The organism is Isoptericola sp. NPDC057559 (genome assembly GCF_042801555.1).
GTDB lineage: Bacteria > Actinomycetota > Actinomycetes > Actinomycetales > Cellulomonadaceae > Isoptericola.
The window spans coordinates 1-57,671 of the sequence record NZ_JBHVFQ010000020.1 but is presented as its reverse complement, the minus strand read 5'-3'; the positions used below and the strand labels follow the sequence as shown (position 1 = coordinate 57,671).

Here is a 57,671-nt window from a genome sequence, read left to right as displayed (position 1 = left end):
GCGGCCCGGCGGAGTCGGGCACGAAGCACGACTCGCCGCGGCGCAGCCGCAGCTCGCCGGAGCCGGTGAGGACCGTCGCGTCGCCGTCGAGGGCGAGGACGACGCGGGGGCCGTCGGCGGCGAGCGCCACCGGCTCGCCGGGCACGACGTCGGCGAAGGTCAGCGCGAACTCCTCGACGGGGGCGCGGTAGGTGACCACGACGCTCTCGCCGCCGGACACCAGCGTGGCGGGGCGCGCCGGCGGGCGCGGGGCGAACGACGCGCACTCGAGCAGGGCGGAGGCGTCGACGTGCTTCGTCGTGAGCCCGGCGCGCAGCACGTTGTCCGACGCGGCCATGACCTCGACACCGAAGCCGCTGAGGTAGGCGTGCACCTCGCCGGCGGGCACGTACATCGCCTCGCCGGGCTCCAGCGTGACGCGGTTGAGGAGCAGGGAGACGAGGGCGCCGGGGTCACCGGGGTGCTGCTCGGCGAGGTCGAGCACGGTGGCGTCGGCGCGCGCGGTCGGGCCCGAGCCGCCGGTGGCCCGGTGCCGGCGCGCGACGGACCCCACGGCCGCGGCGACGTCCGCGGCGCACGACGGCGAGCGCCGCGCGGCCACGAGTGCCTCGGTGGCGGAGCGCACGCCGGCGGTGGACGGCCGCTCGGCGAGCGCGGCGCGCACGGCGTCCACGAGGACGCCGTCGAGCCCGTCCAGCAGGCCGGCCACCGAGCGGGGGCTGCGGAAGCCGGCGAGGGCCTCGAACGGGCTGAGCGCCACGATCATCTCGGGCTTGTGCTGGTCGTCGTGGAACGACCTGCGCGGGTGCCCGGCGGGCAGGCCGTCGCGGGTCTCGCGGTGGTAGCCCGCGCGGGCGAGGTGCGGGCGGGGGTGCACCTGCAGCGACAGGGCCCGGTCGGCCGCGAGCACCTTGAGCAGGAACGGCAGGCGTGGCCCGAACCGGTCGGCGACGCGGCGGCCGAGGGCGTCGTGGGGCTCGGCGCCGACCAGGTCGTCGAGGCGCCGCCCTGCGCCGCCCTGCGCGCGGACCCGGGACGGCGCTGCGGGGTGCGCGCCGAGCCACAGCTCGGCCGCGGGCGTCCCGTCGGGCTCGCGTCCCAGCAGGTCGGGGATGCGCGTGGGCGATCCCCAGTCGTACGCCCGCACCGGGTTGTCGAGGGGCAGCAGGGGCAGGCCGCCGGCCCGCGGTGCGCGGGCGGCGGGGGTGGCACGCAGCGTCGTGCGGGCGGTCAGGGCGTCCATGAGACCTCCTCGGACAGGGGACTTCTCCCGATGACTTCTCCCATGAAAGGGCACGGAGAAAGGCCGGCGAACCATTCCCGCACACGCTCCGGAAATGTTCACCTGACGGCATCCTGATGTTCGGCGACAGTTGGCCGGAAAGGGTCGGTCGCGCCTTGTCGCGCTCTTAGTGTCGGCGCCATGAACGACATCCACCCGGGGTCAGACCCCGACCGAGGTGCGCTCGTCGTGATCCCCGCCCGGGGCGGCTCGGCCGGCATCCCGCTGAAGAACCTGCAGCGGGTGGGCGGCACGACGCTCGTCGCCAGGGCGGTCCGCTCGGCGCTCGCGGCGCCCTCGGTGTCCGCCGTGGTGGTCTCCACCGACCACGACGAGATCGCCCGCGAGGCGACGACGCACGGGGCGCGGGTCGTCCGGCGCCCCGCCGACATCGCGGGCGCCACGGCCAGCTCCGAGTCCGCCGTCGTGCACGCGCTCGACGCCCTGCGCGCCGAGGGGGCCGACCCGGCCGTCACGGTGCTGCTGCAGGCGACGTCGCCGTTCGTCGACCCGGCCGACCTGGACGCCGCGGTGCGCCGGGTGGCCGACGGCGCGCACGACGTCGTGGTCGCGGTGGCACCCACGCACGACTTCCAGTGGCGGCTCGACGACGACGGCCCGGCGCCCGTGGGCCACGGCACCGACCACCGCCCACGCCGGCAGGACCGCGCTCCGCACTTCCGCGAGACCGGCGCGTTCTACGCGATGCGCACGGCCGGGCTGCGCGAGGCGGGCAGCCGCTTCTTCGGGTCGGTGGGCCTGCAGCCGGTGGCGGCCGAGTGGTCGCTGGAGATCGACGAGCCCCGCGACCTGTGGCTGGCCCGCACGCTGCTGGACCAGCCGGGCGCCGCGCCCGCGGGCTCGCCGGCCGACGCGCCGATCGACGTCGACGCCCTGGTGACCGACTTCGACGGCGTGCACACCGACGACGCCGCCTACGTGGCCCAGGACGGCACGGAGACCGTGCGCGTGCACCGCGGGGACGGCATGGGCGTCGCGCGCCTCAAGCGCGCCGGCGTCCCCCTGCTGATCCTGTCCACCGAGACCAACCCGGTGGTGGCGGCCCGCGCCCGCAAGCTCGGCGTCGACGTGCTGCACGGCGTCGACGACAAGGCCACCGCGCTGCGCGACTGGTGCGCGGTCAACCGCCTCGACCCGGGCCGGGTCGCGTACGTCGGCAACGACGTCAACGACCTGCCCGCCCTCGCCGTCGTCGGCTGGCCCGTGGCCGTGGCCGACGCCCACCCCGAGGTCGCCGCCGCCGCGCGCGTCGTCCTCGACCGTGCGGGCGGCCACGGCGCCGTCCGCGAGGTCTGCGAGCGGATCCTCGCAGCCCGTCCCGACGCGACCGCGCGTCGTAGCCCTGAGCTCCACGATCGGAAGGACACCCCCGTGACCAGCACCGCCAGCACGACCCCCGCCGCCGAGCGTCCCGCGGAGCCCGTCGTCCGCGTGGGCGACCACGAGGTCGGCGCCGGCCAGCCGGTGTACGTCATCGGCGAGATCGGCATCAACCACAACGGCGACGTCGAGATCGCCAAGCAGCTGATCGACGTCGCGGCGGCCGCCGGCTGCCAGGCCGTGAAGTTCCAGAAGCGCACGCCGGAGATCAGCACCCCGAAGGACCAGCGGGACAAGATCCGGCAGACGCCGTGGGGCGAGATGACGTACCTCGAGTACAAGTACCGCGTCGAGTTCGAGCACGACCAGTACACCGAGGTGGACCAGTACGCGAAGTCGCGCGGCATCCAGTGGTTCGCGTCGCCGTGGGACGTGCCGTCGGTCGCCTTCCTCGAGGAGTTCGGCGTCCCGACGCACAAGATCGCGTCGGCGTCCGTCACCGACCACGAGCTGCTCCGGGCGCTGGCCGACACGGGCAAGCCGCTCATCCTGTCGACCGGCATGTCGACGCTCGAGCAGATCGACTCCGCCGTGGAGATCCTCGGTACCGACGGGCTCGTCATCCTGCACGCCACCTCGACGTACCCGCTGCCGGCGGAGGAGGCGAACCTGCGCACGATCACGACGCTGCAGGAGCGCTACGGCGTGCCGGTCGGCTACTCCGGCCACGAGACGGGCCTGCAGATCTCGCTCGCCGCGGTGGCGCTGGGCGCCGTCGCCGTCGAGCGGCACATCACGCTGGACCGGGCGATGTGGGGCTCGGACCACGCCGCGTCGCTGGAGCCGAAGGGCCTCGCGAACCTGGTGCGCGACGTCCGCATCCTCGAGCAGGCGATGGGCGACGGCACCAAGCGCGTCATGCCGGGCGAGCTCGCGCCGATGTCGCGCCTGCGCCGCGTCGACGCCTGACCGACGCGACCGGTGGAGAAGCTCGACCGGGCGGCGGCCCCCGTTCATCGGCCGGGCGGCGGGCCGTCCGCCCTGCGGTGGACGGAGGCGCCGCCCGGCGTCGCCGTCGTCGCGTGCGTGCGCGACGAGGAGGCCTACCTGGCCGAGGCGGTCGCGTCCGTCCTCGTCCAGGACTACTGCGGCCCGCTGCGGCTGGTGCTCGCCGTCGGGCCGTCCCACGACGCGACGGCACAGGTCGCGGCGGAGCTCGCCGCGGCCGACCCGCGCGTCGTGGTCGTGGACAACCCGACGGGCTCACGCTCCGTCGGGCTCAACCTCGCGACCGAGCACGCGGCCGGCGACGACCAGGTGCTGCTGCGCGTCGACGGGCACACCGTGCTTCCGGCCGACTACGTGACCCGCGCGGTCGCGACGCTCGAGCACACCGGCGCCGTGGGGGTCGGCGGGCTGATGCACCCCGTCGGGACGTCGACCCTGCAGCGGGCGGCCGCGCGCGCGATGAGCCACCCGGCGGGCATCGGCGCGGCGTCGTTCCACGTCGGCGGCGAGGCGGGCCCGTCCGAGACGGTGTACCTGGGGGCGTTCCGGCGCTCGGCGGTCGAGGCCGTCGGCGGGTACGACCCGTCCCTGGTGCGCGCGGAGGACTGGGAGCTGTGCCTGCGGCTGCGCCGCGCGGGCGGGCTGCTGTGGTTCGACCCCGCGCTGCAGGTCACCTACCGCCCGCGGCGCACGCTGCGCGCGGTGGCCAAGCAGTTCTGGCGCACCGGCATGTGGCGCCGCGAGGTGATCCGTCGCGACCCGTCCACGGCGAGCGTGCGCTACCTCGCGCCGCCCGCCCTCGTGCTCGGGCTCGTCGCGTCCGCGCTGCTCGTGGCCGGGGGCGCGCTCGCCGCGCTGCCGGCGGTCGTCGCGCTCGGCGCGGCCCTGCCCGCGGCCTACGTGGTGGGCGTCGTCGCCGCGTGCGCGCACGCCACCGGCCGCCGCCCGCGGCTGGGCCTGCGCGAGGCCGTGGTGCTGCCCGCCGTCGTCGTGACGATGCACCTGGCGTGGGGCGCGGGCTTCGTGCGCGGCCTCACCGCCCGCGCGGTGGCCGACCACCGCGCGTAGCGCCCCGCCCCGGGACGCCGAACAGGCAGTTGACACCGTGATCGGCCGGAATCCGGAGGGATTACGGTGTCAACTGCCTGTTCGGCGCCGTGGCGGGGCGGGCCGTGGGGGTCAGCGGGTGAGGGTCAGGCGCTGGGCGACGGCGACGGGCAGCGCGGAGCGCAGCACCGTGTACGCGTGCCGCGGCCACGACCACGGGCGCACCCGGACCGGTGGCAGGTCGCCGGCGCGGGCGCGGCGGGCCAGGTCGTGCACGGCGGCGGGCAGGCCCGACGGCGCGGCGTGCAGGTAGTGCTCGTCGCTCCACACGGGGTCGGGCGTGGGGCCGCCGGCGCGGAGCGTGGCGGCGACGTGGTCCAGGCGGCGCAGGCAGCCCGACGCCGCGAACGGCTCGTTGAGCTGCTCCGGGCCGACGCCGAAGTCGGCGAGGAACACCGTGGGCAGGCCGCGCGCGAGCGACTCCAGGCCCGCCGTCGAGCTGACGGTGAGCAGCGCCGTCCCCGGCGTGAGCTGGTCGGCCATGGGGCCGGTGGCGAAGGAGACGGCGCCGGCGGCGTGCCCGAGGCCCGCGTGCTCGGCGGCCCAGAGCGCGTCGAGGGGGTGGGCCTCGTTGTGGGTCTGGCGCTCGCCCGCGCGGGCGCGCAGCTTGACGACGACCTCCAGCCCCTCCGCCGCGAGGCCGGCGAGCCCGTCGAGCAGCGCGACGCGGTCGGCGCGGGTGGCGGGCACCTTGGCCTGCGCCGCGAGCACGACCCGTCGCACGGGGGCGGCGGGCGCGCGGCGCGGCGCGGCCTCGTCGAGGAACGGGAGCCGGGTGAGCACGAGGTCGGGCCGCGCGCCCTGGCGGGCGAACGCCTCGACGTACGGGGCGGCCTCCACGCGGGCGTGCACGAGGAACGCGTCGCACCAGCGGCGCCAGCCGGTGCCCTGCGGCGTGGCCGGCAGGGCCATGCCGGGCAGCCCGGCCAGCAGGGCGGGGCGGCGGCCGGCGGGCAGCGCCCGGACCACCTGCGCGGCCACGACCTCCGCCACCGGCCCGGTGGCGGCCACGAGCACGACGTCGGGCCGCGCGCGGCGCACCAGCCGGCGCAGCGCGCGCGGCCCCAGCACCGGCGGGCGCCCGACGCCCGTCCCGCTGACGGCCGCGGCCGACTGGCCCGCCGTCGGGGCGATGGGGGAGCGCACCACCACGGCGGAGAGGCGCAGACCGTCCGCACCGTCGCCGCCGGGGTCGTCGCGCAGGCGGGCCAAGGTCCAGACGCCCCACTTGAGGTAGGAGTCGGAGTCGGCGACGGCGAGCACGCGCGGCGCCCGGCGGTCGCCCGGCGGCGGGACGGCGGGCCCGCGGTCGCGGCGGTGGGTGCGGGGGAGCGGGCGGGCGAGCGTCATGCGCGCGACGCGACCGACGCCGGCCGGCCCGGGCGCAGCGGGCCCGCGGCCGTGCCCCGGGCGGACACGCCGGACGCGCCCGACGCGGCCGACTCCGCGGCCGCGCGGGTCGCCAGCGCGTGCGTGCGGCCGAGGTGGCGGCGCAGCTCGGGCGTGGCGCGGTCGGTCCACCAGGCGTCCGGCACGGCGTGCGGCGCCACGACGACGCCGCGGGGCGCGAGCAGGCGAGACAGGGTGACCGCCGACGTCGACGGCAGCATCACGGTGCGCTGCCCGGGCCGCAGGCCGCGCAGGCGGATCTCGACGGGGGCGCCGGGCTCGTCCACCGTGACGCCGGGCAGGCGCTCCAGCAGCGCGGCCACCAGGGGGTCGTGGCGGCGGTGCGGCACGTAGCGCACGGGGCCGTCGGCGGCGATCCCGCGCACCCACGCGGCGTACCGGTCGGCGTGCACGAGGCCGTCGGCCACCAGGGCCGACCCGACGACGACCGTCGCCTCGTCGGGGGCGTTGCGCTGCGGGCGCGAGCGCAGCCAGGCGAAGTCGTGCGGGCGCACGTCGACGCCGAGCCCCCGAAGCCCCACGAGCGCGTCGTCGTCGAGCGGGATCGTGGTGCACAGGGTGAGCCGCCCGGCGGCGACGACGCGGCGCAGCCGGCGCGCGGCGAGCGCCCCGAGGCCGTAGCGCAGCGGGTCGGGCGGCGCCGTGAGGCGCACGAGCGGGGAGCCGGTGAGCACCCGGCGCACCAGGTCGAGCGTCGCGAGCCCGTCGTCGACGACGACCAGGCGCTCCGGCGGGCGGGGCGCCCGCAGCAGCGCGGCCTGGAACGCCCCGGAGAACGGGTCGCCCACCACCACGGTGTCCTCGGGCAGGCGGCGCGGCGCCGGCGCGGGCTCCACGTCCAGCCCGGCGGGCAGGCCGAGGGCGCGCACGGCGTCGATCCCTGCGGTGAGGGCCGGGACGTCCGCACGGGCCAGCACGCGGGTGCGGGCTCCGGCGTGCCCGGCGGCGTGCGCCTCGACGGCGCAGAGCAGCTGGAGCGGGGACTCGACGAACGCGGTCACGCGGCCAGTCTCACCGCGGCGGGCGACGGGCGGGGGACGCGGGCGTGGCCGCGGGATGAACGTTGGGTGGTGGTCGCTTCCCCGGCCTGCCCCGGAGTGGTGACCGGCCGGGGAGGCCTCCGCTGCCTACGATGATCGCGTGCCGCCGTCGCGCCCCGGACACCCGACGACCCTGCTCCCCCCGGGGAGCCACGCCGCGGCGACGTGGACGATCCCGGCCGACTACGGCGGCATGACGTCGGCGCTCCTGCGGCGGTCGCGCGCGTTCGTGCAGGAGGCGGGCGTGCCCGTGCGGATCCTGACGTTCGCGCCCGACCTCGACCTCGACGCCGCGCGGGCGACGCTCGAGGACCGGGGCGAGCTGGTCCCGGGCATGACCCTGCACAACGTGTGGCACGACCTGTGCCTGCGCCCCGACGACGCCCTCGGCGTCCCGCGCAGGGCGGTCCGGGAGCCGCTGCCGACCGGGTCGCCGGGCGAGCGCGTGCGGACGGAGGGCGACGGCGACGAGGCGGCGCGCGTCCTGCACTTCCGGTCGGACGGCTCGCCGGCGGCCGTCGACGAGCGGTCGGGGCGGGGCCGCTCCGTGACGCTCTACGACCGCGCCGGCCGCCGCGGGCGACGCTGGGGCTCGGTCTGGGCCCTCTACCGGTCCTGGCTCGACGAGGTGCTGCCCGCGGGGCCCCGCTTCGTCGTGGTCGACAGCAAGTCGCTGGTCACCTTCTTCGCCGCCGCGGGCCGCGAGGACCTCCGCACCGTGCACGTGGTGCACGGCGCGCACCTGGCCGCGGGCGCCGTCGACGCGCACGGCCCGCTCACGGTGGCCCGCACGCCGCTCGTCGAGCACCTCGACGACCTCGACGCCGTGGTCTTCCTGACCGACGCGCAGCGCCGGGACGTGGTGGACCGGGTCGGCGACCGCGCGCACACCCACGTGGTGCCGAACAGCACCGACCTCCCGCACGGACCCCTGCCCGAGCACGCCGACCGGTACCGCGGCGCCGTCGTCGCGTCGCTGCACGCACGCAAGCGGGTGGGGCACGCGGTCGCCGCGACCGGGCGCGCCGCCCGCCGGGCCGGCCTCGGCCTGACGCTCGACGTGTACGGGGACGGGCCGATGCGCCCCCGGGTCGAGGCGCGCGCCGCGGCGGTGCCCGGCGTGACCCTGCACGGCTTCGTGCCGGGTGCCGCCGAGCGGCTGGCCGACGCGTCGTTCCTGCTGGTCACCAGCCGGTCGGAGGGCCTGCCCCTGGTCTTCGCGGAGGCGATGGCGCGCGGCTGCGTGCCCCTCGCCTACGACATCCGCTACGGGCCCTCGGACATCGTCACCGACGGCGTCGACGGCTTCCTCGTGCCCGACGGGGACATCGACGCGCTCGCGGCGGCGATCCAGCGGTTCGTCACGCTGGACGGCGAGGCCGTGCGGCGGATGCGCGAGGCCGCGGTCGCCACGGCCCAGGGCTACTCGGACGCCGCCGTCGTCGCGCGCTGGGCCGAGGTGCTGCACGACGTGGCCCGCCGGCCCCCGGCGGCCCGGGGGCCGCGGAGCCTGCGGCGCGTGGCCGGTATGCTGCGACGCGCCCCCCGCTGACCGACGACGTCTCTGGAGACCCATGCCTGCCACACCCCGGGGCGCCACGCTGCGGCGCCGGATCCGTTCTCTGGGGGGCAGGGTCGTCCGCCGGCTGGGGCTGCTGCCCGGTGGCATGCCGGACGGGCTCGGCGAGGACGAGGCGCTCCTCGGGACGTCGTGGCCCTACGAGGTGCTGGTCTACTTCGCGGACACCCCCGAGGCGCTCTACCAGATCGAGCAGTGGTACGACACGTTCCGCGCGCTGCACGCCGAGCACCCGCTGGTCGTCGTCACCCAGGACTCCCGCACGGCCCGCGCGATCCGCCACGACAGCGGCCTGGACGTGCGGACGGTCGCGCGCTACACGACGCTCGACGACGTCCTGGGCCGCTCGGCCACCAAGCTCGCGCTGTACGTGAACCACAACCCGGAGAACTTCACCTGCCTGCGGTTCGGGCAGCTGGTGCACGCGTCGCTCATGCACGGCGACAGCGACAAGCTGGTCACGGTGTCCAACCAGACCAAGGCGTACGACTTCTCCTTCGTCGCGGGGCAGGCCGCCGTCGAGCGGATGGCGCGGTTCAGCACCCTGTACGACGCGCACGCCCGCTGCGTGCCCGTGGGCCGCCCCCAGCTGGACGACCAGCTGAGCCTGCGTGCGCGGACCCCGCGCGGCCCGCTCCCCACGGTCCTGTACGCGCCCACGTGGGAGGGCGGGCAGCCGTCCGCCGAGTACGGGTCGGTCGCCACGCACGGGCCGGCGATCGTGCGGGCCCTCGTGGAGTCCGGTCGCTACCGGGTGCTCTACCGTCCGCACCCGCTCACCGGCGTCCGCGTCGCGGCGTACGGCGAGGCGGACAAGGCGATCCGCGAGTACCTCGCGGCCGCGCCGGCGCCCGCGGAGGGACCCGGGCACGGCACCGACACCCACGGCGACGTCGCGCCGGCCTTCGCCGCCGCCGACCTGCTGGTCTGCGACGTCTCCGGGGTCGCCATGGACTGGCTCGCCACGGGGGAGCCGATCGTCGTGACGCGCCCCGTGGGCGACGTGATCATCGCGTCCAGCCCGCTCCTGGAGCTGGCCCCGGAGCTGCCGGTGTCGGCGCTCGGCGACGTGGTGGCCACCGTGGACCGTGAGCTCACGGAGGACCCGACGCGTGCGCAGCGCCTCGCGCTGCGGGAGCACTACCTCGGCGACACGGCTCCGGGCGCCTCCACGCGCCGGTTCGTCGCCGCGTGCGAGCGCCTCATGGACGTCCGCGACCGCGAGGTCGCACGGATCAAGGCCGCGGAGCAGCCGCCGGCGCTGGGCTGACGGCGCTCACGCCGGGCCCTGCCCGGGGAGCGGGGCGACCAGCGCGTCGCGGCGGGCCACGCAGTCGTCGACGAACTCGAGGAACCGCCGGCTGCTCTCCCCGCGGGCGAGGCCGAAGTAGTGGTCGCGCAGGCGCGCCCGGTCGTCGTGGCGGGGGTCCGCGGCGAGGTTCTTGGCCAGCAGCCCCGCGAGGTCGCCGACCGTGTCGCCGTCGACGACGTCCACGGCTCCGGCGAGCGGTGCCTCGGCGACCAGCCGGGCGCGATCGGTGCGCCGGTCGGTGAGGACGAGGGGCGCGTCGGGCCGCAGGTAGAGGAAGTCGAGCCCGACCGCCGAGATGTCGGTGACGAGGAGGTCGGTGGCCCCGTACAGGCCGAGGACGTCGGACTTGAGCGGCCGCAGGTGCGGCGGGCCCGCGGCGGCGAGGAGACGGACGATCTCGGCGTGCGCGGTGGCGACCCCACGGTCCTCGGCGGTGAGCACCCGGGGGTGCGGCTTGTAGACGACGCGGACGTCGGGACGGTCGAGCAGCGCGCGCACCACCGCGACGCCGTACCGGTCCACGGAGGTGTAGTTGTTGGCGTCGTCCTCGCCGGACCAGGTCGGGGCGTAGAGCACGGTGCGCCGACCGGGCAGCGGGTCGAGCGTCGGGGCGACGTCGAGGTCGAGCTGGGGGCGCCCGCAGACGACGAGACGGTCGAGGTCGAAGTTGATGAGCGCGCGGCGGTGCCGCTCGACCGCCGCCCTGCCGGCGACGACGACGTGGTCGTAGGCCTTCGCCTGGTTCGAGACCATCGAGATCTTGTCGGACTCGCCGTGGTTGACGTGCACGTGCAGGGCCCGCTGGTAGATCAGCGATTGGAAGTTGCGCCAGCCGTTGTTGACGTAGACCACGACCTTGACGTCGATCTGCTCGTAGAGGCGGCGCAGGCCGTCGAGCTCGAGCGCGAAGAGCACGGGGAGGTCGGTGGCGGCCCGCAGCTGCTCGGTGAGGTCCCACTGGCGGGTGACGACGGCCAGCGGGTGCCGCTCGGCGACGCGCTCGAGCACGGGCAGCCACTGCCGCAGCTGATAGGCCTGCAGGGGCGTGTCGGCGAAGTAGGCGACGACGGGGTACGGCGGCAGGCCCTCGAGCGCGGGGGAGAGCTCGGGCGGCTCGTCCCCGGCGGCCCTGCTCACGGCTCGCTTGGCCCGGGCTCCCGCGCTCAGCAGGCCGCGGGCGAGGGCCCGGCGGACACGCTGCGGGAGGGCGGGCTGCGGGGCGCTGACGTGCGGCATCGGCGCGCCTTCCTGGAGGCGGGACCGGGGGAGCGCCCCGGCGATGCCCCGAGTATTCCAGAGTGCCCCGGGCCTGCTGCGGGTTCACGCCGGAGGAAGGTGGGGGTGCATCACGGCTGTACTATCGACGGGGCCTGTCAGCCGCAGGCCGTACCTAGAAGGCCGTACCTAGAAGACGGGTATGCAAGCTACGTGACCACCGACACCACCACGGGCGCCGCATCGGGTGACCGCGGGAAGCCGGGGCCGGGGCGAGACGCACTCCGCCCTCCGGATCCGATCGTGCCCGACACCACCTCGCAGGAGCGCCTCGCTCTCGCGGAGCAGTACGGGCTGCACGCCATGGGCGTGCGCCCGCCGCTCGGCCGGTACATCAAGGACGTCGCCTCCCGCTGGGCGTTCATCCGCGTGCTCGGCACCGCGACCGCCTACTCCAAGAACCAGAACAACTACCTCGGTCAGCTGTGGGCCGTCCTCAACCCGATCCTTAACGCGATCGTCTACGTGCTGATCTTCGGCATCCTGCTCGGTACGAGCAGGGGCGTCCTGAACTCGATCGCGTTCATCGTGATCGGGACGTTCCTGTACCGGTTCTTCGAGCAGTCGGTGCATGCCGGGTCGCGGTCGATCGCGCAGAAGTCGAACCTCATCCGGTCCCTGCACTTCCCGCGCGCCGTGCTGCCCATCGCCCAGGTGGTCTCCCTGCTGACGACGCTGGTCCCGGCGCTGCTGGTGATGTGCGCGATCGTGCTGCTCAGCGGGCTGCTGCCGAAGTACGAGATGGTGCACGTGACCTGGAGCTGGCTGCTGCTGCCGGCCATCATCGCGCTGCTGTGGATCTTCAACACGGGCGTCGCGTTCGTCGTGGCCCGGGCGGTGGCGATCACGCCGGACCTCGACAACATCATCGGCTTCGTGCTGCGGCTCGTGATGTACGCGTCGGGCGTCATCTTCCCGGTGATGCACTACGTGAAGGACCTCCCGGCGACGACGCAGGCGATCATCGGGCCGATCCTCGAGTATCAGCCCATCGCGGTGTACCTGTACGTGGCACGCTCCATCCTGACCCAGGAGCCGACCATCCCCCAGGACCCGGTGATGTGGGCCTGGGCCGCCGGGTGGGCGGTCGTGGCGTTCGCCGTCGGGTTCGTCGTGTTCTGGCGTGGAGAGGAGCGGTACGGCCGTGACTGAGTCCGATCTGCACCTCGACGTGGACCTCGACGAGGAGTTCGAGCCGGAGGACCTCGAGGGGCCCAAGCCGGTGGCGACCCTCGGCGACCCGGTCCTCGTCGTCGACGACCTGCACATCGTCTACCGCGTGTTCGGCGGCAAGGCGAAGCAGGTGGCCGCCAAGGGCGGCGCGACCGTGCGCGAGGCAGCAGCGCCCAAGCGCTCCTTCCTGCGGCGCCTTGTGAGCTCGACGTCGCAGCACGTGGGCGCCGTGAGCGAGGTGCACGCGGTGCGCGGCATCTCGTTCGTGGCGCGCCACGGCGAAGCCATCGGCATCGTCGGCATCAACGGGTCCGGCAAGAGCACCCTGCTGCGGGCGATCACCGGCCTGATCCCACCCCACTCCGGCTCCGTGCACGTCGCGGGCGACCCGGCGCTGCTCGGCGTCAACGCCGCCCTCATGCCGCAGCTGTCGGGCGAGCGGAACATCTGGATCGGCGGCCTCGCGCTCGGGCTGACGCCCAAGCAGGTCGAGGAGCGCTTCGACGAGGTGGTGGAGTTCGCCGACATCGGCGACTTCGTCTACATGCCGATGAAGACCTACTCGTCGGGCATGGGGGCGCGGCTGCGGTTCGCGATCTCGTCCGCCGCGACGCCGGACATCCTCATGATCGACGAGGCGCTGGCCACGGGCGACGCCGCGTTCAAGGCCCGCTCCAAGGCGCGCATCGACGAGGTGCGCAAGAACGCCGGCACGATCTTCCTGGTCAGCCACTCGGTCACCACGATCGAGGCGATGTGCACCCGCGTGCTGTGGGTGCACCAGGGCGAGCTCGTCATGGACGGGCCGACCGACGAGGTCCTCGAGCACTACCGGCAGTTCGTGCGCGCCCACCGCGCCGCGAACTCCTCCGGCCGGGCCGGCGGCGTCGGTCCGCGCGCGCGGCGCAAGAAGAAGCCGCAGGACTGACCTCCGCACGCGGCGAGCCCGCCGGGACCCAGGTCCCGGCGGGCTCGCTGCATGTCCGGGCCGGTCGGCCCCGCGCTCAGCCCAGGCGCTCGGCGAGCGCGGCGCGGACCCGAGCGACGGCGTCGGCGACGTCGACCCGGGACGTGTCGAGGACGAGGTCGGCGTCGGTGGGCTCCTCGTAGGGCGAGGAGATCCCGGTGAACTCGGGGATCTCGCCGCGGCGTGCCCGGGCGTAGAGGCCCTTGCGGTCGCGGGCCTCGCAGACCTCCAGGGGCGTGCTGACGTGCACCAGCAGGAACGTGCCTGCGGCCTCGGCCAGCGCGCGGACCCGGGCGCGGCCGGAGGCGAACGGCGCGATGGGGGCCGCCACGGCCACGCCGCCGTGGGACGACACGAGGGAGGCGACGTAGCCGATGCGCTCCACGTTCAGCTCGCGCGAGGCCTTGTCGAAGCCGAGCCCCTTGGACAGGTGGTGGCGCACCTCGTCCCCGTCGAGCAGCGTGGTGTGCAGGCCCTCGTCGTCGAGCTCGGCCGCGAGGGCGCGGGCCACGGTCGACTTGCCGGAGCCGGACAGCCCCGTGAAGAAGACGACGGCGCCGCGCCGGCGCGCGGTCCGCGCCGCGCGGGCCAGCTCGCCGGCGGCGGGTTCGGCGTAGAGCGCGCCGACCTCGTCGGACCAGAGCGCACCGAGCCGGTCGACGCGCGCGCGCTCGGCGGGCGAGCGGTGGTCGGCGAGCACCTCGGCGCGCGCGGCACCGTAGCGGGCGGCGACCTCGGGCCAGCGCAGCGCGTCGGGGGCGGTCGCCGGCCAGGGGACCACGACGACGTCGGCGGCGCGGCCGGTCGCGCGCACCCGCTCCGCCAGGTCGTGCGCGACGCGGACGAGGCCGGGCGCGCCCACGTGCCCCGCGGCGGGGGAGCGGCGGGACGCCGGCACCAGGACCAGCACGGCGTCGGCGCCGGCGGCCAGGCCCGGCAGGGCGGCGAGCTCGGACCGCGTGGGCGGCTCGGCGACGACGACGGCGAGGGAGCCCGCCGCGCCCGGGCGGACGTCCTCGGCGGTGCGGCGCAGGGCGGGGTCCCAGTGCGGGCCGGCGGCGCGGGCGAACGGCTTCACCGCGTGCGGCGCCGCTCCGTCCCCGACGACGGCGAGGGGCGTGTTCTCGGCGTCGGTGAGCGTCACGGGCCCGGCGGGGAGGCCCGCCGGCGGGGTCCACGCCGCGCCGCCGCCGAGGGCGAGCTCGAGCAGGTCCAGCTCGTCGGGGGCCAGGACGTGCGTGGCGGTGGGCAGGTCGGCGGGCACGGCGTCGGGCGTGGTCATGGTGAGGGGGTGGCGTCCTTCGGTGCGGGCTCGGGCTCGGGTTCGGGGGCCGGGACGGTCCCGAGGGGGAGGGGCCGCGGCGGGAGCTTCTTGAGGCGCTCGCGCACCACGACCCACAGCAGGTTGCCGACGACGAGGGCGCCGACGGCGGCCGCGACGACGACGCCCAGCGAGGCGCCCAGCAGCTTGAGGCCCGAGGCGAGCAGGAGGATCGCGAGCGCGCGGCGGATGATGCCGCCGGGCGCGCGGCTGGAGACGTGCGCGCCGAACCAGGCTCCGGGGATCGCGCCGATGAGCAGCGAGGTCGTGAGCCCGAGCTCGAAGTCCCCGTAGAGGATGTGGCCGAGGGACGCGGCGGCGACGAGCGGGACGGCCTGCACGAGGTCCGTGCCCACGAGCTGCGAGGCCTTGAGTGCGGGGTAGAGCAGCAGCAGCACCACGATGATGATCGACCCGGCACCCACCGAGGTGAGGCCCACCATGAGCCCGGCGACGGCGCCGAGGATCACGGTGGGGACCTTGCGCACGGCGACGTCCGGGCTGGTGGGCTCGGCGGGCCCCTCGCCGAGCGCCGTGCGGCGCTGGAGCATGCCGAGCACGGCGCGCACGACCAGGCCGGCGGAGGCGATCAGCAGGGCGACGCCGAGCACCTTCTTGAGGACCTCGTCGAAGCCGTCGCCGAAGGGCAGGTAGCGGATGAGGAGCGCGCCGGAGAAGGCCGCCGGTACGGAGCCGATGCAGAGCCAGAGGACGAGCTGCAAGTTCACGGTGCGTCGCCGCAGGTGCACGATCGCGCCGGCCGGCTTCATGAACAGGCTGGCCACGACGTCGGAGGACACGGCGGTGAGCGGGTCCACGCGGAACACGAAGATGAGCATCGGCGTCATGAGGGCGCCCCCGCCCATCCCGGTGAGGCCCACGACGAAGCCCACGACCAGGCCGCCGAGGACCAGCGGGAGATCGACGCTCAAAGGGGCACCATTCCTATCGGATACAACGAATTTCGCCGTCGCGAACGCTCCCGCGGGACTCCATTCCCGGAATGGTAGCCTCGGCCGCGGCCCCTTCGGGCCGCCGTCCCAGAGCCGCCTGCCGAGGAGCCGCATGCCGCAGTCCAGCCCGTCCTACCCGGACCCGGTGCTGCCCGACGGCGATCTCGCGGTCGCGCTCGCCCGCGGTGCGGGCGAGGTGCTGCTCGGCCTGCGGGCCGAGGTGGACTCCGCCGGCGGCGGCTTCGTCGCCGCCGAGCTCAAGGACGCCGGCGACGCCGCGAGCCAGGCCTGGCTCGCGGGGGCCCTCGCGCACGCCCGCCCCGGCGACGCCGTCCTCTCCGAGGAGGCGAAGGACGTCGGGGCCCGCGCCACCGCGGACCGCGTCTGGATCATCGACCCGCTCGACGGCACGCGCGAGTTCGCCGAGCGGTACGCCGACGGCGAGCGGGCCGGCGCCTGGCGCGACGACTTCGCGGTCCACGTGGCCCTGTGGGAGCGCGGCTCCGGCCGCGCCGACGGGCTCACGGCCGGGGCCGTCGGGCTGCCGGCGCGCGACGCCGTCCTCAGCACCGTGTCCGTCGGCGCCGAGCCGTCGGGCGCCGACCAGGTGCCCGCCGGCGCCCGCCCGCTGCGCCTCGCCGCGAGCCGCAGCCGCCCGCCGGAGTTCGTGCGCGACCTCGCCGCCCGCGGCGACGTCGAGCTCGTGCCGATGGGCTCGGCCGGCGTGAAGGTGGTCGCCGTCGTCGACGGCACCGTCGACGCGTACGTGCACGGCGGCGGCCAGTACGAGTGGGACTCCGCGGCGCCCGTGGCCGTCGCCCTCGCCGCGGGCCTGGACTGCACCCGCCTGGACGGCACCGCGCTCGAGTACAACCGCCAGAACCCCTGGCTCCCCGATCTCTTCGTCTGCCACCCGGCCGTGGCGTCGCGCCTGCGCGCGGCGCTGACCTCGGTCGGGGTCGACATCAAGGAAGGTGCCCAGTCGTGACGTCCCACGTCCTGAGCCAGCTCCGCAGCCTCGAAGCGGAGAGCATCCACATCATCCGCGAGGTGGTGGCCGAGATGCAGCGCCCCTGTCTGCTCTTCTCGGGCGGCAAGGACTCCATCGTCATGCTCCACCTCGCCGCCAAGGCGTTCGCGCCGGCGCGGATCCCGTTCCCGATCATGCACGTGGACACGGGCCTGAACTTCCCGTCCGTGCTCGAGACGCGCGACCGCTGGGTCGAGAAGCTCGGCATCCAGCTCGTCGTGGCGTCCGTGCAGGACGCGATCGACCGCGGCCTGGTGCAGGAGGAGCCCAACGGCTCCCGCAACCGCATCCAGACCCCGGTCCTGCTGGAGGCCGCGGAGAAGAACGGCTTCGACGCGCTGTTCGGCGGCGGGCGTCGCGACGAGGAGAAGGCGCGCGCCAAGGAGCGTGTGTTCTCCTTCCGGGACGACTTCGGCCAGTGGGACCCCAAGAACCAGCGGCCCGAGATCTGGGACCTGTACAACGGGCGCGTCCACCAGGGCGAGTCGATCCGCGTGTTCCCGCTGTCCAACTGGACCGAGCTCGACATCTGGGCCTACATCGAGGCGGAGGAGATCGACCTCCCCGACCTGTACTTCGCCGCCGAGCGCGAGGTCGTGGACCGGGGCGGCATGCTGTTCGCCGTCAACGAGTTCACGCCGCTCAAGGACGGCGAGACGTCCGAGGTGCGCTCCGTGCGCTACCGCACGGTGGGGGACGCGAACCTCACGGCCGCCGTCGCGTCGACGGCGTCGACCCGCGCGGAGATCGTCGAGGAGGTCGCCGCCGTGCGTCTCACCGAGCGCGGCGCCACCCGTGGCGACGACAAGGTTAGCGAGGCCGCGATGGAGGACCGCAAGCGAGAGGGCTACTTCTAAGCCATGAGCACCGAGACCCAGACCCCGTCCGCCGCCTCCCAGCAGGCGATCGACACGTCGGCCGACCTGCTGCGCTTCGCCACGGCGGGCTCCGTGGACGACGGCAAGAGCACCCTCATCGGGCGGCTGCTGTTCGACTCGAAGACGATCTTCGAGGACCAGCTCGAGTCGGTCGAGCAGGTGAGCAAGGACCGCGGGAACGACTACACGGACCTCGCGCTGCTCACCGACGGCCTGCGCGCCGAGCGCGAGCAGGGCATCACCATCGACGTGGCGTACCGCTACTTCGCGACGCCCAAGCGCAAGTTCATCATCGCGGACACCCCCGGCCACATCCAGTACACGCGGAACATGGTCACCGGCGCCTCGACGGCCGACGTCGCGCTCATCCTCGTCGACGCGCGCAAGGGCGTCATCGAGCAGAGCCGCCGCCACACGTTCCTCGCGACGCTCCTGGGCGTGCCGCACATCGTGGTGTGCGTCAACAAGATGGACCTCGTGGACTACTCCGAGGAGGTGTTCGAGAACATCCGCCGGGAGTTCACGGACTTCGCCTCGCGCCTCAACGTGCCCGACCTGACGTTCGTCCCGATCTCCGCCCTCGTCGGCGACAACGTCGTGAACCGCAGCGAGAACACGCCGTGGTTCGACGGCCGGCCGCTGCTGAGCCACCTCGAGTCGCTCCACGTCGCCAGCGACCGCAACCTGCAGGACGTGCGGTTCCCGGTGCAGTACGTGATCCGGCCGCAGTCGCACGACGCGCGGGACTACCGCGGGTACGCCGGCACGGTCGCGAGCGGCGTGCTCAAGCCGGGTGACACCGTGCGCGTGCTGCCCTCCGGGCTGGAGACCACCATCGAGGGCATCGACACCGCGGACGGGCCGGTCGCCGAGGCGTTCCCGCCCATGTCGGTCACCGTCCGGCTCGCCGACGAGATCGACATCTCGCGCGGCGACATGATCTGCCGCCCGAACAACAGCCCGGCCGCGCTGCAGGACATCGACGCCCAGATCTGCTGGATGGACGAGTCCGCGCCGCTGGTGCAGGGCAAGAAGTACGCCATCAAGCACACCACCAGCTGGGCGCGCGCGATGGTCAAGGACGTCAAGTACCGCGTGGACGTGAACACGCTGCACCGCGACGAGGACGCCACCGAGATCCGGCTCAACGAGATCGGTCGCATCCAGCTGCGCGTCACCAAGCCGCTCTTCGTCGACTCGTACCGCCAGAACCGCCGTACGGGTGCGTTCATCCTGGTGGACGAGGCCACGAACAAGACCGTCGCGGCGGGGATGGTCGGCGCCCTCCCGCACTCCTCCTGAACCCGGGAGCCCTCCCGATCCTCCCGGGTCTCCCGTCCTGCGCCTGATCGCGAGTTGATGACCACCGTGCTTTCGAACTTCCTGCGGTCCACCTACCGCCGCCTGCCCGCCTCCTGGCGGGCGCGGGTGACCGAGCTGCGTCGCCCGGGTCGCCGGACGCTCGTGTCCGTCATCGTGCCGGTGTACAACGTCGAGCGGTACGTCGGCGAGTGCCTCGAGTCGATCCTCGCCCAGACGCACCGCAGGCTCGAGGTCGTCGTCGTCGACGACGGGTCGCCCGACGACTCGATCTCGGTGGTCCGCGCGATCGCCGCGCGCGACCGTCGCGTCCGGATCGTGCGGCAGGAGAACGGCGGACTGGGCGCGGCGCGGAACACGGGCGTGCGGAACGCGCGCGGCGAGATGCTGTGCTTCGTCGACTCGGACGACACGGTGCCGCCGAACGCCGTCGAGGTCATGCTGACGTCGCTGACGCGCAGCGGGTCCGACTTCGCGGTCGGCTCGCTGCTGCGGGACACCTCGGGCGGCCGGCACATGCCCCCGTGGGCGCGCAAGCTCCACGACCGGACGCGCACCGGCGTGACGATCGCCGAGGAGCCGGACGCGCTCAAGAACGTCTTCGCGTGGACGAAGCTGTTCCGCGCGGAGTACTTCCGCCGCGTCGTCGGCGGCTTCCCGGACGGCCTCTACGAGGACCAGGTGCCGTCCGCGAAGGCGTACCTGCACGGCCGGTTCGACATCGTCGAGGACGTGGTCTGCTTCTGGCGGATCCGCGACGACGAGTCGTCGATCACGCAGCAGAAGTCGACGATGCGGGACCTCACCGGCCGCTGGCGGATGCTCGACGAGCTGCACGAGGTGATGCGCGACGCACCCACCTCGGTGCGGCAGGCGTGGGAGGCGAAGGTCGTCGGCTTCGACATGCGCCTCTACTACGAGCAGGTGCCGCGCACCGGCGACGAGTACTGGGACTTCCTCCGCGCGGAGGTGCAGGGGTTCCTCGGCATGGCGGGGTACGAGCGCCTGCGGGAGGTGCCGATCTACGACCGGCTGCTCGCGGCGGCGGCGTACCACGGCCTGCGGGACGACGTGGTCGAGCTCGTCGCCCGCCGGGAGTCGATGACGTGGAAGGTGCACGGCGTCGCCGCCGACGGTCACGTGACCCTCGGCGCGGACTACCTGGAGGGCCTGGAGCTGCGCCCGGACGGCGTCGTGGACGACCTGGACCCGGACGCCGAGATCGTGGGCCGCGTGGCCGACATCGCGCTGGACGACGACGGGTCGCTCACCGTGGAGGGGAGCGCGTACCTCGCGTACGTCGACCTCGCGGGCACGTGCAGCGAGATCACCGTGGACGCGGTCCCCGAGGACGGCCGCCGCGTGCCGGGGCGGGTCGAGCGCTTCGCCGACGAGACCATCGACATGCGCGCGGTCGACCCGTGGAACGACCACGCGGCGTCCGGGTTCCGGGCGCGGTTCGACCTCTCCGAGCTGGTCTCGCCGCCGTACCGCCTCGAGGTCGGGGTGCGCGTGGAGGGCGTCGAGCGCGTCGCCCCGCTGCCCGTGCCGGACCCGCGCACCGGGGGACGGCTCCCGACCTTCGGCCGGCTGGACGCCGACGGTCGGTGGTTCGTGGACGCGCCGTCCGGGACGGACGCCCTGGAGCTGCGCCGCACGACCCCCGCCCGGGTGCCCGTCGAGGACCTCCGCGTGTCGGGCCGCCGCGTGGAGCTCGTCCTGGCGGCGGGCGCGCCGGAGGTCCGCAGCTGCGTGGCGCGGGCCGGGACGTGGACCGTGCCCGGGGTGCGGCAGCAGGAGGAGGGGCGCGAGGTCTTCGCCTTCACGCTGCCCGAGGCGCTCACGACGGAGGGCCTGCGGACGTGGGTCTTCGCCGCCCGCCCCGCCGGGGGTGGCCGCGAGCTCCGGTTCTCGTGGGCCGCGCCGAGCAGCACCCTCGAGCCGGTCACCGGCACCAGCGTGCTCCCGGCGGCGACGCGGTTCGGGAACGTGGTCGCGCAGACCGGCCCGGTGCTAGGAGAGATCGAGGAGCTGAGCCTCGGCCGCGACGGCCTGCGCGTGCGCGGCTGGGCGTCCCTGTCCAAGGAGCTGCCCCGCGAGCAGCTGACGCTCGCGCTGTGGCACGAGGTCGCCGCCGGCAGCGAGGTCCGCCTCGACCTCGACGCCGACGGCGCGTTCGACGTCCTGCTCCCGGTCACCGACGCGGTCGGCAGCACGCTCTCGAGGTCGGTGAGCTTCGTGATGGTCCTGTCGGTGGGCGACGTCGTGATGCGGCCGCGCGCGGCGGCGCGCCTGGTCCGCTCGCTGCAGCTCGAGCTCACGGACGGGGTCGTGTCGGCGTCGGTCTCGGCGACCCCGAAGATCGGCTCGGTGAGCGTGCGCCTGCGCACGGCGCTCGACGACGGCGAGCGGAGCCGCCGGGCGCAGCACCGCCTGTACCTGCGGTACCGCCGCGCCGAGCAGGCCCCGCTGGACGCTGTGCTGCTCGAGTCGTTCGGCGGCAGGACCGTCGGCGACTCGCCGCTCGCGCTGAGCCGCGAGCTGCACCGGCGCGGCGACGCCCGCCCGCAGTACTGGTCCGTCGCCTGCCTGTCGACGCCGGTCCCGGAGTGGGCCACCCCGGTGCTGCGCTACTCGACGGCCTGGTACGACCTGCTCGAGCGCGCCACGGTGCTCGTCAACAACAACAACTGGCCCTGGTACTTCCGCAAGGGCGCGCACCAGACCTACCTGCAGACGTGGCACGGCACGCCGCTGAAGCGCATCGGCAACGACGTGCCCGGGGCGAACCTCACGATCACCTACCGCCGCCTCATGGTGCAGGAGGCGCGGAGCTGGGACTACCTGCTCGCGCAGAACGACTACTCCGCGGAGATCTTCCCGGGGGCGTTCGGCTACGACGGCCTGATCGTCACCCAGGGCTACCCGCGCAACGACTCGCTGGTCGACGGCACCGCCGACGCGACGCGCCGGGCGGTCCGCGAGCGGCTGGGCCTGCAGGACGACGCGCGGGTGCTCCTGTACGCCCCGACGTGGCGCGACAACATCAAGGAGGGCGCCCGGTACGGCCGGGTCGCGTTCCTCGACTTCGACGAGCTGAGCCGCGCGGCCGGTCCGCGCACCGTGGTGCTCTACCGCGGGCACTCGAACACGGCGGGCTCGTCGAGCGAGCTGCCGGACGGCGTGATCGACGTGACGCACCACCCCGACGTGAACGAGCTGATGCTCGCGTCGGACGCGCTGGTCACGGACTACTCGTCGATCATGTTCGACTACGGCGTCCTGCGGCGGCCGATCTACCTCCTGGTCCCGGACCTCGAGCTGTACGGGTCGAAGACCCGCGGCTTCTACCGCGACCTCGTCGACGTGGCACCCGGTCCGCTCTGCGCGGACACGGCCGAGCTGGTGGCCGCGCTGGGGGCCGACCACTGGTCCGCGTGGGGCGCCGCGCACGATAGGTTCGTCGCTGAGTTCGCGCCCCTCGACGACGGCGCGGCCTCGGCCCGAGTCATCGATGCGGTCAGCCTGTCCGCCTGACCCGCACCCATCCAGTACCGGAGCACATCATGTCGATCTACCGTTCTGCCCGGGCCCGCGTCGTGCAGGAGGCGAAGACCCGCCTCGGGCGTCGGCGCCCGGACACCTTCGGGACGCGGCGATTCCGCCATCTCCTCGACGACTACGAGGTCGCGCCTCTCGTCGAGGAGGACGGCAAGGTGCCGGTGAACTACTTCACGTACCGCCCGAACTTCGGCGACCTGCTGTCTCCCTGGCTCGTGCAGAAGATGACCGGCCGCGACGTCGTCGTCGCCGACCGCAAGAAGCTGCACTACGTGGTGATCGGCTCGATCATCAACCAGGCCACCAGCAAGTCGATCGTGTGGGGGAGCGGCACCTACGGCACGGAGGGCAAGTCCGAGGTCTCGCCCAACGCGCACTACACCGCCGTCCGCGGGCCGCTGACCCGCGCGAAGCTCGGCGCGCACAAGGGGTTCGGGATCGAGGTGCCGGAGGTCTACGGCGACCCGGCCCTGCTGCTCCCGCTCTACTACATGCCGGAGGTGCCGATCACGCACGAGTACGGCGTGGTGGTGCGGTGGAGCGAGCGCCGGTGGGCGAAGGCGACGTTCGGCCCCGGGGTGAAGGTGATCGACTTCGCGCGGAGCGACGTCGAGGCGGTGGTCCGCGAGCTCCTCTCGTGCCGGAAGATCGTCACGTCCTCCCTGCACGGGCTCATCGTGGCCGACGCGTACGGCATCCCGAACGCCTGGCTGGCCTCGGACTCCCCGCGCGGCGGCGTGTACAAGTTCTACGACTACTTCGCGTCGGTGGAGAAGTTCCGCAACCCGCAGACCTTCGACCTGACGTCGGGCCCGGTCACGCAGGAGCGCCTGCGCGACGGCCTGACGTTCGACGGCGCGGCGATCCGCTACGACTACCGCCCGCTGCTCGACGCGTCGCCCTTCCTGCGCCGCAAGTCGCGCGCCCGCTCCGGTGACGCCGCACGTCCCCTGGCGCGGGAGCCGGAGACGCGCCTGGTCTCGCAGCCCGGCCTGTCGACGCTGATCCCCTCGCTGGGCTACTTCGGTGGCAACGCGGTGAACTACCTCCCGGTCGAGACCGGAGGGCCGGTCTCCGAGATCCGGGTCTTCCTCCCGCAGTCCGAGGGCCAGCTCGACCTGCGCGGCGTCGAGCTCTTCTCCGGCGGTCGTCGCCTGGTGATCGACGAGTCGCGGGCGACCGTCTCGCAGAGCTCCGGCGTGGAGCGCCCGGGCGGGCAGGCGAGCCCGTTCGCCCTGGGCGGGATCAGGACGAAGCGCGAGCAAAGGGCCTGGTGGTCGGTGCGGTTCGACGCGCCCGTCGACGCGACCGAGGTCCGGGTGCTCAACCGTCTCGACGGCTGGGGATCTCGCGCGCGCGCCCTCACCGTCGCGGTGGCCGGGATCGACGGCACGTTCCGGACGATCCGCTCCGTGGGCTCCGACCGCGTGATCGCTGCGACCCTGGCGCTCGTCGAGCGGATCACCGAGCAGAAGATCGACGAGACGGCGCTGTCCTCGAAGGAGGGGGCGGGTGCCGTGCGCGCAGAGGTGCTGGCAGAGCTTGCCCGCCGCGCGGGGGAGGGGCTGCTCACGCCCGACCGTGAGGAGCAGCGACTGCTCGCCTCGTTGATCCGCACCCACCGGCTCGAGGACGGCGAGTTCCTGACCGACGACGAGTGGACCCTGCTGGGGCACCTGCTCGCCGCCGAGCGTCTCCGGCTCCCGTCCACGGCGACGTCGATGCGGACGTTCCACCTGGTCCTCGACTCACGGACCGCCCTCAGGCGACTCGAGGTGGAGGTGAACCGCGCGGGGGAGGTCCTCGGGACCCCTCCGGCGATCCTGTCGCGTCACCGCCTGATCGACGTCGGCGGGCTCCGCAACCGCTCCGACGACTACGTCGCGGCCATGCAGCGCGCCACGGCCGTCCTGGAGGAGTGCGGCTACCCGGCCATGCTCGCGTACGGCACGCTGCTCGGAGCGGTGCGCGAGAGCGACTTCCTGGCGCACGACGACGACGTCGACATGATCATCCCCCTGCAGGCGTCCTCCGAGAAGGAGGCGCGGGAGGTGCTGCGCGGGCTGCACGGCCAGCTCCGCGACAAGGGATGGAAGGTCACCCGGCCGAACGAGTACATGAACTTCCACCTGGGCGACCCGGAGACGAAACTTCACATCGACGTCTTCCCCCTTCTCGTGGACGGAGAGCGGTCCCAACTCCACATGGAGAAAATGAAGCTGCGTGAGGTCCCGACCGACATGGTGCTCCCGCCCGCCACCGTCACCTTCCTTGGTCACGAGATGCTCGTACCCGCGGATCCGACGCGCTTCCTCACAGAGCGTTACGGCGAGACGTGGTCGACCCCGGACCCGTTCTACGACTGGCCCTGGGCCCTTCGTGACTGACGGCGGAGGCATGCGGGGCTGGTTCGGGAGGTCGCGCCGTGAGGAGGCCTCCACACCGGCCCCCGAACCGGTCGTCGTCCTCTTCTGCTACGGCGGGAACAATAATTTCGGTGACGACTACCTCCTCGACCTGTGGATCCGGTGGTATCGCTCGAAGGGGATTACTGTCGTCGTGCCAACGGTCGACGACTGGATGTCCGCTCTCTACTTCGGCGACGGCGGGGTGCATCTTTCCGGGTGGATGGCGCAGGTCGCTCAGCAGGAGCGGCGCAAGCGCAAGTCCGTCACGGATCTCGGTGAGGCGCTCCTCGAATCGGGTGGGGCGGCCGCTGGGCGCATTCTCGCGACAGAAGGCCCCTGGAAGGACGTGGTTCCGCGAATCCGGGGGATCCACCTCGCTGGCGGCGGCTATCTGAACTCGTACTTCGAACGGGGCTGGCTCATGGCTGCGACCCTGACCGATCTCGGGCGGCGGCTGTCCGTCCCGGTTTTCGGCACCGGCCTCGGCCTGACACCCATGCCCGAGAGCGTTGCTCTCTCCAGCGAGGTCCTGTCACGGCTCGACCGACTGGAGGTCCGCGACGAGGAGAGTTTCGCCGCGGTGCGGCGTCTACTGGGATCCTCGAGCAACTTGGTGCAGGGGATCGACGACGCGTTCCTAGCTCCCGTCAGAACTGCCTCCGACGCGCCTCGGGAGGGGACGCTCACCATCTGCGTGCAGTCCGACATGGAGGGAGCGGCGCTGCACGACTCCCTCGTCGACCGGATACAGTCCACGGTCGCGCTGAACCCGGGACGACCGGTGCGATATCTGGAATTCTTCGGCCCCGACCGCAAGTTCCGGCAGCGGCTCGCGGAACGCGTGATGATTGACGAGCTCGTGACCAAGCCGGTCCTCTTCGCCGGCGGGCTGCCGGTCACGGCGCAGGATGTGGTCGTGACCACCCGTTTCCATTTGCACCTCCTGGCATCTCGGGCCGGTGCGCGCGGAGTCTTCGCCTCGGCGCGTGCGGGCTACTACGACACCAAACACGCGTCGGTGGTCCGGTGCGGCAGCAGGTGGTCGAGCCTGGATGAGACCGGCTCTGGCGCTATCGACCTTGGTTCGTTGTCCACGCCGCGGATCGACGAGCGCTCGCTGGTGCGCCAGAAGCGGGAGCTGGCGGGAATGCTCCTTAAGGAGGTCGTGTAGTGGCCGTTCACGATGAGCCGTCCCAGATCGTCGTTGCTTTCCGCACGCACGTATGGACGGACTATGTCGCGAGAGTGGCACGCGATCTCCGGGACGCGTGCGGCGGCCTCCGCTTCGTCGTGGTGGCCGACCAGTCCGCGGGGGAGTACGACTGCCCGGGATTTGAGACGGTGGCCCACACCAGCGATATGTCGGGGTTCGGGCTCCCGCAGACACCTGCCCATCGAACGCTGTGGTTCAACGCCGACTACCCGCTGTACTTCCTGCGCGAGTCTTTCCCCGAGGCCGAGTTCCTCGTGATGCTGGAGAACGACATCGTTGCCTCGGCGGATCTGGGCGAGATCTTCCGGGACGCGCATCGCTCGGGGATCGATCTACTTGCCACGCACGTCGAGGAGGCGCCGGAGGCCTGGTCGTGGCGCAAGACGACGGCCCGGTTGGAGGAGCCTGTCTGGCGGGCGTGGGTGCAGGTGCTCGGTGTGTCCGCGAGGGGCGTCGACGCCTTACTGGCGGGGCGTCGCTCGCTGGTCGAGGGCGACGACGGCACCGAGGGCAACTGGCCGTACTGCGAGGCGTTCATCCCGTCGACGCTGAGCCACGCGAATGGCTTCAGCGTGCGAGACATCCGCGCGCACCACCAGGACGTCGACCTCGACTACTTCTCCGCCCTGTCTACCCACGCGTACGAGGACCCGCGAATCCACGTGCCGAACGGGATCGCCCATCCCGTGCTCCCGGCGGCCGTGGCAGGCGCCAAGAGAGTGTCCAACGAGCAAGAGATCTGGACAGTCCTGGACCCGACGTCCAACCTGTCGCAGGCGCTCGAGCACTGTGACCCCAGCGACTTCTGGGAAGCCCTCTACGCGCGGTTCGGGCGTGTGGTCCGTGATCCTGATGCAAGCTCTCGCCTGGGCCTTGAAGCGGTCGACCGTCGATGGGTGGAGAGTCCACCTCCGGTGAACTGGGCGCTCGGCCGTCCAGCGACTCAGTCGAGCCTCCAGTCCCGACGTCTAGGCGCGCGGTCGCTCAGCGACGACGCACGGCGTGCGACGAACGGGATCCTCCAGGACGGTTCCGGGTTCCACACCGGGCACGATCACCATCCGTGGTGGCAGGTGGACCTCGAGCGGCTGGTCCGAGTCGACCGGGTCGTCATCCGGCACCGCAGCAGAAACCGGAGCCGTGCGCGCCACCTGGAGTTGGAGACCAGCGTCGACGGCAGGGGCTGGAACCTCGTCGCGCTCGTCGAGGGTCCGCACCTCTTCGGGAACGACGCGGACGCCGTGCCCCTCGAGGTGGCGGCGGACCGGTCAGCGGCTCGGTTCGTCCGGGTGACGTCGCGCGTCGCCGGGGTGCTCCATCTTGATCAGGTTGAGGTGTTCGGCACGCCGGTCGATCCCGTCCCGTGATCAGCTGAGCGTCCCGGCATCGCGGAGCTCACGGAGCAGGTAGGGCGCCAACGTCTTGGTGTACGTGGTCGTGAGGTGGCTGTTGTCCCGGTAGACGTTGACCCCGCCGATCACCGACGGGCAGGTCTTCTCGTCGCAGTAGTAGTCCGTCAGGTCGACGTACTTCGCACCGCGGACCTCCTTCGCCGAGGCCGCGAACGTGTTCGGGAACGGGAAGGCCTTCGCGCGCGTCGTGTCGCAGCTGTCGGGCTCGATCACGTCGAGCTCCTCGAGGCACTTCGACGGGCCGGTGCGGTGCCAGGGGTTGTCCCCGAGCGCCACGATCGGCACGTCCTTCTCCGCGACCGGCCGCCAGGCCGCCACCATCTGGTCGCGCTGCTGGTCGGCGTCGCCCGAGAGCATCTTGAGGTACCCGGTCGTGACGATCAGGTCGATGTCCTCGGCGTGGTCCACGAGCCAGGGAGCGAGCTGGTCCTTCCACGTCTCGCACGTCGCGGAGCGTTGCGGGTCGTCGTAGTTCATCGTGCCCGTGGTCCACGCGCAGGTGGCCTTGAGCTGCGGCGTCAGGCTGATCGTGCCCTTCTCCGCCAGCGCGATGAACGCGGGCAGCATGGCGCGGGCGTGCGAGTCGCCGATGAGGACGACGTGCGGGACGTCGGGGTCGTCCACGGGCCCGAACGAGCAGTCCTTGAGGCGGTCCTGGTTGCCCTCGACCCAGCAGTCGGGGTAGTCGGCGTAGTCGCCGCCGACGGCCTCCGGGGCGGGGACGAGCATGCCGTCGAGGTCGGGGTTGTCGCAGGGCTTCTCCGGGTCCATCGACCCGGCGCCGAAGCACGGCGGCATGTCGGCGACGAGCCGGGCCGCGAGCTCCTCCTGCTGCTGCGTGCGGTGGTCGGCGACCGCCAGGCCGGCCCCCGCGACGAGGGCGAGCACGGCGGCGACGGCGGCGGTGAGCCCGAGGGCGCGCCCGGTGCGCTGCAGCCCCCAGCGACGGGTGAAGCGGAACGTGTCCTCGACGTACCGCTTCGACAGCACGGACAGCACCAGCACCGCCAGGAGCAGGGCGACCCGCTCGACGAGCCCCGGCGTGTGCCCGACGACGTACGGCAGGATCACGATCGCGGGCCAGTGCCACAGGTACAGGGAGTACGAGATCTCCCCGGTGTACTGCACGGGGCGCCAGCGCATGAGCGGCGTCGGGCTGAGGGGGCCCGAGGGCGTCCCGGCCCAGATGACGGCGAGGGTGGCGAGCACCGGGAGCACCGCCGCGGTCCCGGGGAACGGGGTCTTCGCGTCGTAGAACAGCCCGCACGCGGCGATCGCGGCGAGTCCTGCCCAGCTGACGAGCGTGCGCCACCGCGCGCCCACCAGGGCAGGGGCCGACCGTGCGAGCACGACGGCGAGGAGGGCGCCGGCCCCGAACTGCCAGGCGCGCGTCGTCGTCACGAAGTACGCGGAGGCCGGGTTGGTCGTGGTGAGCCACAGCGAGTAGGCGAAGGACGCGAAGGTCGCGACCGCGAGGACCACTCCGGTCATGCGGCGTCGCGACCAGCGCCCGCGCGTCGCGACGAGGGCGGCGAGCAGGACGAGCACGGGCCAGACGAGGTAGAACTGCTCCTCGGCCGAGAGGGACCAGTAGTGCTGGACCGGCGAGGGCGCGTTCTCGGCGGCGAGGTAGTCCACGGAGTCCGCGGCGAGCACCCAGTTCTCCACGTAGAGCGTGGCGCCGATGGCCTCGCGGAACCACTGGTGCCACTGCGTCATGGGCACGACCAGCAGCGTCACCACGACGGACACCGCGATCACCAGGTATGCCGCGGGCAGCAGGCGCCTCGCGCGGCGCGCCCAGAACCTGCCGAGGGCGACGGTGCCGGTGGACTCGACCTCGCGCAGGAGGTGGCCGGTGATGAGGAAGCCCGAGATCACAAAGAAGACGTCGACACCGACGTACCCGCCGGGCAGGCGACCCGGCCAGAAGTGGAACAGCACCACGAGCAGCACCGCGAGCGCGCGGAGCGCCTGGACCTCGTACCTCAGGGCCTTGTTGGGGCGTGCGGGAGCCGCGGGGCGCTCGAGAGCGTCGACGGTCTGGCTCACAGCGCGAGGCCGTTCGCTGAGGCGGTGCGGGAGGGCATCTGTGCCACGGGTGAACCTTCGATGGGGGGTGGAGTCAAGGGGACATGCTAACGGCGCCCGCGGCCGTGGTCCCACTCTCCTGAGTCTCATGGATGCTGACAACAGACGTACCTTTCCCGCATGGTTTTGAGCCAGCGCGCAGGACCTGGCGCGCGGGGGGTGGAGACGCCCGGGTCGCTGAGAGCTGCCGGCATCCGTCCAGCCAGGAGGCTCCGTTATCAGTTCCCGCCCACTCATGAGCCGACGCCAGAGGCGATGGCCGATGCGTAGGTTCCGATCGGTCTGATGCTCGCGATGCCGACAGGCCACGTGCTGATCAAGGCCTCGGTGTCTACGTTGCTGCTCGAGCAGAGCGAGACATCCAGCACGTGTTGGCCGCGTGATACCCGGACACGTTCGCCCGAACCCGTCTGGAGGTGGCGCCGCGGAGTGGTGCTGTCACACATCGGGCCGGACGGGCTGTCGGTGTTCACCGGCGGCGTCGACTCGTTCTGCACGTTGCACCCGAACTCCGGGGTGCTCTCGAACCTCCTGTTCGTGCATGGGTTCGATTCCGCTGTCACACAAGGAGTTCCGCACGGTCACGTCTGAGCAACCGCAGACCTCCGCCGACGCGGCGGGCATGGAGGATCGAGGAGGCGACCAAACTCCGCCGAGTCCTCAACCCGCACATGAAGTGGTCGACGATGTCACACGGCGCGGACATCGTTAGTTTCGTTCTGCTCCCATCTGGACCCGCCCTCTACCTTCCCGCGTCGTACTCGTACAACGACCCCTTCCCTTGGGGGTAACCACCCGTTGAACGCCCCCGCCGTGGTCCACGGAGCACCTCGGGGTACGCACGACGGTGCGGGCGCTACCCGCGTTGCGAAGACGCGTGCGACCGCGCACGACCCGGTGGCGCAGGAGCACCTGCGCGTCTGCTTCCAATAGACCGGTGACTACACCTGCGATCGGTGCAAGAAGTGTGTCCGCACAAAGATCGCCCTTGAGCTCGAGGGTCGGCTCGCTGAGTTCACGACGTTCGCCGAGGGAGTCGACGCCGAGGCCGTGCGGGCGTTTGGCGTGCACAGCGAGACCGACCTCGCTTTCGCGCGCGAGAACCTGGCCTTCGCGCAGGTGCAGGAACGCGAGGACATCGCCGGCGCCCTCAGCGACTCGATCGACAAAAACCTGGCCGAGCGATCTGCTCCACCCCCGGCGGTCAGCCAGGACCGAGACGTGATAGACATCCGTGCCCTGCTCGACGAGGCGAATGCAAGGATCGCGCATCGGGAACGACGACCGACAACGCGAGTGTGGGACAACGCTCGGCGGCTCGCGCGACGAGTCGGCTCGGTTCGGCGCCACGACGAGGACGCGCGGCGACAGGGATGGCTGCGCACCGAACCTCCGGCGGGGTGCGGTGGCTCGCCGCGGGCCATGTAGGAGGTTCGGAGTCGGGGCCTCTCGTTCCTGATGGAGGGTCTTTCCGCACCACGGCATGGCCGTGCCCTACCCTCGGGGGCGGCCGGAGAGTCCAGCGAAAGAGCGGGATCGGGCGTCAGGAGGACCGGGATGGGAGTAGGTGGGCCGCGTCGATTGGCGCGGGTGGTGCGAGGGGTGGTCACAGACTTGCGTCGCTCGGCGACCGCGGCAGAGAAGCAGGTGGAGGTTGCCCGCCAGACGAAACGGGCCGCGGACCGGCTTGGCGGAGCGGTCGCCCAATCGTCGCGAGCTGCGGACAAGGCGTCGGACAGGACCTTCAAGCAGCTTCAGGCGGTGACGCGGGCGCTCAAGGAGCAGGCTGCGCTCCTGGAGAAGTTGAGGTCCGAGACCGCACAGCAGGGAGAAGAGCTGCGTGCGATCCGGGTCGCGATGACCGCCGCGAGGATGAAAGTAGTCCATGCGTACGTCGCTGAACATCAGATGAGCTATCGCGAGACGCTAACGGAGCTGGCCGAGCGTGACGTCAGTTTTGCAAGGTTCGGGGACGGCGAGCTCCGGCTCATGGTTGACCCCCTCTATCGGCTTGGGTTCCAGGTCAACAGCCCCGAGCTGGGTACGGCGCTCCGGGCCACGCTCGGGGAGCAGCGCCAGACGCTTCTCATAGGATGGCCGCGCGCTTTCTGGACCGCGCACAACACGAGCATGTGGTCGGTCATCTGGGACGAGGTCGAGCCTCTCCTACCCGCCGGATATCGATTCGGCAACAGCCATGTGTCCAGGCCCGACTGTTTCCAAGAGCTGGGTTTGGAAGCCGTTGAGCTCTGGCGGAAGGTGTGGGACGGCAAGCACGTCGCGATCGTGACGGGTCGCGGGTCGCGCTTCGACCTGATCCCCGAGCTGTTCGACAACCTCGCGGGTCACGAGTTCGTGTACTCGGAGCCGCGAAACGCGTTCTCCGACCTCGACCGGTTGACTGACGAGGTACTCGGACGCGCCGACGTCGACCTGTGCCTGGTCTCACTAGGCCCGGCCGGAACGATCCTGACCGACAGACTGGCAACCGGTGGACTCCGAACCATCGATGTCGGCCACATCTCCAGCAGTTACGCGAACGTCTTCGAGGGGAAGCCGCACCCCGAGCATCTTCCCCCGGTGCAGGTCCCCGCGCCCGATGTGTTCCGCTCCTGACGACACGACGGCTGGGCAGTTCATGCCTGCTGACTCTTCGGCAGTGGGGTGCCGATGCCGTCGTCGCGCCGTAGGGCGCGCGCTTGCGCATACTGGGACCTTCGCGACTCTCGCGCGAGGAGAACACCGTGGCACCTGACACGTCGAGGGGGCGGCAGGACAGCACCGGCAGGGGGCAGCGCCGGGTCGTCGTCGTCGCCGACGACAACCCGCCCGACGTGCTGCGCGCCGTCGTCGACCGGTACCGCGGCGACGAGCTGTTCGTCGTCGCCCCCGTGCCGTACGAGGAGTGGCACCTCGACGAGCCGCACCGGTACCTCAAGCTCGACAAGGAGTCGAACGTGCAGTGGTACCTCAAGCTGCACGGTCCGGTCGATCGCATCGTCGACACGCGGCTGAGGTGGCCGAAGGAGCACGAGGCCTCGCTGCGGGGGCTGCTCTTCCACCTCGTCCCCGACGGCGAGTACGTGGTGCCCCGCGCGGCGCTGCGCGGCTACCGGGAGGGGAACCCGCTCGAGGCCCGGCTGGCGACGTTCGCGCGGGCGCTCTCGGGAGCAGACGGGGCCGACGACCTGCCCGAGCTGTCCCGGGCCGTCGCGGAGGTGCGCCTGGACCGCGAGGAGATCGTGGTGCGCAAGAACGGCCGGCACTATCTCAAGCTCTCGGACCGGTGGGCGAACAGGATGCTGTCGACGCGCCGCCTGGAGACGACGACGGTGCACGAGCTCGCGCTGCTCCCCGAGCTCCGGTTCGCCTCGCGGACCACGGTCGACTCCCACGGCGCGTCACGCCCGCGCCGGGGGCTGGAGACGACGGTGGACGTCCCGCCGCTCCACCTGCGGCACTACAGCGGGCGGATCGGGGTGGTGAGCAACGCGCTGACGTTCACCGCGAACGAGATCCTCCCGGACTCCTTCCGCCACCACCTGTCCAATTCCCGCAACCGGCGCCTGGTGCAGGTGGACCAGAACTTCGCGCGCATCCCGCAGCACGTGCAGCCCACGCGGGAGCTGCCCGGCTCCTACTACCTGCTCGACTCCGAGAACTCCGGTCACTACGGCCACCTCATGACCGAGGTGATCTCCCGGCTCTGGGGCTGGGACCGCGCGAAGCGGGACGCGCCGGACCTCAAGGCGGTCCTGAGGCTGCGGCATCCCGGGGAGCGCGAGCCCGTCCTGGAGCGCACCGTCCTCGGGGCGTACGGCATCCCTCCGGAGGACGTCGTGGCCGTGGGGGAGCCGGTGTTCCTCGAGTCGATGTACGCGGCGACGCCGATGTTCCACAACGCCCAGCCGTACTACGTCCACCCGGAGGTCCGAGACGTGTGGCGCCGGATCCGGGAGGGGCTGCCGTCGGAGCCCGGCCCCACCTGGGACCGCGTCTTCGTCTCGCGCAAGGACGAGCTCGGGAACCGGCGGTGCCTCAACCGCGCCGAGGTGGAGGAGTATTTCGCGGGCGCCGGCTTCGAGGTGATCTACCCCGAGGAGCATTCGCTCGGCCGCCAGGCGGAGATCTTCTCGCACGCCCGCGTGGTCGCCGGGTTCGGTGGGTCCGGCATGTTCAACGCGCTGTTCGCGGAGCGTCTCGAGCACCTCGTCGTGCTCACCCACGAGGCGTACACGGCGCGCAACGAGGTGCTGATCGCGCTCCCGCTCGGGGTGCGCCTGCACTACTTCTGGAACCGGCCCGTCGTCCCGCACCCCGAGGGCGGATGGTCGGAGGCGGCCTACAAGTCGGACTGGTCGTTCGACCTGGCGGGCCACCGGCGCGATCTCAAGGCGTTGGTGCGATCCTTCTGACCTTCGCCTGCGCCCACTCCCGGGCGGCGCGGCGCCGCCTGCGGTACTGGTCCGGCTCGGCGAGGGCCTGCCGGATCTCCGCCAGGCCGCGCTCGCGCCTCCGCCAGGGCCGGTCGCCGCGGTGCAGGAGGCCCCACACGGGGCGGCCGAGCAGCCGCTGCGCGTCCCACGCGCCCGTCCGGTCGAGGACGTCCTGCGGCACCGGCTGGGGGTCGTCCCGGACGTAGTCGGCGACGATCCGGTCGTAGGCCTCGGACAGCACGGTGCTCGCCGGATCGAGGCCGAGCACGACGACCGTCCCGGTGGGGGCCGTGTCCACGGGGAGCACGGTGAGGTCCGGCCGGAGGTCGCGCAGCACGTCGGCGACGCGGAACACGTCGCCCGTCCAGGCGTGCGTGTGGCGGTCCCGTGCCGCCTCGTCGACGTCGCGCGGGAGCATGTCGTCGAGCACGACGACGCTGGACCACCGGCAGTGCTTCTCGACGTTGATGAAGTCGCGGAGCGCGTACTCGAACAGGTGCATGCCGTCGATGAAGGCGAGATCGACCGGGCCCCCGAGCCACTCCTTCGGGTCCGTGGTGGCGAAGTACTCGTCGCTGGTGGTGCGGGCGAGCCGCACCGGGGCGCCGAGCTCCTTGGTGATCGAGTAGCCCGGGTCGATCGCGACGCTGCGGGCCGAGGAGAGGCGCAGGCTGGAGCCGTCGGCGACCCCGACCTCGAGGTAGGTCCGTGGGCGCAGCTGCCGGTGCAGGCCGGCGAGCAGCGCGTGCCTGCTGGCGCGGGTCCGACGCCTGGGCTTCTTCGGTGACATGGGTCACATCATGACGGCCCGGTCTGCCGGGGGGAAGGGTAAGCCCCGGCCGGGTCGGACGACCGTGCCCTCGGGGGCGCGAGCGGTCAGATCCGCAGGGTCGCGCGCCGCGCGAGGATCTGGTCGCTCTCGTCGAGGAAGCGCTGGAGGGAGGAGCCGGGCGTGACGTCGCCGAAGTACCGCTCGACGATCTGCTGATAGCGGTGGTGGTCGCCGCCGTCCGAGACGGCGTCGATCACGGCGAGGACGTTGCCGGCGTCCTCGACCCGGAACGTCCGCAGCAGGCCCGCGATGCCCTCCCGGTCGACCTCGGTGGCGGGGTCGGCGGGCTCGGTGAGCAGGAGCGGCTTGCCGGTCGCGAGCCAGTCGAAGGCCACGGCCGAGATGTCGGCGACGCACACGTCCGCGGCCTTGAGGTGCCACCCGAACGCCGAGTCCGTGTCCACGACGTGCCGGGCCGCGGGGTCGGCCCGGTTGGCCGACTCGAGCTTCGCCACGACCGCCTCGTGCAGCTCCCGGTACCGGGGGGCGAACGCGCCCGTCCGCGGGTGCGGCCGGTAGATCACGCGGTGCGTCCCCGTGGCGAGGAGGGCGTCGAGCATCGGGCCGGCGTGCGACGCCAGGGAGGAGTAGCGCATCGACGGCCGGTCGCCCTCCCAGGTCGGCGCGTACAGCACCACCGTGCGACCGTCGTCGGGCAGGGCGGGCCCCTCGTAGTCGACGTCGACCTGGGGCCGGCCGACGCGCACCAGGCGCGTGTCGCGGTCGTAGTCGACGAGGCGCCGGCCGATGCGCTCGTAGGCCGCCTGCCCGGCGATGTACGTGTAGTCGTAGGCCTTGAGCTGGTTCGAGGCCATGTAGTCCTTGTCGGACTCGCCGTGGCTGATGAAGATGTGCGCCGGGTCGCGGAAGCGCAGCATGCGGAAGTTCGTCATGTTCTGGTTGACGTAGAACACGATGCCCACCGACTGCCGGGCCATCCAGTCCTCGGTCTCCGCGACCGTCGGCTGGAGGACGACGGGCAGGGGGCACTCCCGGGTGAGCACGACGGCGGTCTGCACGTCGCGCGCGAGTACGACCACGGGGTGCTTCTCCGCGAGCCGGCGCATGGGCTCGTACCACTGCCGGACCTGGTACAGGTTGACCGGCGGGTCGGCGAAGAAGATCGCCACCTCGAACTTCTCGTCCTCCGTGTGGTGCGTCGCCTGGTGGCGGCTCCACTCGATCCGTGCCTGCCGCCGGTCGAGCGTCGAGCGCACCAGGCCGGACATCGTCTTCAGATCGCGCAGCAGGGGCACAGGTGGAGACCTTCGTGGAGGAGGGGGCGGGGCGCAGCCATCGTAACGGCAGCGTCCGCGGGCCCGTCGGCGGCCCAGGTCTTTATCCATGTAGTCTGGTCGGAATAGTGAAGAAAGCCGACCCACGGAGCACCCCTATGCCGACGTACCCCTCTGTCCGGGCCCGCCTCGACCGGGTCGCGCGGACCAGCCTCGGGCGCCGCGTGCCGGACACCTTCGGCGTGCGGCGCTCACGCCACCTCCTCGACGACTACGAGGTCGCGGACCTCATCGAGGTGGAGGGCAAGGTGCCGCTCAACTACTTCACGTACCGCCCGAACTTCGGCGACCTCCTCTCGCCCTGGCTCGTGAAGAAGATGACGGGCAAGAAGGTGGTGGTCGCCGACCGGAAGAAGCCGCACTACGTGGTGATCGGCTCGATCATCAACCAGGCGACGGCCCAGTCCGTGGTCTGGGGCAGCGGCACCTACGGCACCGAGGGCAAGGACGAGGTGTCGCCGGACGCGCGGTACACCGCGGTCCGCGGGCCGCTGACGCGCGCCAAGCTCGGCGCGTCCAAGGGCTTCGGCATCGAGGTGCCGGAGGTCTACGGCGACCCGGCCCTGCTGCTCCCGCTCTACTACATGCCGAAGGTGCCGATCACCCACGAGTACGGCGTGGTGGTGCGGTGGAGCGAGCGCCGGTGGGCCAAGGCGACGTTCGGCCCCGGCGTGAAGCTGATCGACTTCGCCCGCAGCGACGTCGAGGCCGTGATCCGCGAGCTCCTCTCGTGCCGGAAGATCGTCACGTCGTCCCTGCACGGGCTCATCGTGGCCGACGCGTACGGCATCCCCAACGCCTGGCTGGCCTCGGCCTCCCCGCGCGGCGGCGTCTACAAGTTCTACGACTACTTCGCGTCGGTGGAGAAGTTCCGCAACCCGCAGACCTTCGACCTCACCGGCGGTCCCGTCACGGCCGAGCGGCTGCGCGACGCGCTGTCGTTCGACGGCGACCCGATCGAGTACGACTACCGGCCGCTCCTCGACGCGTCGCCGTTCCTCCGCCGTCGGACGTCCACCGCGCCGCACGAGGCCGAGGCCGCCCCGGGGGTGCTGGCCGCCGCCCGGCCGTAGCGCACGGCCCCGGCCCGCGAGGTCGGCGGCTCACCGCACGCCGAGCGCCTTCTCGTCCTACCGTCTCCCTGACGGCCGCAACGACGCGGCCGTACCAACGAAGGGGAGACATGAGCATGCGCACCACGAGTCGCGCGCGTCTGGCCGCCGTCGGAGCCGCCGCAGCCCTCCTGATCGCCGGTGCCGGCAACGCCGCCGTCGCCGCCGACGCACCGAACGAACCACCGTCCACCCCGGTACCGGTCGTCACGCCGGACGGCCAGACCTTCTCGTACGTCGTCAACGCCAAGCACGCCAACCCCGGCCAGACCCGCCTCGCCGAGCGGGCGGTCGTCGACGCCGGCGGCGTCGTCGTGCAGTCGTGGCCGGAGATCGGCGTCGTCGTGGCCCACTCCGCGCGGGCGGCCTTCCGGGCCGACGTCGCGCGGCTCGCCAAGGGGCACGCCGTCGGGTCCGTGGGCGTCACGCGCACGGTGCCCGTCTCGGAGGGCACCCCGGCCGCCGTCGCGGACGTGCCGGGGGCCAAGGGCGGCCCCCGGAAGGCCACGGTGACCAAGGAGCCGGGGGCGGACGTCTCGGACGGGACGGCGGTCGCGGCCGCCGACCCGGGCGAGGCCCCCCAGTGGGACATGGCGATGATCAAGGCCGACCAGGCGATCGCGACCGACCCCGGGTCGAAGGACGTGCTGGTCGGCGTCCTCGACTCGGGCATCGACGCGAGCCACCCCGACCTCGCGACGCAGGTCGACGCGGCGGCCTCGGTGAACTGCACGACGGCCGGCCGCCCGGACACGTCGCCCACCGGCTGGCTGCCCACGACGTCCGACCACGGCACCCACGTGGCGGGCACCATCGCGGCCGCGGACAACGGCGTCGGGATCGTCGGCGTCGCCCCGGGCGTGCGCCTGGCGTCGGTGAAGGTCGTCAACGACGACGGCTTCATCTACCCCGAGTACGCGGTCTGCGGCTTCGTCTGGGCGGGCCTGCACGGCGTGGACGTCACCAACAACTCGTACTACATCGACCCGTTCGAGTTCTGGTGCGACGACCAGCCCGACCAGGCGGCGGTGAAGGAGGCCGTGCGCCGCGCGATCGACTTCTCCACCGACCGGGGCGCCGTGCACGCCGCGGCGGCCGGCAACTCGGCCACCGACCTGTCGACCAACACCCGGGACACGGCGAGCCCCAACGACTCGACGGCCGTGGACCGCACCATCAACGCGGGCTGCGAGGACATCCCCACGGAGGCGGACGGGGTGGTGACGGTGTCGTCGGTGACCAGGACGGAGGCGCTGAGCTCGTTCTCGAACCGCGGCCTCGGCAAGATCGACGTCGCGGCGCCGGGCAGCTCGATCCTCTCGACCGTGCCCGGCGGCTGGGGCCTCAAGAGCGGCACGTCGATGGCGTCGCCGCACGTGGCGGGCGTGCTCGCGCTCATGAGGTCCGCGCACCCCGGCTGGTCGCCGGCGATGCTGGAGCGGGCCGTGCGCGACCAGGCGGACGACCGGCCGTGCGGCACGACGACCGCCGGCCCCGCGTGCGTCGGCACCCCGGAGGAGAACAGCTTCTTCGGGGACGGCCTGGCGGACGCGCTCGACGCGGTGACGCTGGGCTGACGCCCCGCGGACTCCCAGGGCGCGGGAGCCCCGGCCTCGTCGGAGGTCGGGGCTCCCGCGTGCCGTGGGTCGGGGCGCGGCGCTACCGGCCGGCGGCGTAGCCCTGCCCGCCGCGGGGGTTGGCCGCGGCGCCGACGACGCCGGTGGCGGGGTCGCGCGTGACGGCGCTGAGCCGCCCGAGCGCCCAGTCCCCGGCGAGGGTGAGCACGTGGCCGCGCTCGGCCAGCCCGGCCAGGACGTCGGCGCCCAGCCGGTCCTCGACGACGGCGCCGCCGGGCGTCCAGGTGCGGGGCCAGAACGAGCCGGGTGCGGAGGTCGTGTGCAGGGCGGGGGCGTCGATCGCCTCCTGCGGCGTGTAGCCGCCCACCAGCACGCGCAGGAGGAACGTGAGCTGCCACTGGTCCTGCTGGTCGCCGCCCGGGGACCCGCACGCGAGCACGGGCGCGCCGTCGCGCAGCACGAGCGTCGGCGTCAGGGTGGTGCGCGGGCGCCGGCCCGGCTCCAGGCGGGACGGGGACGACTCGTCGAGCCAGGTCATCTGCAGGCGGGTGCCGAGTGCGAAGCCGAGGCCGGGCACGGTGGGGGAGGACTGCAGCCAGCCGCCCGACGGCGTGGCGCTGATCATGTTGCCCCAGCGGTCCACGACGTCCAGGTGGCAGGTGTCGCCGCGCGTCGCGCCCGTGGCGTCGGTCTGGAGGCCGTCGCCGTTCAGCGGCGCGGCCGCGGGGACGGCGACGGTGGGCTCGCCGACGCCCGCCGCGGCGCCGCCGGTCGGCGCCCCGGGCAGCGCGGCGGCGGGCACGTCGGTGGCGTACTCGGTGCGCAGCGGCGGCAGCGAGGGCGCGGGCCGGCCGGGGACCTGCCCGGGGCGCACGTCGTGGGAGGCCCGGTCGCCGATCAGCGCGCGGCGGGCGGCGGCGTACTCCTCGGAGAGCAGCGCGTCGAGCGGCACGTCACCGTCCCCGTACCAGGCGTCGCGGTCGGCGAGGGCGAGCTTGAGTGCCTCGAGCACCGTGTGCGCGCCGAGCTCGGTGGACGGGTCGAGCCGCGCGTCGTCGAGCCCGTCGAGGATCCGCAGCGCCTCCAGCAGGGCGGGGCCCTGCCCCCAGGCGGCGGTCTTGGCCACGGTGTACCCGCGGAAGTCGACCGTCGCGGCGTCCTCGAACGACGCCTCGAACCCGGCGACGTCGGCCGCCGTGAGCACGCCGGCGTGGTCCCGGCCGTCCGCGTGCCGGTGCGGCGTGCGGACGAACTCCGCGGCCGCCTCGCCCACCACGGCGCGCCAGGCGCCGCGGGCGGCGTCGACGGCCGCGGCGCGGTCGGCGCCCGAGGACGCGGCGTCGGCCTCCGCCGCGCCGAGGCGCCCGAGGACGGCGGCGAGCTCGGGGTTGGTCACGAGCTCGCCCTCGCGCGGCGCCCGGCCGCCCGGGAGCCAGCGGTCCGCGGAGGTGGTCCAGTGGTCGCGGAACAGGCCGGACACGCCCTCGATCGTGCGGCACACGGCCGCGAGCACCGGGTGGCCGTCGCGCGCGTAGCCGAGCGCGGGGGCGAGGACGTCCGCCACGGTCCAGGTGCCGTGGTCGCGCAGCAGCAGCAGCCAGGCCTCGACCGCGCCCGGGACGGCCGCGGCCAGCGCACCCGACCCGGGCACCAGGTCCAGGCCCTCGACGTCCCGGTAGTGCGCGATCGTCGCGCCCGCGGGCGCCGGGCCCTGCCCGACGAGCACCCGTGGCCGCCCCGGCTCGGCGGCGGTCGTGAGGACCGCCGTCATGTCCCCGCCCGGCCCGTTGAGGTGCGGCTCGACGACGTGCAGCACGAACGCGCCCGCGACGGCCGCGTCGAAGGCGTTGCCGCCGCGCTCGAGGACGGACTGCGCGCTCGCGCTCGCCAGCCAGTGCGTGGACGCGACCATCCCGAACGTGCCGCGCAGGTCGGGTCGGGTCGGGTGGGTGGGCGGGGGCGTGAACGGCGGCGTGGGCGGGGGAGTGGACGTCATGCTGAGGCTTCCTCCGTGGTGTGTCCGAGGGCGGCGACGAGGAGCGTGAGCACCGCGGACACGGCCACGCCCCACGCCAGGTGGGCCTGCAGGAGCAGCGCGCCGACGGCCGCCCCCGCGCAGATGAGGGCGATCGCGGTGACGCGCCGCCCGGAGTGCTTGCCGGAGCCGCCCGCCAGCCGGGAGTCGGCGGCCAGACCGGTGATGGTCGAGGTGACGACGACGGTCGTGACGTCCTTGACCGACAGGTGCCGCGCCGTCGCGGCCTGGGCGCCCATCGCCAGGGCCAGCAGCCCCGTCACGACGAGCTGCATCGTGCGCGGCAGGTCGGCACCCGTGACCGCGAGCAGCACCGTGATCGCGGCGAGGAGCACCCCGACCGTCACGATCAGCCCGGTGGTGCGGGTGGTCCACCCCACCTGCACGGGCCGCAGCACCACGCCGGCCAGCGCGGCCCCGGCCATGAACGTGCCGAGGGCGAGCAGCGGGCCCGCGACCGGCAGCCCGTCCCCGCCCGCCAGCGCCATGCCGAGGATGACGACGTTGCCCGTCATGTTGCCGGTGAACACCCGGTCGAGCCCGAGGTAGCCGACCGCGTCGGCGATGCCGGTGGAGAACGTCAGGGCGAGCATCAGGACCAGGTGGAGGCGGTCGCGGTCGCCGGTGATCCTCAGGAGCGTGGAGCGGGGCACCCGGCCACCGTACCGAGCGCCGCCGAGGGAGCCCGGACCTCGCCGGGGGAGTACGACGATCGCCGGGGCGGTTCCGCGTCGGCGGAACCACCCCGGCGAGGACCGGGCTACCTCAGCGAAGGGTCACTTCGCGGCGTCGCCGGCGGACGCGCCGCCGGTGACCTGGTCGACGAAGTCCGGGTTGGCCTTCAGCCACGCGTCGACGGCGGCCTCCGGGTCGTCCTTGTACTGGTCGTCGTTGAACATGAGGTTCTCGAGCGAGAACAGCTGGTCGTCGTCGAGCGTGAAGCTCTTCAGCCAGCCGGCGAGCTCGGGGTAGCGGTCGGCGAAGTCCTCGGTGCCGTAGGTGTGGATCTCCTCGGCGTCGCCCATCGCGCCCTCGGGGTCCTCGAGGTCGCGGATCGGGAACTCGTCGTAGGCCCAGTGCGGGCGCCACAGCGTGACGGCGATGTTGTTGCCCTTGTCGACGGCGCCCTTGAGCTCGGCGAGCATCGCGGGGGTCGAGGAGATCGTGTAGTCGAGGTCCTCCAGGCCGTAGGTCGGGATGGCCTGCTCCTTGGTGACCTTGGTGAGGCCGGCGCCGGCCTCGATGCCCACCAGCTTGTTGTCGTACTGGTCGGCCATGTCCTTGAGGTCGCCGATGGTCTTGGCCGGCGAGTCCTCGTTCACCGCGATGGTGAGCTTGGCGTCGTCGTACCAGGTGCCGAGGTCGGAGATGTCGTCGCCGAACTTCTCCACGTAGCTGGCGTGCGTCAGCGGCAGCCAGGTGTCGAAGAGCACGTCCATGTCGCCGCCGGCGAGGCCGGTGAAGACCACGCCGATGTCGGCGGTCTTCGTGTCGACGTCGTAGCCCTTCTCCTCCAGCACCTTGGCCCAGAGGTTCGAGACGGCGATGCCCTCGTCCCAGCCGGACGGGATGCCGATGGTGATCTCCTTCTCGTCACCCGAGCCGGTGCTCGAGCCGCCGTCGTCGTCCGACGCGCAGGCGGCGAGGGAGACGGCGAGGGCGAGGGTGCCGCCGGCGGCGGCGACGCGGCGGGTGTGGCGTCCGAGATTCATGGTTGTCCTTCCTGAGGGTGCCCGTGCGGCGGCGCGGCGGCCGCCGCACGAGCGAGGAGCGGGAGCGTCAGCGCGTGGCCTTGAGGGCCTTCGCGACCGGGGAGCGGTCCGCGAGGGCCGAGGTGACGCGGTCGAGGTAGATGGCGAGGAACACGACCGCGAGGCCTGCCTCGAACCCGAGGGCGATGTCGACGCTGGAGAGCGCGCCCACGACGTCGCCGCCGAGGCCGCCGGCGCCGACCATGCCGGAGATGACGACCATCGACAGGGCCAGCATGATCACCTGGTTGACGCCCGCCATGATGGTGGGCATCGCCAGCGGGATCTGGATCTGGCGCAGGATGCGGCGGTCCGTGGAGCCGAACGCGCGGCCGGCCTCCACCACCTCGGAGTCGACCTGACGGATGCCGAGCTCGGTGAACCGCACGCCGGGGGCGAGCGCGAACACGATGGTCGCGATGATGCCGGGCACGGGGCCGGTGAGGAAGATGACGACCGTCGGGATCAGGTAGACGAAGGCGGGCATCGTCTGCATGAAGTCGAGGATCGGCCGGACGACGCGTGAGACGTGCTCGTTGCGCGCGGACCAGATGCCGAGCGGGATGCCGATCAGCAGCGCGACCACGGACGCGAGGAGCACGAGCGCCAGGGAGTCCATGGCGTTGCCCCACTGGTCCATCGCGGCGATCAGCACGAAGCCGACGAGCGAGCCGAGCGCGAGCTTCCAGCCGCGGGCCCAGAACGCGATCGCGGCGAGCACGATCGCGACGACGAAGAACGGCGGCGTGCTGAGCACCCAGTCCAGGCCGTCGTAGATCGACTCGAAGAACGTCTTGACGGCGTCGAACAGCGGGTCGAACGTGTCGGTGACCCAGTCGATCGCCGTCTCGATCCAGTCGCCCACCGGGATCCGGGGGACGAGGGTGTCGCTGGCAGCGGTGACGATCATGCCGGGGCTCCTTCCGTCGTCCCGGCAGGTTCGTCGTCGGCCGGCACCTCCTGCGTCGTCCCCGGGGTCGACACGTTGCCGTTCTCGACCGCTTCGCCGGCCATGGCCTCGAGCAGCGTCACGCGCGGCACGACGCCGACCAGGCGGCCTTCGTCGTCGACCACTGCGAGCGGCACGGCGGACTCTGCCGCCGGGGCGAAGAGCTCGGCGATCGGGGTGTCCTGGTGCACCGAGGTGACCTCGGTGTCGAGGATGCCGTCGAGCTTCTCCGCGCCCTCCTTCGTGGCGCGCACCGCGTCGTCGGCGCGGACGAGCCCCTTGAGGACGCGCCGCCGGTCGACCGCGAACGCGCCCGACACCTCGGCCTCGCGCATCTCGCGCGCCGCCTGGCGGGGCCCGCCGCCGGCGGGCACGGTGAGGCGCGGCCGCTGCATGACCGAGGACGCCGTGAGCACGCGCGACCGGTCGACGTCCGCCACGAACTTCTCGACGTACGAGTTGGCGGGGTCGGACAGGATCTGCTCGGCGGTGCCGATCTGCACGATCCGCCCGTCACGCATGACGGCGATCCGGTCCCCGAGGTGCATGGCCTCGTTGAGGTCGTGCGTGATGAAGATGATCGTCTTGCCCAGCTTCTCCTGGAGCTCCAGGAGCTGCTCCTGCATCTCCGAGCGGATCAGGGGGTCGAGGGCGCTGAACGCCTCGTCCATGAGCAGCACGTCGGTGTCGGCGGCGAGGGCGCGGGCGAGGCCGACGCGCTGACGCATGCCGCCGGACAGCTGCGACGGCAGCGAGTCCTCCCAGCCGGAGAGGCCGACCATGTCGAGCGCCTGGCGGGCCTTCTCCTGCCGCTCGGCCTTGCCGGCCCCCTGGATCTCCAGCGGGTACGCGGCGTTGTCGAGCACCGTGCGGTGCGGGAGCAGCGCGAAGTGCTGGAAGACCATGCTGACGCGGGTGCGGCGCAGCTCGCGCAGGCGCTTGCCGTCGACGGTCGCGAGGTTCGCGTCCCCGAGGAGGACGTCGCCCGCGGTCGGGGTCCACAGGCCGTTGAGCATGCGGATGAGGGTCGACTTGCCGGAGCCGGACAGGCCCATGACGACGAAGATCTCGCCGGGGGCGACGTCGAAGGACGCGTCGATCACCGCGGCGGTACCGAGGCTCTTGACCTCGTCGCGCGAGGCTCCCGCCTCGAGGCGGCGCACGGCCTCGCCAGGCTTGGGCCCGAAGACCTTGTAGACGCCTCTCACCGACACCGCGGGGGTGACCCCGGACGTCTCGGCGGGCGTTGCTGTGGTGGTACTGCTGTCTCCCGTCATACGGGCAGGGCTCGCCACCTTCCATCACGTTCGGATGTACCCACGGTTCGCCGGGCGGTGCGTCGAGCACCGGTCACGGGTTCCCGTGCTTCCGCGGTTCCAGTGGGCACAAGGGCATCAAGCACCCTCCTACGCCGACGGGTGCCGTGGCGAACTGAGAAAGCGCGCCTGATCTGCGCGTTTCTTCCGGGTTGTCCTGGGGAAACACCGACTTTTGGCTGGTCAGAAGGGTGCAGCGATCGTTACCGGAATGTGACAAAGCGCGTGACGCAGGTCACGATCCGCGCCTGAACAGTGTGTCCCGGGCCACCATCTGGCGCCACTCGGGAGGCGGCGACCGTGAAGAAAGCATCTGGGAACGGCAAGGACTCGGCAAGTCGTGGGCGCCTCACGGGGCGGGTCGGGCGCGATCGGACGGCCGCGACGAACGCCGGCGGAGCGGGTGAAAACCTGCTCGCGAGCGGGTGAATTTCGGGCTCGACGACCGAAGCCGGAGGGTGACCGGTGACCGGGGCTCCATACTCGGCGCAGCACCGCCCGCCCGCGCCTCGGCACGGCCGCGGCGACCGGCACCGACGCCGACGTGGCCCTGCGGCCGTGCCCTCACCCTCGCCGGCCGGGCACCTGGCCGGCACGAGTCCCGGAGGACCCGTGGAACCTGTCCTGTCCGGCCGCGCGCGGCACCGCGCGCGCACGACGGCGCTCGTCGCCGCCCTCTCCCTGGTCGTCGCGCCGCTGGTGGCCGCGCCCGCCGCGGTCGCCGCCACCGACCCCCCGCCCGAGAGCCAGGTCGCCGTCGAGCCGACGACCGAGCCGACGGCCGAGCCGACGACCGGGCCGACGACCGGGCCGACGGCGCCTGCCGCCCTCACCGACGTCGTCGCGCCCGACGTCGCGCAGCTCGCCGTCGCGGGCACGCTGCGGGTGGGCGAGCAGGTCGTGGTCGACCCGCACCCCGAGCTCTGGACGCCCGCCGACGTCGATCTCGCCTTCGACTACCAGTGGTCCGTGGACGGGGTCGAGGTCGCGGACGGGACCGGAGCCGCCCTGGTCGTCCCGGCCGGTGCCGTCGGCGGCGTCCTGAGCGTCGCGATCACCGGCACCGCGCCGGAGGGCGCCGTCGACGGCGTCCCCTCGGCGTCCGTGGTGGTGACCGCCGACGGCACCGTGGCGCCGGGCGCCATCGCCGGTGCCGATCCCACCGTGTCCGGCACCGTGCGCGTCGGGAGCCGCGTCACCGTGCAGCCGGGGGAGTGGCCCGAGGGCACGACCCTCGCCTACCGCTGGACCGTCGAGCGGGCGACCGGCACGACGACCGTCGCGACGACGTCGTCGTACACGCCGGTCGTGGCCGACAGGGGCGGGGTGCTCACCGTCGCGGTGACAGGCACGCGCCCCGGCTACGAGACCACCCGGACCACCGTGCCGGTCACGGTGGCCGCCGGCGTCCTCACGGCGCCGCCCCCGACCATCTCCGGCACCGTGCGCGTCGGCTCGAAGGTCGCGGCGAAGCCGGGCGCCTGGACCGCCGGCACGACGCTCACGTACCAGTGGTACGCGTCGGGCGTGGCCATCTCGAAGGCCACGGGCACCACCTACACGCCGACCGCGTCGGTCAAGGGCAAGACGCTGCGGGTCCGCGTCACCGGCACCAAGTCGGGCTACACCACGGTGACCCGCACGAGCGGCTGGAAGACCGTCGCCGCCGGCGTCCTGTCCGCGCCGCGGCCGAAGATCAGCGGCACGGTGCGCGTCGGCGCCAAGGTCGCCGTCGCGAAGGGCACCTGGAAGCCCGCCGCGAGCACCTACCGCTACCAGTGGCGCGCCAACGGCGCGAAGATCTCCGGCGCGACGAAGTCGTCGTACACGGTCCCGTCGAGGTACGCGGGCAAGAAGCTCACCGTCACCGTCACCGGCAGCCGCTCGGGGTACGCCACGACGTCGGTGACGAGCTCGTCGTCCACGGTGCTGCGGGTCTACTCCCGGACGTCGGCACCGAAGATCTCGGGCAGCGCGCGCATCGGGTCCACCCTCAAGGTGAGCAGCCGCGGCACGTGGACGCCGAAGCCGTCGTCCTGGCGGTACCAGTGGAAGGCGAACGGCACGGAGATCAAGGGTGCGACCCGGTCGAGCCTGAAGCTCACGGGTGCCCAGTACGGCAAGCGCATCACCGTCACCGTCAAGGGCGTCCGCTCGGGCTACTACTCCTCCACCCGCACCAGCGCCGCGACGGCGCGGGTGACGGTGCCCGCCCCGGTGCTCACGAAGAACGGCACGTACAAGGTCGGGACGCAGATCAAGGCGGGCACGTACGTCGCTCCCGGCTCGCCGAAAGGGTGCCGTGTCCAGCGGCTCGACGGGAACAAGAAGATGGTCTGGGCGGGTCTGACCTACGGCCAGACGATCATGACGATCCGCAGCACGGACAAGTACTTCGCCACCACCGGCTGCGGCACGTGGCGCAAGTACGCCGCGTACGGGAAGGTGCGGACGTCCACGCCGACCGACGGCATCTACAAGGTCGGCACGGGCGGGGGACAGCTCAAGCCCGGGCTGTACTACACCACCGGGCCGGCGTACTCGGACGACGTCTGCTACGTCGCCGCGCTGAAGAGCTTCACGATGACGCACGCGGCGATCGACGAGGCCGCCGAGTTCACCGAGCCGGGCTACTGGAAGGTCCTGACCGGTGACGTCGGGTTCGAGGCCTACGGCTGCTCCTGGCGGCGCGTCTCGAGCTGACCGTCGCGGTTCCTGAGCGCCGCCGTCCGCCGTCCCCGACCGGGACCGGTGGGCGGCGGTTCTCGTCCTGCCGTGGACAGGGCCGACTGCGGCGAAGATCACCCGCCCCGCAACGGGTGAAGTCCGACATCGACCGGTTGCTTTCGGCAAGAGCGCTCACATACTTGTCTGGCGACACCATCCCCCCGGCGGGCGGCCCGACGACGGCCGCCGCCGCGAGAGGGCCGGGGTCGCGCCACCTCACCTGCCGACGTCGTCGGCGCACCCCCCAGGAGCAGCTCGTGAAGCACACTTCGCCCGCGCGCCGGGGCGGCCGCCTCGCCGCGATCGTCACGACCGTCACCCTGCTGGCGGCACCGCTCGCCGTCGTGCCCGCGACCCTCGGCGCGCCGTCGGCCGCCGCGGCGACCACCACCCAGGTGACGATCAAGAAGATCGGCACGAAGACCGCGCCGTACAAGAAGAAGACGACGGTGCGGCCGAACGTCACGGCCAAGGGCCACGTCGCGGTGAAGTCCAAGACGCTCACGGTGAAGAAGGCCGGCACCACCGTCGCGAAGAACAAGAAGTCCGTCGCGCTGAAGGCCGGCACGTACAAGGTGACGACGAAGGTCACCTACAAGACCTACCGGCTCACCTCGGCGAAGGCGAAGGTCTGGTCGGCCACGAAGGCCAAGTCGAAGACGCAGACGCTCGTCGTCAAGCAGGGCAAGAAGCCGTCGCGCACGACGCCGGTCAGCGCGTACAACTGCCCGAGCTGGGCGCCGATCAAGGGCAACCAGACGACGGCCAAGAAGGGCGACTGGATCTACCACGTGCCGGGCGGCCGCTACTACAAGCAGACCAAGCCGGAGGAGTGCTTCACGACGACCTCCGCGGCGCGCAAGGCGGGCTACCGCCCGTCGAAGAACGGCTGACGACGCACCAGCCCCGGACTACCCTGGGTGCTGGCCCGTGCCGCCGACGGCAGGCCACGCGCAGACGGGAGCCCCCAGCGCGACCGACATGACCCCGAGACGTCCAGGAGGGCGACCATGTCCACGACCGCTGAGGCACCCGGAACCACCGGCTTCGACGAGGTTCCCGGCCGCTACAAGGTGCGCGCGCTCGCGCTGGCGGAGGCGGGGCGGCACCAGATCCGCCTGGCCGAGCACGAGATGCCCGGCCTGATGGCGCTGCGCGCGGAGTTCGGCGAGTCGCAGCCGCTGGCCGGCGCCCGCATCGCCGGCTCGCTGCACATGACGGTGCAGACCGCCGTCCTCATCGAGACGCTCGTGGCGCTCGGCGCCGAGGTCCGGTGGGCGAGCTGCAACATCTTCAGCACGCAGGACGAGGCCGCGGCGGCGATCGTCGTCGGCCCGCACGGCACCCCCGCCGACCCGCAGGGCGTGCCCGTCTTCGCCTGGAAGGGCGAGAGCCTCGAGGAGTACTGGGACTGCACCGAGCAGATCCTCGTGTGGCCGGGGGCGGAGAACGGCCAGGGCGGCCCCAACCTCATCCTCGACGACGGCGGCGACGCCACGATGCTGGTGCACCTGGGCCTGCAGTACGAGCGCGCCGGCGTCGTGCCGCCCGACACGCTGCCCGGCGAGCCGGACCACACCCACGAGATGAACGTGGTGCGCAGCGTGCTGCGCCGGGCGCTGGACTCCGACCCGCTGCGCTGGACCACGGTCGCGCAGGGCATCGGCGGCGTCACCGAGGAGACGACGACGGGCGTGCACCGGCTCTACCACCTCGCGGAGGCGGGCGAGCTGATCTTCCCGGCGATCAACGTCAACGACTCGGTCACCAAGTCGAAGTTCGACAACAAGTACGGCATCCGGCACTCGCTGCCCGACGGCATCAACCGCGCCACGGACATCCTCATCGGCGGCAAGGTCGCCTTCGTCTGCGGTTACGGCGACGTCGGCAAGGGCGCGGCCGAGGCGTTCCGCGGCCAGGGCGCGCGCGTCATCGTGTCCGAGGTGGACCCGATCTGCGCGCTGCAGGCGGCGATGGACGGCTTCCAGGTGGCCCGGCTGGACGACGTGATCGGCGAGGCCGACTTCGTCATCACCACGACCGGCAACAAGGACGTCGTGCGCGTCGAGCACATGCTCGCGCTCAAGGACAAGGCCGTCGTCGGCAACATCGGCCACTTCGACAACGAGATCGACATGGCCGGCCTCGCCGCCGTGCCGGGCGTCGTGAAGACCGAGATCAAGCCCCAGGTGCACGAGTGGACGCTGCCCGCGGCCGACGGCCGGCCCGAGCGGTCGATCATCGTGCTCTCGGAGGGGCGCCTGCTCAACCTGGGCAACGCGACCGGCCACCCGTCGTTCGTCATGTCGAACTCGTTCGCCAACCAGGTGATCGGCCAGATCGAGCTGTTCGCCGACATGGCCCGCCCCGCCGACGAGCGCCAGTACGAGCGCCAGGTGTACCGCCTGCCCAAGGTGCTCGACGAGAAGGTCGCGCGCCTGCACCTCGACGCGCTCGGCGTGCGGCTCACCGAGCTGAGCAAGGAGCAGGCCGAGTACATCGGCGTGCCGGTCGAGGGCCCGTACAAGGCGGAGCACTACCGGTACTGACGAGGGAGCCCCTCTGCCGCGGTCCGGACCGGCCCGGCAGGGGGGACAACCCCCGGCAGGACGGCGGTGGGCCGGATATCGGCTCGGCGCCGCGGGCGGCAGCCTGGAAGCATGACCAGCATGACGTCCACCGACGGCACCGCACCGTCGCCCGCCACCCCGCACTCGACGGAGGCGGCTCCGGCGTCGCCGAGCGCGGACGACGGCGCGCCGCCGTTCCTCCTCGCCCCGTTCGACGGCCGCACCTGGCGGGCCTACGGGTTCATCTGGCTCTCGCTGCTCCTGGCGCCGTTCGCGTTCACGTACGCGATCTTCACCGTCTCCTTCATGGCGGGGGTCGCGGTCACCGTCGTGGGCCTGTTCGTGGCGGGCGGCGTGCTGATCGGGGCCCGCGGCTGGGGTTCGACGTACCGGCGGATGGCGGTGCGCTACCTCGGCGTGGAGATCGCCGAGCCCGCGCCGCGCACGCCGCGCAAGGGCTTCTGGCGTCGGCTCGGCGGGATGCTGGGCGACTCGACGGCCTGGCGGTCGCTGCTGTACATGGTCGTCACCTTCCCGCTGGCGATCGTGTCGTTCGTCGTGAGCACGGTGTTCCTGGCCGTGGCCCTCGGCGGCATGACGCACTGGTTCTGGTCGCGCTGGCTGCCGCTGCAGCAGGCGAGCGACGGCACCTGGCACCGGGGCGCGTCGTTCGGCACCGACTGGTTCGTCGACACCCCGGCGCGCCAGCTGCTGCTCGTCGCCGCCGGAGTGATCCTGCTGTACCTGTGGCCGCAGGTGCAGGCCCTGTTCGCGGGGCTCTTCCGGCTGCTCACCGTCGGGCTGCTCAGCCCCACCCGGGCCAGCCTGCGCGTCGCCTACGCCGAGCGGGCCCGCGCCGTCACGGTGGAGGACGCCGACGCCCGCCTGCGCCGCATCGAGCGCGACCTGCACGACGGCACCCAGGCGCACCTCGTGGCCGTCGCCATGCAGATCGGCGAGGCGCGGGAGCTGCTGCGCGACGGCGCCGACGAGGCCGAGCTCGCCGCCGTCCTGGAGACGGCGCACTCCAGCACCAAGGACACGCTCGCGGAGCTGCGCGAGCTGGCCCGCGGCATCCGGCCGCCCGCCCTGGACGCGGGCCTCGCCGTCGCCCTGGAGACCCTGGCCGCGCGCGCCGCCCTGCCGGTCCGGGTGCACGCGGTCGGGCTCGACGCCGCCGACCTGCCGCCCAGCGTCACCGCGATCTCCTACTTCGCCGTCGCGGAGCTCGTCGCCAACGCGACCAAGCACGCCCGCGCCACCGGGGTCGACGTCGTCGCCGGCGTGGAGCCCGTGGCCGACACCGCCACCGGCGCGGCCGTGCGCGCCCTGGTCCTGCGGGTGCACGACGACGGCGTGGGCGGCGCGGCCGTGCGCGCCCCGGACGCGTCGGGCCGCGGCAGCGGGCTGGCGGGCCTGACCGACCGGCTGTCCGGTGTCGACGGCACGCTCGGGGTGGTCAGCCCCGCCGGAGGGCCTACGGTGATCACCGTGACCATCCCGCTGCCCGCCCCCGGCACCGCCCGATGACTTCCGACGCGCCGGGCGCGCCGGGCGGTCTGCGCGTCGTCGTCGCCGAGGACTCCGCGATCCTGCGCGACGGCCTCGTCGCGCTGCTGTCCCGCCGCGGGTTCGACGTCGTGGCGGCCGTGCCCGACGGCGACGCCCTCGTCCGCGAGGTCACCACCCTCGCCGCCGCGGGCGCGCTGCCCGACGTGCTCGTCGCCGACATCCGCATGCCCCCGTCCCACACGGACGAGGGGCTGCGCGCCGCCGAGGCGCTGCGGGCCGCCCACCCGGGGCTGCCCGTGCTGGTGTTCTCCCAGTGGGTCGAGACGCGGTACGCGTCGCGCCTGCTCGAGGGCGACCCGCGCGGTGTCGGCTACCTCCTCAAGGACCGCGTGGCCGACGTCGGGGACTTCGTCGCCGCGCTCGGGCGCGTGGCCGCGGGGGAGACGGTGCTCGACCCCGAGGTCGTGCGCCAGCTGATGGGCGCGCACCGCTCCGTCGAGGACGGGGTGGCCCGCCTGACGCCGCGCGAGAAGGAGGTGCTCGAGCTGATGGCGCAGGGCCGCTCCAACGGCGCGATCGCCGAGGCGCTGTTCCTGTCCTACGGCGCCGTCGAGAAGAACGTCGCGGCGATCTTCACCAAGCTGGACCTCCCGCAGGACTCCGCCGACCACCGGCGCGTGCTCGCCGTGCTGCGCTACCTCGGCGTCGACGCCTGAGCCGAGACCTGTCCTGACAGGTCGACGGGGGACGTCCCCCGGAACGACCCGGGGGAGGAGCCGGGCGGGGCGGGGGCCAGGCCCATGTCCGGCGACGTCGCAGGTCACGAGGCTGAGAGTGTCCCTCTCACCGAGCCTCAGGAGCCATCGTGGCCGTCCTCGACGCCCCTGCCCCACCCGCCCCGTCCGCGCCGCCGCCGGTCGTCCGGCCCCGGCCCGACGCCGCCGCGGCCCCCGCGGCCCCCGTGGCGCCTCTCCGCCGCCCGCGGGACCCGTTCGTCGACGTCGTGCGGGCCGTGGGCACCGTCGGCGTGGTGCTCCTGCACTGGCTGATGGCGGAGGCCGCGTGGGACGGCCGCACGCTGCAGGTCGGCAACGCCCTCGGCCACGGCGCCGGCTGGCTCGTGACCTGGCTCCAGCCGCTGGCCCTCCTGTTCTTCGCCGCCGGTGCCTCGGCCGGCTACCAGCGAGGCGGGACGGCCACCGCCGGCCGCGGCTGGGGCGGCGTGGTCCTGGCCCGGCTGCGGGCCGTCGCCCGCCCGGTGGGCGCGTTCGCCGCGGCCTGGGCGCTCGCCGTCGCCGCGCTGCTCGCCCTGGGCGTGCCCGACGACGCCGTGTGGCGGATGGCCCGGATGGCGCCGCAGCTGCTGTGGTTCCTCGGCGTGTGGGTGGTGCTCATGGCGATCACGCCCCTGCTGCGGGCCGCGTGGGAGCGGTGGCGCTGGGGTGCGCTCGGCGCGGCGGTGGCGCTGCCGCTGGCCCTGGACGCCCTGCGCTTCGGGCTCCCGAACGACGTCACCGCCGGCCTCGCCTGGGCCAACGTGCTCCTCGCGTGGGCGGCCCCCTACCTCGCCGGCATCGCGTACGCCGCCGAGCGGGGCGCCCCGCGCCGCCCCGCCGAGCCTCTCGGCTCGCGCACCGCTCGCCGGCTGCTCGCCGCGGGCGCCCTCGCCGCCGTCGCCGCCATGGCCGTGCTCGTCGCCGTCGGCCCCTACCCGCCCAGCATGATCGGGATGCCCGGCGACGAGATCTCCAACCTCGGCCCGCCCACCGCGCCCGTCGTGGCGCACGCGGTCGCCCAGGTCTGCCTCGTCCTGCTGTTCCGCGCCGCCCTCGTGCGCCGGGCGGGCACGGCCGCCGGGCAGCGGGTCGTCGGGGCTCTGGCCCGCCGGTCGATGACGATCTACCTGTGGCACCTCACGGCGATGTTCGCCGTCGTCGGCGTGGCGCTGCTGGGCCTCGGGCAGCGGCTGCCCGCCGCCTGGGGCGCGGACTGGTGGGCGTCCCGGCCGATCTGGTTCGCCGCGTTCCTGCTGGTGCTGCTCGGCCTGGTGCGCGTGTTCGGCCGGTTCGAGGACCGCCCCCGCCGTTCCTGACCGGGGTCAGCGGGGCGGGTCGGGGACGGCGTAGGGCAGGCGGTGCAGGGTGGCGGCGCGGGCCTCGGCCCGCTCCTGCTCCGCCTGCCCGCGCTCGAGCTCGCGGTCGCGGCGCTCGTGCAGCACGGCGTGCAGGAACGCCTCGGCGGGCGTGCCGGGCGGCGGCCCGGGGGCGACGAGCGGCTCGATGCTGCCGGCGAGGTCGTCGGCCAGGCCGGCGCGCGACGCGGGGGCGAGGCGGGGCGCGCGGTCGAGGAACTGGCGGGCGGCGAGGGCCAACCCGTCCGGCAGCCGCCGGATGTCGGCCGTGCGCGCCCAGGCGGCGAGCTCGGGGGGCATCGCGAGCGGCACCGTCCAGCCGCGCCCGCCCCGCACCCGGATGACGTAGGTGCCGGCCAGCAGGTCGCCGAGGCGCTTGCCGCGGGAGTTCGACAGCGACGCGATCAGGGCCACGCTGCCGAACGTCAGCCAGAGCTCGCCCACGCCCACCAGGGCGCGCACGAAGGCGTGCCGGAAGCGCACCGGGCCGCCGTCGTCGCGGACCACCCGGAGCCCCGCCGCCAGCTTCCCCAGGGACCGGCCGCGGCTGAGGGTCTCGACCGTCACCGGCAGCACGACCATCACCAGCACGGCCGCGACCACGCCGAGCACGGCGGCCCACTGCTGGTCGATCTGGACGTCCTGCACCGCGACCACGACGAGCAGCGCGATCCCCACGACGACGATCGCCGCGAGGTCGAGCAGCGCCGCGAGCGCGCGGCTGACGAACGAGGCGGGGCGCGCGTCGAGCACCACGCCCTCGCCGATGACGATCCCGTCGTGCATGTGCATCCCCCGCTCGTGCGACGTGTCCCGTGTGGAAGGGTATCGACCGTGGACCTCGACGCCTTCACCGCCGTGCACAGCCCCCAGTGGGAGCGGCTGCGGCAGCTCACCCGCAAGCGGCGGCTCGACGGCGCGGAGGCGGACGAGCTCGTGCGGCTCTACCAGGCGGTGGCCACGCACCTGTCCACGGTGCGGTCCGCGGCGCCGGACCCGGTGCTGGTCACCCGGCTCTCCGACCTGCTCAGCCGCGCCCGCGTGCGCATCGCGGGCGCCCACGAGCCGGCGTGGGCCGACGTCGTGCGGTTCGTGGCCGTGACCGTCCCGGCCGCGCTGTACCGCGTGCGCTGGTGGACGCTCGGCGTCGTCGTGGTCTGCCTGGCCCTCGCGGTGCTGGCGGGGTACCGGGTGGCGACCGACCCGGGCGCGCTCGCCGCGATGGGCACCCCCTCCGAGCGGGAGGCGTACGTCAACGAGGCCTTCGCGTCCTACTACGACCCGGGCGCGTCGTTCGCCGCGATGGTGTGGACGAACAACGCGTGGATCGCCGCGCAGTGCGTGGGCCTGGGCATCACGGGCGTGTGGCCCGCCATGGTGCTGGTGCAGAACGCCGTGGGCGTGGGCGCCACGGGCGGGATGATGGCCGCCTACGGCGAGCTGGACCTGTTCCTGCAGCTCATCGCGCCGCACGGGCTGCTCGAGCTCACCGCCGTGTTCGTCGCGGGCGCGGCAGGGCTCAAGCTGTTCTGGACGGCGGTGTCCCCGGGCCCCCGCCCGCGCACCGTGGCGCTGGCGCAGGAGGGGCGCGCGCTGGTGACCGTCGCGATCGGCCTCGCGGGGGCGCTCGCGGTGTCCGGCCTGATCGAGGGGTACGTCACCGGCTCCGCGCTGCCGTGGTGGCTCAAGATCGTCATCGGCACGATCGCCCTCGCGGGGTTCTGGGTCTACGTCGTGGTGCTGGGCCGCCGGGCGACCGCCGCCGGCCTCACGGGCGACCTCGACGCCGACCGCGCGGGCGAGGTCGTGCCGACCGTCGGCTGACGGCACGCGGCCGCGGCTCGGGGGACCGGGCAGCCGGTCGACCGGGTGGATTGTGGCCGCGGGCCTGGTCGGCGCGGGGTGCCCTCACCTAGCGTGGATGGCTTCCAGGCAACCTGGTCGGGCCCGCCCGTGCCGCGCGCACGCCGGGGCCCGTCGGCCCGAGGAGGCCGCCATGACGAAGAAGCCGCTCGTCCTCACCTCGGTCGCCCTCGCCGGCGCGCTCGCACTGGCCGGCTGCGACGGCGGCCCCTCGACGGACGCCCCCACCGCGGGCACGGTCACGGGGTCGGGACAGCCCGAGGAGGCGGCCGAGGAGTCGGCGCCCGCGCAGGACGTCCCGCCGTACTCCGAGATCGCCGACGAGGTGAAGGCGAACGTCGCCGCGCTGACGTCGCTGACGCTGACCGGGACCTTCGTCGACGACGGCGAGACCATGAGGATCGAGGGGTCCGGCGCGGTCACCGGCGAGGGCGACTTCACGCTCACGATGTCGGGGACGGTGGACGGCAAGCCCGCTGACGCGACCATCCTGCGCGTCGACGGTGCCACCTACCTCAAGGCGTCCCCGCAGTTCTTCGCGGCCAACTTCGGCGACTCGGACGGCGCGATCTCCGAGGCGCTCGGCGACAAGTACCTGCAGCTGCCGAAGGAGGCCGGCGCCGACGACCTGTCGCTCGAGAGCTTCGTGGACGAGTTCGCCGCCGACCTCCCGAGCGCCGCGGACGTGCCCGACGACACCCCGGGTGAGCTCGTGGACTTCCACGGGCAGCAGGTCTACGAGTACGCCGCCGACGACGGCACGTCGATGCAGGTCACCGCCGACGGCTCGAACCAGCTGGTCGGCGTCAGCAGCCCCGGGGACGGCGAGATGGTGCTGTCCGACCTGAACGAGGCGCCCGACGTCCAGGCGCCGGCCGCCGACGACGTGATGGACCTCAGCGGGATGACCGGCAACTGACCCTCGCGGCGGGCAACGGGGTCAGAGGCGGCCGGCGGCCTTGAGCGCCAGGTACGTGTCGGCGAGGCGCGGCGCCAGGTCGTCGGGGAGCGCCTCGACCACCTCGGCGCCGTGCTGGCGCAGCACCGCCGAGACGGCGGCCCGCTCCAGGTCCGCGCGGGCGGCCGCGGCCGCGTCGTAGACGGCGGCCTCCGACGACCGGTCGGCGCGCAGCCGGGCCGAGTCCGCGTCGGCGACGGCGGCGACGACCACCTGGTGCGTGCCGGACAGCCGATGCACCACGGGCAGCAGCCCCGTCTCCACGGCGGCGGGGTCGAGCGACGTGAGCAGCACGACCAGCGACCGCTGCGACACGCGCTGGCGCACCTGCCCGACGAGGCCCGGCCAGTCCGTCTCCAGCAGCGCGGGCTCGACGACGGCCAGCGACTCGGCGAGCGCGGGCAGCAGCCTGGGGCCCGACGCCCCGGCCACGCGGGCGCGCAGCGCGCGGTCGTAGGCCAGCACCTGCACGCGGTCGCCCGCGCGGTCGGCGAGGGCGCCGAGCAGCAGCGCCGCCTCGATGCTCGCCTCGAGCCGGGTGCCCCCGAGCGTCGAGGCGGGCTCGTCGCCGTCCCCGGCCCCGGGGGACGTCGGGACGTGGGCGCCCGGCGCGCCGCCGATGCGGGCGGCGGAGGTGCGCCCGGTGTCGAGCACGATCACCACGCGCCGGTCGCGCTCGGGGCGCCACGTGCGCACGACGACGTCGCCGCGCCGGGCGGTGGCACGCCAGTCGATCGAGCGGACGTCGTCGCCCACGACGTACTCGCGCAGCGAGTCGAACTCCGTGCCCTCGCCGCGCACCTGCACCGCGGCCCGGCCGTCCATCTCCCGCAGGCGTGCGAGGCGCGACGGCAGGTGGCGGCGGCTCGCGAACTCGGGCAGCACGCGCAGGCGCCCGGGCACGGGGATCGACGCCTGCCGGGCGG

The 57,671-nt window shown here is 73.3% G+C and carries 43 protein-coding genes and 1 pseudogene (1 of these 44 running past the window's edge); 28 read left to right on the top strand and 16 right to left on the bottom strand.

Annotated elements, in window-relative coordinates; all coding sequences use genetic code 11:
• Positions 1–1,243: the 5' portion of a mannose-6-phosphate isomerase, class I gene (gene manA / locus ACFU5J_RS16680; protein ID WP_430579471.1), read on the bottom strand. Its footprint begins 47 nt before the window's first position; the window shows 1,243 of its 1,290 coding nt (coding positions 1–1,243); it begins with the start codon at positions 1,241–1,243; its stop codon lies beyond the left edge, outside the window.
• Positions 1,244–1,423: 180 nt separating this feature from the next.
• Here manA and ACFU5J_RS16675 point away from each other — a divergent pair.
• The 3 genes and pseudogenes from ACFU5J_RS16675 to ACFU5J_RS16665 form a co-directional block, all read left to right on the top strand.
• Positions 1,424–2,563: pseudogene (locus ACFU5J_RS16675) on the top strand (cytidylyltransferase domain-containing protein); the annotation flags it as partial.
• A 171-nt stretch (positions 2,564–2,734) separates the two neighbouring features.
• Entirely contained in the window at positions 2,735–3,592 is an 858-nt protein-coding gene (locus tag ACFU5J_RS16670; protein ID WP_430579481.1) for an N-acetylneuraminate synthase family protein, read from the top strand.
• 12 nt (positions 3,593–3,604) lie between these two features.
• Positions 3,605–4,699, top strand: coding sequence for a glycosyltransferase family 2 protein (locus ACFU5J_RS16665; RefSeq protein ID WP_430579470.1), 1,095 nt, complete (start codon positions 3,605–3,607; stop codon positions 4,697–4,699).
• Between the two features lie 111 nt (positions 4,700–4,810).
• Here the strand turns inward: ACFU5J_RS16665 and ACFU5J_RS16660 are convergent, their stop codons facing one another.
• Positions 4,811–6,088, bottom strand: coding sequence for a DUF6716 putative glycosyltransferase (locus ACFU5J_RS16660; protein ID WP_430579469.1), 1,278 nt, complete (start codon positions 6,086–6,088; stop codon positions 4,811–4,813).
• A complete protein-coding gene (locus tag ACFU5J_RS16655; RefSeq protein ID WP_430579468.1) occupies positions 6,085–7,149 on the bottom strand; it encodes a hypothetical protein in 1,065 nt (354 codons plus the stop codon). The genes ACFU5J_RS16660 and ACFU5J_RS16655 overlap by 4 nt, the downstream gene beginning before the upstream one ends.
• Before the next feature lie 139 nt (positions 7,150–7,288).
• Here ACFU5J_RS16655 and ACFU5J_RS16650 point away from each other — a divergent pair, with 139 nt between their 5' ends.
• Complete coding sequence (locus ACFU5J_RS16650; RefSeq protein WP_430577156.1) at positions 7,289–8,740, top strand: glycosyltransferase; 1,452 nt, start codon at positions 7,289–7,291, stop codon at positions 8,738–8,740.
• A 22-nt stretch (positions 8,741–8,762) separates the two neighbouring features.
• Complete coding sequence (locus tag ACFU5J_RS16645; RefSeq protein ID WP_430579467.1) at positions 8,763–10,037, top strand: CDP-glycerol glycerophosphotransferase family protein; 1,275 nt, start codon at positions 8,763–8,765, stop codon at positions 10,035–10,037.
• A gap of 6 nt (positions 10,038–10,043) precedes the next feature.
• Here ACFU5J_RS16645 and ACFU5J_RS16640 read toward each other — a convergent pair whose 3' ends face one another.
• Complete coding sequence (locus ACFU5J_RS16640) at positions 10,044–11,315, bottom strand: CDP-glycerol glycerophosphotransferase family protein (RefSeq protein ID WP_430579466.1); 1,272 nt, start codon at positions 11,313–11,315, stop codon at positions 10,044–10,046.
• A gap of 282 nt (positions 11,316–11,597) precedes the next feature.
• On the opposite strand from ACFU5J_RS16640, the gene ACFU5J_RS16635 reads away from it, so the two are divergent.
• A complete protein-coding gene (locus ACFU5J_RS16635; protein WP_430579465.1) occupies positions 11,598–12,506 on the top strand; it encodes an ABC transporter permease in 909 nt (302 codons plus the stop codon).
• Positions 12,499–13,455 (top strand): ABC transporter ATP-binding protein, encoded by a 957-nt coding sequence (locus ACFU5J_RS16630; RefSeq protein ID WP_430579464.1) that lies wholly within the window; start codon positions 12,499–12,501, stop codon positions 13,453–13,455. Before ACFU5J_RS16635 ends, ACFU5J_RS16630 begins: the two co-directional genes overlap by 8 nt.
• 76 nt (positions 13,456–13,531) lie before the next feature.
• On the opposite strand, the gene cysC is transcribed toward ACFU5J_RS16630, so the two are convergent.
• Together cysC and ACFU5J_RS16620 are read right to left on the bottom strand one after the other, a co-directional pair.
• Positions 13,532–14,776 (bottom strand): adenylyl-sulfate kinase, encoded by a 1,245-nt coding sequence (gene cysC / locus ACFU5J_RS16625; RefSeq protein WP_430579463.1) that lies wholly within the window; start codon positions 14,774–14,776, stop codon positions 13,532–13,534.
• The gene (locus ACFU5J_RS16620; protein WP_430579462.1) at positions 14,773–15,747 is read right to left on the bottom strand and encodes a sulfite exporter TauE/SafE family protein; all 975 of its coding nucleotides are present in this window, start codon (positions 15,745–15,747) and stop codon (positions 14,773–14,775) included. The genes cysC and ACFU5J_RS16620 overlap by 4 nt, the downstream gene beginning before the upstream one ends.
• A 133-nt stretch (positions 15,748–15,880) precedes the next feature.
• On the opposite strand from ACFU5J_RS16620, the gene ACFU5J_RS16615 reads away from it, so the two are divergent.
• Genes ACFU5J_RS16615 through ACFU5J_RS16585 form a run of 7 tightly spaced genes read left to right on the top strand, consistent with a single transcriptional unit; the run spans position 15,881 to position 27,545 of the window.
• Positions 15,881–16,756, top strand: coding sequence for a 3'(2'),5'-bisphosphate nucleotidase CysQ (locus tag ACFU5J_RS16615; RefSeq protein ID WP_430579461.1), 876 nt, complete (start codon positions 15,881–15,883; stop codon positions 16,754–16,756).
• Positions 16,753–17,655 (top strand): sulfate adenylyltransferase subunit CysD, encoded by a 903-nt coding sequence (cysD, locus tag ACFU5J_RS16610; protein ID WP_430577164.1) that lies wholly within the window; start codon positions 16,753–16,755, stop codon positions 17,653–17,655. Before ACFU5J_RS16615 ends, cysD begins: the two co-directional genes overlap by 4 nt.
• Before the next feature lie 3 nt (positions 17,656–17,658).
• Positions 17,659–18,978 carry a sulfate adenylyltransferase subunit CysN gene (gene cysN / locus ACFU5J_RS16605; protein ID WP_430579460.1) on the top strand — a complete coding sequence of 440 codons (1,320 nt, stop codon included), beginning with the start codon at positions 17,659–17,661 and terminating at the stop codon, positions 18,976–18,978.
• 57 nt (positions 18,979–19,035) lie between these two features.
• Positions 19,036–22,533, top strand: a complete 3,498-nt coding sequence (locus ACFU5J_RS16600) for a CDP-glycerol glycerophosphotransferase family protein (protein WP_430579459.1) — start codon at positions 19,036–19,038, stop codon at positions 22,531–22,533.
• A gap of 29 nt (positions 22,534–22,562) precedes the next feature.
• The gene (locus ACFU5J_RS16595) at positions 22,563–24,944 is read left to right on the top strand and encodes a LicD family protein (protein ID WP_430579458.1); all 2,382 of its coding nucleotides are present in this window, start codon (positions 22,563–22,565) and stop codon (positions 24,942–24,944) included.
• Positions 24,945–24,954: 10 nt separating this feature from the next.
• Entirely contained in the window at positions 24,955–26,136 is a 1,182-nt protein-coding gene (locus ACFU5J_RS16590) for a hypothetical protein (protein ID WP_430579457.1), read from the top strand.
• Positions 26,136–27,545 carry a discoidin domain-containing protein gene (locus tag ACFU5J_RS16585; RefSeq protein ID WP_430579456.1) on the top strand — a complete coding sequence of 470 codons (1,410 nt, stop codon included), beginning with the start codon at positions 26,136–26,138 and terminating at the stop codon, positions 27,543–27,545. The genes ACFU5J_RS16590 and ACFU5J_RS16585 overlap by 1 nt, the downstream gene beginning before the upstream one ends.
• Here ACFU5J_RS16585 and ACFU5J_RS16580 read toward each other — a convergent pair whose 3' ends face one another.
• Positions 27,546–29,642: an acyltransferase family protein gene (locus ACFU5J_RS16580; RefSeq protein WP_430579455.1), complete on the bottom strand. Its 2,097-nt coding sequence runs from the start codon at positions 29,640–29,642 to the stop codon at positions 27,546–27,548.
• Between the two features lie 324 nt (positions 29,643–29,966).
• Here ACFU5J_RS16580 and ACFU5J_RS16575 point away from each other — a divergent pair, with 324 nt between their 5' ends.
• The 4 genes from ACFU5J_RS16575 (at position 29,967) to ACFU5J_RS16560 (ending at position 34,096) form a co-directional block, all read left to right on the top strand.
• On the top strand, positions 29,967–30,272 hold the full coding sequence (locus tag ACFU5J_RS16575; RefSeq protein WP_430579454.1) for a hypothetical protein: 306 nt from the start codon (positions 29,967–29,969) through the stop codon (positions 30,270–30,272).
• Positions 30,273–30,746: 474 nt separating this feature from the next.
• The gene (locus ACFU5J_RS16570; protein WP_430579453.1) at positions 30,747–31,109 is read left to right on the top strand and encodes a hypothetical protein; all 363 of its coding nucleotides are present in this window, start codon (positions 30,747–30,749) and stop codon (positions 31,107–31,109) included.
• Between the two features lie 174 nt (positions 31,110–31,283).
• On the top strand, positions 31,284–32,297 hold the full coding sequence (locus ACFU5J_RS16565; RefSeq protein WP_430579452.1) for a GT-D fold domain-containing glycosyltransferase: 1,014 nt from the start codon (positions 31,284–31,286) through the stop codon (positions 32,295–32,297).
• Between the two features lie 128 nt (positions 32,298–32,425).
• Positions 32,426–34,096, top strand: coding sequence for a glycosyltransferase family 61 protein (locus ACFU5J_RS16560; protein WP_430579451.1), 1,671 nt, complete (start codon positions 32,426–32,428; stop codon positions 34,094–34,096).
• Here the strand turns inward: ACFU5J_RS16560 and ACFU5J_RS16555 are convergent.
• On the bottom strand, positions 34,071–34,907 hold the full coding sequence (locus ACFU5J_RS16555; RefSeq protein ID WP_430579450.1) for a class I SAM-dependent methyltransferase: 837 nt from the start codon (positions 34,905–34,907) through the stop codon (positions 34,071–34,073). The two genes, ACFU5J_RS16560 and ACFU5J_RS16555, sit on opposite strands and share 26 nt — an antisense overlap.
• Positions 34,908–34,993: 86 nt before the next feature.
• Entirely contained in the window at positions 34,994–36,205 is a 1,212-nt protein-coding gene (locus ACFU5J_RS16550; RefSeq protein WP_430579449.1) for a CDP-glycerol glycerophosphotransferase family protein, read from the bottom strand.
• Positions 36,206–36,342: 137 nt separating this feature from the next.
• Between ACFU5J_RS16550 and ACFU5J_RS16545 the strand changes: the two genes are divergently transcribed.
• Together ACFU5J_RS16545 and ACFU5J_RS16540 are read left to right on the top strand one after the other, a co-directional pair.
• Positions 36,343–37,317, top strand: a complete 975-nt coding sequence (locus ACFU5J_RS16545; RefSeq protein ID WP_430579448.1) for a polysaccharide pyruvyl transferase family protein — start codon at positions 36,343–36,345, stop codon at positions 37,315–37,317.
• 110 nt (positions 37,318–37,427) lie between these two features.
• Complete coding sequence (locus ACFU5J_RS16540; protein WP_430577177.1) at positions 37,428–38,933, top strand: S8 family serine peptidase; 1,506 nt, start codon at positions 37,428–37,430, stop codon at positions 38,931–38,933.
• Positions 38,934–39,015: 82 nt separating this feature from the next.
• On the opposite strand, the gene ACFU5J_RS16535 is transcribed toward ACFU5J_RS16540, so the two are convergent.
• The 5 genes from ACFU5J_RS16535 to ACFU5J_RS16515 form a co-directional block, all read right to left on the bottom strand.
• Positions 39,016–40,929: a gamma-glutamyltransferase family protein gene (locus tag ACFU5J_RS16535; RefSeq protein WP_430579447.1), complete on the bottom strand. Its 1,914-nt coding sequence runs from the start codon at positions 40,927–40,929 to the stop codon at positions 39,016–39,018.
• Positions 40,926–41,621, bottom strand: a complete 696-nt coding sequence (locus ACFU5J_RS16530) for a YoaK family protein (protein WP_430579446.1) — start codon at positions 41,619–41,621, stop codon at positions 40,926–40,928. The genes ACFU5J_RS16535 and ACFU5J_RS16530 overlap by 4 nt, the downstream gene beginning before the upstream one ends.
• 123 nt (positions 41,622–41,744) lie before the next feature.
• Positions 41,745–42,680 (bottom strand): glycine betaine ABC transporter substrate-binding protein, encoded by a 936-nt coding sequence (locus tag ACFU5J_RS16525; RefSeq protein ID WP_430579445.1) that lies wholly within the window; start codon positions 42,678–42,680, stop codon positions 41,745–41,747.
• 67 nt (positions 42,681–42,747) lie between these two features.
• Positions 42,748–43,629, bottom strand: coding sequence for an ABC transporter permease (locus tag ACFU5J_RS16520; RefSeq protein ID WP_430577181.1), 882 nt, complete (start codon positions 43,627–43,629; stop codon positions 42,748–42,750).
• Positions 43,626–44,945, bottom strand: a complete 1,320-nt coding sequence (locus tag ACFU5J_RS16515) for a glycine betaine/L-proline ABC transporter ATP-binding protein (RefSeq protein ID WP_430579444.1) — start codon at positions 44,943–44,945, stop codon at positions 43,626–43,628. The genes ACFU5J_RS16520 and ACFU5J_RS16515 overlap by 4 nt, the downstream gene beginning before the upstream one ends.
• 651 nt (positions 44,946–45,596) lie before the next feature.
• On the opposite strand from ACFU5J_RS16515, the gene ACFU5J_RS16510 reads away from it, so the two are divergent.
• The 6 genes from ACFU5J_RS16510 to ACFU5J_RS16485 all read left to right on the top strand — a co-directional run bounded on the left by ACFU5J_RS16510 (position 45,597) and on the right by ACFU5J_RS16485 (position 53,885).
• Positions 45,597–47,687, top strand: coding sequence for a hypothetical protein (locus ACFU5J_RS16510; protein WP_430579443.1), 2,091 nt, complete (start codon positions 45,597–45,599; stop codon positions 47,685–47,687).
• 281 nt (positions 47,688–47,968) lie between these two features.
• Complete coding sequence (locus ACFU5J_RS16505) at positions 47,969–48,604, top strand: hypothetical protein (protein WP_430579442.1); 636 nt, start codon at positions 47,969–47,971, stop codon at positions 48,602–48,604.
• A gap of 117 nt (positions 48,605–48,721) precedes the next feature.
• Positions 48,722–50,260, top strand: a complete 1,539-nt coding sequence (gene ahcY / locus ACFU5J_RS16500) for an adenosylhomocysteinase (RefSeq protein WP_430579441.1) — start codon at positions 48,722–48,724, stop codon at positions 50,258–50,260.
• Positions 50,261–50,371: 111 nt separating this feature from the next.
• Positions 50,372–51,811: a sensor histidine kinase gene (locus ACFU5J_RS16495; RefSeq protein ID WP_430577186.1), complete on the top strand. Its 1,440-nt coding sequence runs from the start codon at positions 50,372–50,374 to the stop codon at positions 51,809–51,811.
• The gene (locus tag ACFU5J_RS16490) at positions 51,808–52,509 is read left to right on the top strand and encodes a response regulator transcription factor (RefSeq protein WP_430577187.1); all 702 of its coding nucleotides are present in this window, start codon (positions 51,808–51,810) and stop codon (positions 52,507–52,509) included. The genes ACFU5J_RS16495 and ACFU5J_RS16490 overlap by 4 nt, the downstream gene beginning before the upstream one ends.
• Before the next feature lie 149 nt (positions 52,510–52,658).
• On the top strand, positions 52,659–53,885 hold the full coding sequence (locus ACFU5J_RS16485; protein ID WP_430579440.1) for an acyltransferase family protein: 1,227 nt from the start codon (positions 52,659–52,661) through the stop codon (positions 53,883–53,885).
• Between the two features lie 6 nt (positions 53,886–53,891).
• On the opposite strand, the gene ACFU5J_RS16480 is transcribed toward ACFU5J_RS16485, so the two are convergent.
• Positions 53,892–54,710 carry an RDD family protein gene (locus tag ACFU5J_RS16480; protein WP_430579480.1) on the bottom strand — a complete coding sequence of 273 codons (819 nt, stop codon included), beginning with the start codon at positions 54,708–54,710 and terminating at the stop codon, positions 53,892–53,894.
• A 48-nt stretch (positions 54,711–54,758) separates the two neighbouring features.
• Between ACFU5J_RS16480 and ACFU5J_RS16475 the strand changes: the two genes are divergently transcribed.
• Together ACFU5J_RS16475 and ACFU5J_RS16470 are read left to right on the top strand one after the other, a co-directional pair.
• Positions 54,759–55,748: a stage II sporulation protein M gene (locus ACFU5J_RS16475; RefSeq protein WP_430579439.1), complete on the top strand. Its 990-nt coding sequence runs from the start codon at positions 54,759–54,761 to the stop codon at positions 55,746–55,748.
• A gap of 172 nt (positions 55,749–55,920) precedes the next feature.
• Complete coding sequence (locus ACFU5J_RS16470; RefSeq protein ID WP_430579438.1) at positions 55,921–56,706, top strand: hypothetical protein; 786 nt, start codon at positions 55,921–55,923, stop codon at positions 56,704–56,706.
• 21 nt (positions 56,707–56,727) lie between these two features.
• Here the strand turns inward: ACFU5J_RS16470 and ACFU5J_RS16465 are convergent.
• The coding region (locus ACFU5J_RS16465; RefSeq protein ID WP_430579437.1) for a DUF58 domain-containing protein at positions 56,728–57,671 on the bottom strand (944 nt) is incomplete at its 5' end.

Excerpts from the sequence above, each read along its gene's own strand:
- ACFU5J_RS16600 (WP_430579459.1), top strand. The coding sequence starts at position 19,036 with ATGACCACCGTGCTTTCGAACTTCCTGCGGTCCACCTACCGCCGCCTG.
- ACFU5J_RS16470 (WP_430579438.1), top strand. The coding sequence starts at position 55,921 with ATGACGAAGAAGCCGCTCGTCCTCACCTCGGTCGCCCTCGCCGGCGCG.
- ACFU5J_RS16525 (WP_430579445.1), bottom strand. The coding sequence starts at position 42,680 with ATGAATCTCGGACGCCACACCCGCCGCGTCGCCGCCGCCGGCGGCACC.
- cysN (WP_430579460.1), top strand. The coding sequence starts at position 17,659 with ATGAGCACCGAGACCCAGACCCCGTCCGCCGCCTCCCAGCAGGCGATC.
- ahcY (WP_430579441.1), top strand. The coding sequence starts at position 48,722 with ATGTCCACGACCGCTGAGGCACCCGGAACCACCGGCTTCGACGAGGTT.
- ACFU5J_RS16555 (WP_430579450.1), bottom strand. The coding sequence starts at position 34,907 with ATGTCACCGAAGAAGCCCAGGCGTCGGACCCGCGCCAGCAGGCACGCG.
- ACFU5J_RS16660 (WP_430579469.1), bottom strand. The coding sequence starts at position 6,088 with ATGACGCTCGCCCGCCCGCTCCCCCGCACCCACCGCCGCGACCGCGGG.
- ACFU5J_RS16520 (WP_430577181.1), bottom strand. The coding sequence starts at position 43,629 with ATGATCGTCACCGCTGCCAGCGACACCCTCGTCCCCCGGATCCCGGTG.
- ACFU5J_RS16540 (WP_430577177.1), top strand. The coding sequence starts at position 37,428 with ATGAGCATGCGCACCACGAGTCGCGCGCGTCTGGCCGCCGTCGGAGCC.
- ACFU5J_RS16535 (WP_430579447.1), bottom strand. The coding sequence starts at position 40,929 with ATGACGTCCACTCCCCCGCCCACGCCGCCGTTCACGCCCCCGCCCACC.
- cysC (WP_430579463.1), bottom strand. The coding sequence starts at position 14,776 with ATGACCACGCCCGACGCCGTGCCCGCCGACCTGCCCACCGCCACGCAC.
- ACFU5J_RS16495 (WP_430577186.1), top strand. The coding sequence starts at position 50,372 with ATGACCAGCATGACGTCCACCGACGGCACCGCACCGTCGCCCGCCACC.
- ACFU5J_RS16645 (WP_430579467.1), top strand. The coding sequence starts at position 8,763 with ATGCCTGCCACACCCCGGGGCGCCACGCTGCGGCGCCGGATCCGTTCT.
- ACFU5J_RS16595 (WP_430579458.1), top strand. The coding sequence starts at position 22,563 with ATGTCGATCTACCGTTCTGCCCGGGCCCGCGTCGTGCAGGAGGCGAAG.
- ACFU5J_RS16640 (WP_430579466.1), bottom strand. The coding sequence starts at position 11,315 with ATGCCGCACGTCAGCGCCCCGCAGCCCGCCCTCCCGCAGCGTGTCCGC.
- ACFU5J_RS16575 (WP_430579454.1), top strand. The coding sequence starts at position 29,967 with ATGCTCGCGATGCCGACAGGCCACGTGCTGATCAAGGCCTCGGTGTCT.
- ACFU5J_RS16490 (WP_430577187.1), top strand. The coding sequence starts at position 51,808 with ATGACTTCCGACGCGCCGGGCGCGCCGGGCGGTCTGCGCGTCGTCGTC.
- ACFU5J_RS16590 (WP_430579457.1), top strand. The coding sequence starts at position 24,955 with ATGCGGGGCTGGTTCGGGAGGTCGCGCCGTGAGGAGGCCTCCACACCG.
- ACFU5J_RS16515 (WP_430579444.1), bottom strand. The coding sequence starts at position 44,945 with ATGACGGGAGACAGCAGTACCACCACAGCAACGCCCGCCGAGACGTCC.
- ACFU5J_RS16480 (WP_430579480.1), bottom strand. The coding sequence starts at position 54,710 with ATGCACGACGGGATCGTCATCGGCGAGGGCGTGGTGCTCGACGCGCGC.
- ACFU5J_RS16545 (WP_430579448.1), top strand. The coding sequence starts at position 36,343 with ATGCCGACGTACCCCTCTGTCCGGGCCCGCCTCGACCGGGTCGCGCGG.
- ACFU5J_RS16615 (WP_430579461.1), top strand. The coding sequence starts at position 15,881 with ATGCCGCAGTCCAGCCCGTCCTACCCGGACCCGGTGCTGCCCGACGGC.